This window comes from Celeribacter sp. PS-C1, from assembly GCF_019429625.1.
Lineage (GTDB): Bacteria > Pseudomonadota > Alphaproteobacteria > Rhodobacterales > Rhodobacteraceae > Celeribacter.
Genome location: NZ_JAHXRW010000011.1, coordinates 55,255 through 111,092, shown reverse-complemented (window position 1 = coordinate 111,092; position 55,838 = coordinate 55,255). Strand labels below are relative to the sequence as shown.

Here is a 55,838-nt window from a genome sequence, read left to right as displayed (position 1 = left end):
CTAATGGTGACGGGAATGATCCACGACCAAACTTCCCGCATTCGTTCTTTCAAGATTGCGGCGGAGGTCATGCGGGGGCTTTGAGTGGCCTCTGAAAGTGGCCCACCAAGATTGATGCAAGGGCTGAGCCTACATGCCGCGACGTGTGAGCTCTTGTTCAATCTGCGAGAGGATGGGGCTGTAAAGCTCAGGATCTTTTTTCCATCGGATCTTGTGAACCGGTGCGGCGGCTAAAAGCTCTTCTGCGACTGCGCTGTCCAATTGTCCTCTGTGCTTCTCCACGGATTGCCGCAATTTCAAGGCATCCACCGCAGGCACCTCGGGGACCCGCGCCCAGGCCGCAGCCAAGTCAGGCCGTGTTTTGACGAGCCAGTCGAAATGGTAATGCATGATGAAATAGGGGTAGTATTTCGTCCTCTTGGCGATCTCGGGGCTGGCAAAGGATGCCGGATCGCGCCGGATGCGTCGACGGTTCTTGATGCGGACCCAATAGGGCGCCTCTCGTGCTACGGTGCGACGCGTTTTGAAGTAGTTCACGTAGGCGTCGCGCCAAGCAGTCATCAACGGGTGACCCGCCTCGGAGGCCAGAAACCAGTTCGACAGAATCCGGTCCTCGCCGGGGTTGCGAAAGGCAAAAAAGGCCTCTTGGTCGAGCATTTGCGGCAACCAATCTGATAAGGGGCGCGCCGGGATGAGCGACACGTCGCGCCAGACGCCGCCCCGATCAGCTAAAAGAACCGCACGCACGATGTTCGCCCGGACCTGCATCGTGAGCGGACTCGGGTCTATGCCCTCGGCAAAAAGCAGCTCGTCGGCCTCTTCGCCTCCGATCACATGCGCCACTTTATCGGGATTGAGCCGACACCAGATGCAGTGAATGCGCTTCACGAAGTCGGGGGCGTTCTCAAACCCTTGGTACCACATGGAATACACGGTCATAGCGCGCTCGCTTTCAATTTCTCATGTTGAACCAAGGGATGCAGGCGCTGTTCCAGATCCTGATAGATGCGGTACAGGTCATATTCGTCGGTAAGCCGCGCCGCGAGGATGTCACGGCCTTCGGGGCTCAGCACCGTGCGGAAGTTTGCGGAGGAATGGCTTCGCGCTTTGGTCACCTGTCGAAAGGCAGGCAGGCGAAAGGCCCGCGAGACCTCGTCGAGATGTGCCGAAAGGTTCGATGTGTTCAGACACATGATGACCCGGGAAGAGGCGGTCGCGAGCCGATCGGCGCTGCCGAAATAATGCGCGTAGCCGCGGTAGAAATGGCGCACGGTTTTGAGGGCGCGTTCTGCTTCTTCTGCGCGGTCTGGATCGTGCCCGTCAAAAGCCCTGGCAAACTCATCGAAGGTCTTGAAGGTAGAAAAACACCGCGTCTCCGCCTCGCGCCACGGGATGTAACGCGTCGGCTGGCTGCAATTGCGACGACTGTCGAAAGCGGAATGCAAACGCGCCACCGGATCGCGAAACACAAATCCAAACCGGGTCTCCGGCCCGAACTGCGCATCGATTTCGTCCAGCGTGTAATCATGGCCCAGACGTCTGATCCTCAGTTTGCGCAGCACAGGGTTTTGCGTTCGGATCATGTCATTGAGCCACGTCCCCCCGGTCTTGGGAATATGCAGCAAAAGGGGGCGTCGGGCGAGAGGCGAGAACAGGGTCATGTCGAGGCGCTTTGCTTTTTAGACTGTCTTGGCAGAGAGGGTCGGGGGGGCATATCCGTGCTGGCTTTGTGCCTCCAACCAGTGCCGTCGGCGGCGGGACATCGGGTCCAATCCAAACGACAAGCGCGACTCCAGTCGCGCCGAATTGGCCCAGCCGGAGTTCAGCAATTTGCGCGCCAATGTGCGATAGGCCGCCGGGTCGATGTGGATCAATTGTCGCAGGTCGAACGGGGTTTGTATCTCTTCTGAGCGTTTCTCAAGGCGACTATAGTCAAGCCCCGGAACCTCAAACGACAGGTGATCGCGCAGCCACGTCAGCGCCGCGCCATCATAGTCGATCTTTTGCGCAATCTCGTCGTGCAGCCGAATTTTCGTCGTGTTTGTCTCTGCCTCAAGACGCGTCAAGGCAGCACCAAGTCGACGGCTATCTGAGGTGAAGCGGTCCTCTCGCTCGCGCAAGAAAGCAAATCGGTAGCTTTGCATCAGGGCGATGGCTTCCGCGCTGAGGCTGCGATTGACCTGAGGTTTGTCGGCCCGATCTTGAGCGAGGTCTTCGCGAAAGAGAACATCCCGGAAAAAGTCCTGAACAGTGTCGTCACCTTGTGGCCAGACCTCTGGATACAGGCGCAGGTTCAGGGAGGATTTTCCGAACACTTTGAGATAGGGGCTAAAAATCTGTTCACATGGCGGGGGTAAGATCTTTGGAGGTGTGAACGATGCCTTGAGCGTTTGTTGCAGCCATGAGGCGTAAAAAGCGGAGGGTTGGCGCAGGTAGGCGACAAAAGAGAAAGACCGAATGCCGGCGTCCGTGAGTTCGTGTTTGAGCTTCGATAGGCCATGTTCCGGTATCGGCATGAAGAATTCCTCCGAGGACAGCAAAAGCGTGTCTCCCGAGGATTTCGACGCAATCGCGCGCAGTGTTTCCAGCGCTTGTCTTTTGCGTGCTTTGCGCTGATCTGCGGTGCCTGCGAAACGGACAATGCGCGGCAAGTCCTGCTCAGGCATCAAGCCGGACAGCAAGATGGAATGGGGCGGGATATGAGTTTTCGGACGCGGATAAATAATGCCGCTTTTGGAAAGCTCTGGTGCAATATCCGCCAGATGATTTTGCAAAGAGGTCGTTCCGGTCTTATGGCTTCCTATATGGAAAAGAAGCTTCATGACGATCTGCTGCCTATACCGTATTTACCAATGCTGTCGCGGTCAGGCATATCGACTGAACCACAGGTTCCTTGAGTGCGGGGACTATAAGGGATTAAAGATCGCTTGAAAGCTAAATTCTGCGGTGCCGAAGATAGAAAACAGGACGCCAGACGTGAAAACTGAGATCATTATCGCCACATACAACAAGCCAAACTATCTTCGGCTTTGTCTTCAGACCTGTTTGGCGCAAACACAGCTGCCGACGAGCATTTGTCTCGCCGATGATGGGTCCGGGCCGGAAACCGCAGCCCTCATCGCGGAGTTTCAGAAAACCTCCGGCGATGTTCAGATCCGGCATTCGTGGCATGAAGACGACGGGTTTCGCAAATGCGCGGCGCTCAACAAGGCCGTGCGTGAGAGCGAGGCAGATTACCTTATCTTCATCGACGACGACTGTTTATTGCATCCCACCTTCGTGGCCAGGCATCTCGCCCTCGCCAATCCGAAGCGGTTCCTGACAGGAAGCCTTATTCGCCTGTCGCCTGAGTTGACGACGGAGATTCTAGAGGCCGGGGCGGTGACCTGGTCTGACACTGGTCGGCTTGAGGGCTGGCAGCCGTCGAAGGCATCTGACCTTGCCAAAGCCACCCCTTACGGCCCGTTGATCAACCGGGTCAGAGAGGTGCTTTCGCCCGTCAGTCGGAACTGGCAGGGCGCCTGTGCTTCGACCCATCGCGACAATATTCTTGCCGTGAACGGCTTTGATGAAACGATGACCTATGGCGGTCTGGACAAGGAGTTCGGTGCCCGCCTGATCAATTCAGGTGTGAATGGGCGCCATATCCGATATTCCGCTCCGGTCTATCATCTCGACCATTCGCGTTCCTATGAAAGTGCTGAAATGCGCCGGTCGAACCGAGAGAAAATCGAGAAGAGCCGCAAGCTCAAGCTGACGTGGACCGAGCACGGCATCCAAAACGCATGATCTCCTGGGTGGGTCGCGTGCGTGTTCGACCCGAGGCCGTCGTTCCATCGCGCAATGCGGAAATCTTGTTGCATCTTGGTGCAAAAGGAATTTCACTCGCCGCATGAGTGAAATCGAAAAGCCATCCTTTTTGGGCGCGGTGCGCGAAAGCCTGTCGCGCATGCCGCCGACCGAGCGCCGCCTCGCGGAGTTTCTCCTGAATTTTCCCGGGGAACTTGCGAGCTATAATGCCTCCGAGTTGGCAAAGCTGGCGAATGTGTCGAACGCCACGGTGTCCCGTTTCGTTCAAAGGCTTGGCTACGCGAGCTATGAAGATGCCCGGCGCCACGTGCGGACCGAGCAGAACACAGGGGCCGCGATCTACCTCTCCGGCACGAAAGAGGATGCGGCCTCCGATCTCATCGACCTGCATTTTGCGCAAGGCGCGCGCAATCTCACGGATACGGGCAAGTCCATGTCCATCACGGAGATTGACGAAATCGCGGACGCCATCCTGTCGGCGCGCCGGGTTGCGCTCTTTGGGTTTCGGACCAGTCAGGCCTTCGCCAGCTATCTGCACTGGCAAATGTTACAGGTCGTCGACAGCAGCCGTTTGCTGCCACAGCCGGGCCAAACGCTGGGCGAGGAGATCGCGAGTTTCACCGAAGAGGACTGCGTTCTGTTTTTCGCACTGCCCCGACGCATTCGCGACAATGACCTGATCCTTGAACACATCCGCAAGTCGGGCGCGAAGCTGCTTTATATCACTGACGACAAAATGCCGCCGAACTCCGGGGTCACATGGCACCTGCGCTGTCGGACTGGCGCGCCGGGTCAGTTGTTCAATCATGTGAGCGTCATTGGGCTCTGCCATCTCTTGGCGACCCGTGTGATCGAACGTGCAGGGACACCGGCCCGCAAGCGTCTGTCCTACATCGAAGCCCTCCACGATTCGCTCAACGAGCTTTAAAGCGCCCATCCTCTAAGCGTTTCGCCCAAATTCCATGCGCGAAAAGGGGCTTTTCCTGCTGCGCTGGTATGAAAATATATTTTCAGAAACTTTTCGAAAGAAAATTGTTGACCGAAATTTTTCAGAAAATACGTTGATGAAAAGTTTCAACCAGATCGAACTCGCACCCCGAACATGAGGAAGACCATGAAAACTCCGATCCCCCGCGCGTCAGGACCTCTGCCTTCTCTGAAATCCATGCTGCGCCTCTCTCTGGCGGCGGCCGCACTTTCCATCGGGCTGTCCGGCGCCTCGCTGGCCGAAGGCTCGCTACGCATCGCGATGACCTCCTCCGATGTACCGCTTCCGAACGGCCAAACGGATCAAGGCGCCGAGGGCATGCGCTTCATGGGCTACCAAGTGTTTGAAGCGCTCGTCGCCTACGATCTGTCGTCGGCGGACAAGCCGGTCACACTGATCCCCGGCCTTGCGTCCGAGTGGTCGGTCGACCCCGAAGACCAGACCAAATGGACCTTCAAACTCCGCGAGGGGGTGACCTTCCATGATGGCTCCGCTTTCGATGCCAATGCGGTTGTCTGGAACTTCGACAAAATTCTGAACCCCGATGCGGCGCAATATGATGAAAAGCAATCGGCGCAGGGCAGGGGGCGTATCCCGACCGTGGCGAGCTACCGTGCAGTCGACGACATGACCGTCGAGATCACCACCAGCGCTCCAGACGCGCTGATCCCCTATCAGATTGCCTGGATCGTGATGTCCTCTCCTGCCGCCTACGAGGCCGCTGGGAACTGGGATGCCTTCCTGCAATCGCCCTCCGGCACCGGTCCCTTCACTGTGTCCGAATATGTGCCACGTGAACGCGCCGTGCTCGTGCCGTTTGACGGCTACTGGAATGAAGATCGCAAATCCGATCTCGACGAAGTGGTCCTCATGCCCGTGCCTGATCCTTCCGCCCGCGTCGCTGCGCTCCGCTCCGGTCAGGTCGACTGGATTGAAGCCCCGCCGCCGGATGCGCTCGACAGCCTCAAGGCCGCTGGCTTCACCATTTCCTCGAACGTCTACCCGCATGTCTGGCCGTGGCACTTCTCTATGCTCGACGGCTCGCCTTGGACGGATGAACGCATTCGTAAGGCCGCCAACCTCGCCATCGACCGCGAAGGCATGAAGGTGCTTTTGGGTGGCATGATGGTGCCCGCCAAAGGCATGGTGCCGGAAACCAGCGACTGGTTCGGCAATCCTGAGTTCGAGGTCACATACGACCCCGAGGCCGCCATCGCCCTGATGCAAGAGGCGGGCTACGGTCCCGACAACCGGCTCAAGGTCAAGGCGATCATCTCCCCCGCCGGCTCCGGTCAGATGCAGCCGATGCTGATGAACGAGCTGATCCAGCAGAACCTCGCTGCCATCGGCATCGACGTGGAGTTTGATGTGCGCGACTGGAACGCGCTTCTCGCGAACTGGCGGGCGGGCGCGAAAGACGCTTCCACCGACGGTGCGCAGTCCACCAACAGCTCGTATTTCAGCCAGGACCCCTTCACTTCGCTGATGCGGCACATCGACAGCCGTCTCGTCGCGCCGAAAGGCACGAACTGGGGCTACTACAGCAACCCCGAAGCCGATGCGCTGATCGACCAGATCCGCACCACCTTCGACACGGCGGAGCAGCTGAAGGCCATTCAGGCGCTGCATGAGCTTTATGTGAACGACGCGCTGTTCCTGTTCGTCGCCCATGACGTCGCGCCGCGCGCCATGGCCCCCGAGGTCCAAGGTTTCGTTCAGGCCCAAAACTGGTTCCAAGACCTCACCCCTGTGACCATCGAAGAGTAACGCGAACGCCCCGGAGGGCTGCCCATGTTGGGATACATCCTGAAACGACTGCTCTATGCCGTGCCTGTCACGTTGGCGGTCAGCATCATCTGTTTCTCTCTGGTTCAGCTTGCTCCGGGGGATCCGCTCACGGTCGTGCTCCCGGCCGACGCCTCGCAAGAGATCGTCGATCAGACCCGGGCGCGCTACGGCCTCGATAAGCCTTTGCCAACGCAATACCTTCTGTGGCTTGGAAATGTGCTTCAAGGCGATCTGGGCACCTCGATTGCCTCGGGCCGGTCGGTCGCAAGCGAGATTGGCCATGCCATCGGCTACACCTTGTCGGTCGCGGTTCTGGCCTGTCTTCTTGCGCTGGTGGTCGGTCTCGCGCTTGGGCTTGTGGCGGGCTACGCCATGGGCTCTCCGGTGGACAAACTCGCCTCCGCGACCGCAATCTCCGGCGTTTCCGTGCCGCATTACTGGCTTGGCATCGTCTTGGTGGTGTTCTTCTCCGTCAAACTCGGCTGGTTTCCTGCCATGGGGGCCGGTCGGTCGGGGCAAAGCCTTGGTGACGCCCTGAGTTTCATGATCCTGCCGGTTCTGACCATGGCCGCTATGCCTGCTGGCATCATCACCCGATCTGTGCGGGCACTGGTGGCCGAAAAACTCGGGCAGGAATTCGTCACGGCGCTCCGCGCCAAGGGCATGACCAGCCCGCAAATCTTTGCCCATGTCGTCAAGAACGCCGCCCCTACCGCTTTGGCCGTGATCGGTGTGCAGATGGGCTATCTTATGGCCGGCTCCATTCTGGTCGAAACGGTCTTTGCCTGGCCCGGCACCGGGCTTTTGCTCAACAACGCCATCCTGACGCGGGACATCCCGCTGTTACAGGGCACCATTCTGGTCCTAGCCCTGATTTTCGTGGCGCTCAATCTGATCGTCGACATCCTGCAACCCCTGTTCGATCCGAGGATTCAACGCGCATGACTGTTTCCGAGATCACCCTGCCCACGACCCAGCCAACGCGCTCGCAGGGTTACTGGTCCAACGTCTGGCACAAGCTGCTGCGGGACCGCGTGTCCGTCGCCTGCATGATCGTGCTGGCCCTCATCATCCTTTCGGCGATCTTTGCCCCGCTCCTGACCTCTTACGATCCGGCGGTGGGCAGCGTGGTGCAACGTCTCAAACCGCCTTTCACCGAGGGCTACATCCTCGGCACTGACGAGTTGGGCCGCGATATGTTGACCCGTTTGCTCTATGGCGGGCGCATGTCTCTGATCATGGGCATTCTGCCGGTGCTTCTGGCGCTTGTGATTGGCGGTACGCTTGGCACAGTGGCAGGTTTCGTCGGTGGCTGGACCAACACGATTATCATGCGCGCCACCGATGTGGTCTTTGCCTTTCCCTCGATCCTTCTGGCCGTCGCCATCGCGGGCGCTTTGGGGTCGGGTTTGCTCAATGCGTTGATCGCGCTCACCGTGGTGCTGATCCCGCCGATGGTGCGCGTCACCGAAAGCGCGACGACACAGGTCCGCAGCCTCGATTTCGTCGAAGCGGCCCGCGCCAGCGGGGCAGGCGGGCTGACGATCATCCGGGTGCATATTCTAGGCAACATCCTCGCCCCTGTCGTGGTCTATGCGACAAGCCTCCTGTCGGTCGCAATCATCATGTCGGCGGGCCTGTCGTTCATCGGGCTTGGGGCGAAACCGCCGACGCCCGAATGGGGGCTGATGCTCAACACGCTGCGCTCCGCAATCTACAGCCAGCCTCTGATCGCCGCCCTTCCCGGTGTGTTCATCTTCGCCGTCTCCCTGTCTTTCAACCTGCTCTCGGACGGGCTGCGCTCCGCCATGGATATGTCATGACCGATCAAAGTCTCCCTTCTCACGCGGCCCCCGCGCTCAGTGCCTCGAGCCTGAACAAGACCTTCACCGTGCGTGGAAACGGCCTTGGTAAGCCTGCGCGCCATGTCCATGCCGTCTCGGATTTCAGCTTTGATCTTCCGACAGGCTCCACGCTTGGCATCGTTGGCGAGTCCGGTTGCGGCAAGTCCACCACTGCACGTCTCTTGATGCATTTGGTGGAGCCCGACAGCGGGCAAATCCGCCTCTCCGGCGAGCCGGTTGGCACGGCCAAACGCGATTTGAAACAGTTCCGCCGCAAAGTTCAGATGGTGTTTCAGGACAGTTCCGCCTCGCTCAACCCGCGTCTGACCATCGAACAATCCATCACCTTCGCCCCCATGGTGCATGGGGTCTCCGCCAAAGAGGCGCGCGAGACGGCGTGGCGGCTGCTGGACCGTGTGGGCCTCGATCCCGCGCGCTTTGCCGGGCGCTATCCGCATGAGCTATCCGGCGGTCAACGTCAGCGTGTCAACATCGCCCGCGCGCTTGCTCTCAATCCGAAAGTGGTGATCTTCGACGAGGCCGTCTCCGCCCTCGACAAATCCGTTGAAGCGCAGGTTTTGAATCTTTTGAATGAGCTGAAAGCCGAGTTCGGCTTGAGCTACATCTTCATCAGCCATGACCTCAATGTGGTGCGCTACATCTCTGACCATGTGCTGGTGATGTATCTCGGGCAAGTCGTGGAGCAGGGGCCGGTCGAGCAGATCTATGCCGCGCCTCGTCATCCCTACACCCGTGCGCTTCTGGCCTCGATGCCAAGCGCAGACCCTGATCAGCGGACTATGGCTGCGCCGATCTCTGGCGATCCGCCCAGCCCGATTGATTTGCCGCCCGGCTGCCGGTTCGCGCCGCGCTGCGCCTTCGCAGAGGGCATTTGCAACACCATGCCATATGAGTTGCGCCACGGCGATGCGCGCGTGCGCTGTCACATCTCCGATCCGCAATCCGGACATTCCAAGGCGGAGGCCGCGCAATGAATACGCCTCTTTTGTCTGTCAAAGACCTAACCGTTCAGTTCCGCACCGCCAAAGGCCCGATCACCGCCGTCGATGGCATCGACTTGACGCTTGAACGCGGTGAAGTGCTTGGCATCATCGGTGAAAGCGGCAGTGGCAAAAGCGTCACCATGCGTGCGCTTCTGCGCATTTTACCGGAGGCCAAGACGACGATCTCCGGCAATCTGTTGCTCGACGGCAAAGATGCTCTGAGCCTCAAGGGGCGAGACCTCGCATCTTATCGCGGCGGCGATGTCTCTATGGTGTTCCAAGAACCCGCCACCGCGCTCGATCCGGTCTACACCATCGGCACTCAGATTGCAGAAACCGTTCGGCGCCACCGCAAGGTGAGCCGTAAAGACGCCCAGGCGCGGGCGCTCGAAATGCTCGAGCTCGTGCGCATCCCCTCGCCGGCTTCGCGCCTGGGCAACTACCCACATGAAATGTCTGGCGGCATGCGGCAACGCGCGATGATTGCGCTGGCACTGGCCGCTGGTCCGAAACTCCTGCTCGCCGATGAACCGACGACCGCACTGGATGCCACCGTGCAGATTCAGGTGATCCTCCTGCTCAGAGAACTGCAAAAAGAGATGGGCATGGCGACGATCTTTGTCACGCATGATGTGGGTGTCGCTGCTGAGATCTCCGACCGGATTGCGGTGATGTATGCCGGTCGGATCGTGGAAACCGGCACCGCAGCCGATGTTCTTAAAAACCCGAAACATCCCTACACGCAGGGGCTTTTGTCCTCGACCGTTCAAGGCGCCAAACCCGGCGCCCCGATCAAGGCCATTCCCGGTATGCCGCCCGATCTGGCGCAGATGCCGCCGGGCTGTGCCTTCGCTCCGCGCTGTCCGCTGGCCACCTCGACCTGTCAGGCGGCGGTCCCGGACTTGCGGACACAAGGCGCCGCGCGCCGCGTCGCCTGCGTCAAAGTGGAGGAAATTGCATGACCCGCCCCCCGTATCGCATTGCTTTGCTGAACCCGAACACCAACACCGCGACCACCGCACTGATGACCGGCATCGCACAGGCGCTTTGCCCGCCGAATGTTGAGGTGCAGGGCCACACCATGATGCTTGGCCCGAGCATCATCACCAACGAAGAGGCGCTTGAGGCGGCGGCGAAACAGGTGGTGACCGTGGGCATCGGACTCGCCTCCGCCGGGGTCGATGCGCTGATCGTGTCGGCCTTTGGCGACCCCGGACTTTTGGAGCTGCGTGACCGTGTCGACATCCCTGTTGCCGGTATCGCCGAAGCGGGCATGGCGGAAGCCGCCAAAGAGGGACGGAGATTTTCAATCATCACCACGACCCCGGACCTTGAGGCCTCCATTCTCGAAAAAGTCGCGCTCTACGGCCATCAGGACCAACTTGCCTCTTTGCGAATTTCCGAGGGCGACGCCTTCGCCGTCATGGCCGACGAAGCCCGCATGAAGGACGCACTCATCGCCATCGCGCGGCAGTGCCAAACGGATGGGGCCGAGGCCCTGTTGCTGGGCGGCGGTCCCTTGGCCCGCGCCGCCACAGCTGTCGCGGACGCGATCCCCTTGCCGATCATCGAGCCGGTCTCTGCCGGCCTGCGTCACGCCCTGAACGCTCTGGGCCTGTCGCCTTCATCACCTGAAAGACGATCCTCCATGTCGCTTTCTTAACCTTTCCGACCCCAACCAAAGAGTAAAATGATGTTCACATCCTTCCACCGCATTTCTGCGGCCTCCCTTCTGCTGCTTGCAACGGCGCTTCCGTCGCAGGCGGAAACCCTGCGCTGGCTGACCCAGACCCAGTCGCACAACGCCCAATATCCGGTCGAAATGGCCGCGATTGAGGCCATTGGCGACAGCGGCGTGACCGTTGAGCGCAATGAATTTCAGGTGCTCGGCCTGAACCTTGCGGACTCGCTGCGTCTCGTTGGGTCCGGCGCGTTTCAGCTTGGCACCACGCAAGTTGGCTCCGCCGCCAAAGACGATCCCTTCCTCGAGGGCATCGACCTCATCGGCGTGTCCACCGACATGGGCGAATTGAAAGAGGCTGTGGATGCCTATCGCGAGGCGTTCAACGCGCGTCTGGGTGAGAAATTCGGCGTCAAAGCTGTGGCGATCTGGCCCTTCGGCCCGCAGGTGTTCCTCTGCAATCAACCGGTCGAGAGCCTCGACGACCTTCAGGGGCTGAAAGTGCGGTCCTTCACCGCCTCCATGTCGACGCTCCTCGAAGATCTCGGCGCAACGCCCGTGACATTGAGCTTCCCCGAAGTCTATCCGGCGCTTCAGCGTGGAGTCGCTTCCTGTGGTGTGACCTCGCCGACCTCGTCCAACACCGGCAAATGGCCGGAAGTGACCTCGCATCTCTACCCGCTTTCCGTGTCGGGATCGGTTCAGGCGCATCTCGTGAACCTCGACTGGCTGAACGCTCTTCCCGAGGAACAGAAAGCTACCTTTGAGGCCAGCATGGCTGAGATGGAAGCTGGTTTCTGGTCGCTGGCCGTCGAGACCAACGGAGTGGCGCAAAGCTGTTCCACGGGTGGAGATTGCCCCGACGATGGGCTTTACACCTCTTACGACATGACGCTGGTGCCGGTGAGCGACACCGATAAAGCGACCGTCGCCGAGATCGCCGCCACGAAAATCCTGCCGGAATGGGCGGCGCGTTGTGAAGCGGGCTATCCGGGCTGTACCGAGATCTGGAACGACACGGTCGGCAAGGCACGGGGGCTCGTGATCGAATGAGCCAGTTGCCAGTAGAGACACCGTATGTGTTGAAAGGTATCGAGACCCTGTCTCGTTTGTTTGCCCTCGCGGCCGGAGCATCGGTGGCTCTGCTGGCAGTTCTCATCTGCCTCGACATCGGGGCGCGCAGCCTGTTCAACGTTTCGTTGCAGGGCACAGATGAGTTGGGCGGCTATGTCCTGGCTTTCGCAGGCTCCTGCGGGTTGGCCTATACGCTCTTGCACAAGGGCCATCCGCGCATCGACATCGCTCTGAGCCGTTTGCCCCGCGTGGCGCAAAACCCGGCCCATGTGCTTGCGCAGGGCACTTTGGCGGCGATGGCGATTTTCATGACTTTTCACGCCGTGAGTGAATTGGCGCAGACCATCCGATTTGGCGCCGTGACGAACACGCCGCTGCAAACACCGCTCTGGGTGCCGCAAGGGCTTTGGGCGCTGGGCTGTGGCGTCTTTGCCCTCACCACGATCACCACCACGCTGCACGCGATCTGGCTCATGGTTCGCGCACCTGAGAATGTAGCTCTCTTTTACGGACCGATGACGGTCTCGGAAGAGGTCGAAGAGTTTCTGGAAACACCTCACGGGGAGACACGCACATGATCGGTATTGAAGGCGCCGTTATCGGCTTTGGCCTTTTGCTCATACTTTTGCTGATCGGCCTGCATATCGCCGTCGCCTTGTTCAGCGTCGCCGTCTTGGGCGCTTGGGTGTTCTTCGGAGATGCCATGTTCCGCCCTTTCGGCACGATGATGTGGGGCACGCTCAACAACTTTCTTTTGGTGGCGATCCCGCTCTTTGTCTTCATGGGGGAGGTGCTTGTCCGGGGCGGCGTGACCGAGCGCATGTATCGGGCCTTGTCGGATTGGCTGCGCCCGCTGCCGGGGGGGCTTCTTCACACCAATATCATCGCCTCTACGGTGTTTGCCGCGATCTCCGGTTCGTCTGTCGCAACAGCCGCCACCATCGGCACGGTCGCCTTCCCGACCTTTCGCCAACAAAACTATTCCGAACGCTGGGTGGCCGGCACCGTGGCCTCCGGTGCCACTTTGGGCATCCTGATCCCGCCTTCGATCAACCTCATTATCTATGGCGCGATCACCAACACCTCAATCGGTGCCTTGTTCATGGCGGGCATCGTGCCGGGCCTCATATTGGCGGCTCTGTTCATGGGGGTTATCGCGGTCTGGAGCACGCTTGATCCGCGCATCGCGGGGCCGCGTGGCAAGTTGGCCCCTTGGCCGGAACGCCGCAAACGTCTGACCGACCTTCTTCCGCCCCTGATCATCTTTATCGTCGTGATGGGCTCGATCTATGGCGGATGGGCCACTCCGACCGAAGCGGCGGGCGTCGGCGTCGTCATCGCAATGGCCCTTGTTGCGGGCTATCGTCGGCTGAACTGGGGCATGCTGAAAGAGGCGATGCTGTCGACCGTGACGACCACCGCGATGACGCTATTGATCCTCGTTGCGGCCTTCTACATGAACTTCATCCTCGGCGTCTTGGGGGTGCCCCGCGCCGTCTCGGAGTTCGTCGCCGCGCTGGATGTGCAGCCGCTGGTCATGCTTTTGATCCTCGTCTGCCTTTACCTGATCTTGGGCTGTTTCCTTGATGCGCTTGCCATGATGATCGCGACCATTCCGATTGTCTGGCCGATCATGGATCAACTTGGCTATTCGCCTGTCTGGTTCGGTATTTTCCTCGTCATGATGTGCGAACTAGCTCTGATCACGCCACCTGTCGGGATGAACCTCTATATCGTGCAAAGCGTCCGCGGACGCGGTCACGTCGGAACGGTGATTGCGGGCGTGCTGCCCTTTCTCATGTGTATCCTCGCCTTGGTCGCGCTGTTGGGTATTTTTCCGGGGCTCATCCTAAGCTGAGGAGAAATGCTGAGGGGAAGAGTAGCCGGTATCATGTGAGTGGCGGCCCCGGGGGAAACCCTGGGGCCGTTTTCTTTCTGCTGTGTCGGCGGTCCTTCGTTAAAAGCTTCTCGCATCAAGATTTGAATTTTATTTTTTTTAGAGTGTTGCTGGTGTCGTACCGTCTGGCGCTTTTGCGTCAGAAGGTTGCACTGCCGCCTGCGGGGGAACCTGTGCTGCTGGAGGACATCTGGCAGACCAGCACATGGGCGCGTGAGACCTACTTCCTTCCGAGGCGCGGCGTCGCGACCGGGGCGTGGCCGTCGAGGTCGCCCATTTGGCCAAGATCGGCCTCACACCACCAAGACAGGAAGCCGTGCGAGGCTTGTGACCTTGTGGCTGACGGAGCCCAGCATATAGCCCTCCGTCGCCCCCAGCCCGCGCGAGCCGATGGCGATCAGATCGCAGTCTTTTTCTCTGGCAAAGGCCACAATGGTGCGCGCCGAGGGGCCGCCTTTGATAAAGGCCTGCACCTTTTCGACGCCTAGTTCCTTGGCACGGGTCTTGGCATATTCACCAACCTCGCGCGCCGCCGCTTTCATCGCGTCATCGAGGTTGCCGGGGTCTTCGCCACTGCCGCGAACCATTGAAAGCGAGGCCTCTAGGATCGAATGATGACGATAGACCGTCACCACCATCAGTTCCGCTCCGGCCAGTTTGCATAGCTCACATGCTTTCTCCATGGCGCCATCCGCGCCTTTCGACCCATCGTGCGCCAAAAGGATTTTCTTGAACATGGCGAGCCTCCTCTACTTGCCAAATGCGATGTCGCGCAAAAAGAGCGCAATCTGCGGGAAAAAGATCAGCAGGACAGACACGCTGAGCAGCATCACGATGAAGGGCGGGGTACCTTTGACCACTTCGGCGTAAGGACGTTTGAACACGGCAATCGCCGTGAAGATGTCACAGCCGAAGGGCGGCGTGGCGCTGCCGATGGCGACCTGAAGCGTGATGATCGTGCCGACAAGCACCGGATCAAGGCCCACGGATTGCACCACAGGGGCAAAGATCGGCACGAAGATCAGGATCACCACGATCGGGTCCACGAACATGCAGCCGACGAAAAAGGCGATCGAGATAGTAAACAAGACACCATATTGTCCCATCTCGTTGATGCCGATGCTGCCGAGAACCTGCTGCGGGATTTGTGCAAAGCTGATGACATAGGAAAAGGCAGCCCCCGCGCCGACGAGGATAAAGACCACAGCCGTGATCAGCCCCGTGGATTTGGCGGTGGCATAAAGCTGTTTGACCGTCATCTCGCGAAACACGCCCATTTCGAGCAAAAGAGCATAGAGCACACAGGCGGCGGCGGCCTCCGTCGGTGAAAAGACCCCGCCATAGATGCCGCCCACGATGATCACAGGAAAACCCAAGGGCCAGAGCGCGCGCCGCATCGCACGGCCCCGCGCGCGCCAGCTGGCCTTGGGTTCCGTGGGCACGTTGTTTCGCACGGCGTAGACGTAGGAGTAGATCGAGAACAACAAGAGGATCAAAAGCCCCGGCCCGATGCCCGCGATGAACAGTTCCGAGATGGATGTGCCGGAGACCACACCATAGATGATCATGCCGATGGAGGGTGGGATCAGAAAGGCGATGTCCGAAGAATTCACGATCAGGGCGAGGACGAAATTGTCCTTATAGCCTGCCTTGAGCATCCGGGGCCGCAAAGGTCCGCCAACGGCCACCACTGTCGCCTGCGTCGAGCCGGACACGGCCCCGAAAAGCGTACATGCGGTTGCGGTGGTGACGGCAAGCCCGCCTTTGAGGTGGCCGACAAAGGTCATCACCAGATCGATCAGACGATTGGCGGATTGGCCGCGCGTCATGATGTCAGCGGCAAAGATGAACATCGGCACGGCGATCAGACTGGCCGGTTGGATGCCGCCGAGAATCTGCTGAACCATCGTGTCCAGTTGGCCAAAGCCCTGAAACAGCGTGACGAAGCCGATGAGCGAGCCCGCAATGAGCGGGATCATCATTGGAAAGCCCAGAAGGAGAAGCACGATCATCGTGCCGAAGATTGCCAAAGCCATGGTCTTACACCTCCTCTGCCGTGTCGTCGGAATAGCCTTCCATCGTGCTGGTGGAGAGCCAGATGTCTTTATGGATGATGTTCTTGATCGCGGTCAGCGCGTATTGCAGACCCGTGAGGAAAAAGCCCAAAGGCGCCCAGACGATGATCCACCAGACGGGAATTTGCAGCGCTGGCAAAAGCCGCCCGCGCGAGGCCTGCGCCAGAACGTAGTCGACCGAATACCACGCCAGCATGAACATCGCCGCCGCCGTCACCACGGCGATGATAATCATCAGAAGTTTGCGCAGGGGCGGTTTCAACGCGTCGAAAAACGCCGACATGCGGATGTGGCGGCCGTGGCGCGCGGCGTAGGAAATTCCCGCGAAGGTGATCAACACGATCAGTGCGCGATTGACCTCTTCTGAGAAAAACAGGCTCTGCCCAAAGATGAACCGCCCCACGACATTCGCCATGGTATTGAGCGCCATCAAAAGCACGCCCACCGCCAAAAGCACCGCTTCGATGCGGGCGATGGCGACGTCGATCACGCCAAGCGGCCCGGGCAGGCCGGACACATAGTTGGAATCGTCAATATCGTCGTCCACGGCAGAGGTCTGAAGCTCCGCCAACAGGTCCGGGTCGACCTTTTGATCTTTCTCTGGGTCAGGCATGGTGAGCAGGTTCCTGCATGCTGTAAATGGATAATGGCAAAGAAGGAGCCGAGCCGCTTCGTGACGGCCCGGCCTATGCTCTAGGGAGCGATGGCGCGCCGCAGCGGCGCGCCAAAATCGGTATTATTCGACAGCGGCCAGATCGGCCTTGAGCTGTTCAAGGATCGCGCCGGCCTGATCGCCGCCGATCTCAAGGAACTCTTGTTCGACGGAGTCGGCGGTCGCCATGAAGGGCGCGCGCTCTTCCTCGCTTAGAGTCGTGATCGTCATGTCGGGCTTGGCCTCCATGATCTTCTCAAGGGACGCTTCGGTCAGGCCGTCCTGATAGTCGATGATGTAGTCAAAAGCCGCGTCGATCGCGTTGTTCACCAAGGTTTTGTCCTCGTCCGACAGACCGTCGAAGAAGTCCTTGTTGGCCATCACGGCGGTGGTGAAGTTGTTGTGGCCCGCCCGCGTGATGTGGTCGGTCACCTCATACATTTTGGTCGACTCGATGAAGAAGGCCGGGTTTTCCTGACCCTGAATGATGCCGGTCTGAAGCGCACCGTAGACCTCGCCCCAAGGCAGCGGCGTCGGCGTCGCGCCAAAGGCCTTGTAGCTCTCGACCAAAAGCGGGTTGGTCATCACGCGGAATTTGACCTCGTCGAGATCTTCCGGCCCGGAGACCGCCTCGGTCGTCGTCATCATGACCTCGCCCTCGGGGAACATGGTCAAAAGTTCGAGGCCCTGTTCGGCATAGAGCGGGGGGAACATCTCGTTGATCGCCTTTGACTCTTTGAAGAAGGTCGCGAGCGTCGCGGTGTCTTGCGGCAACAGGTAGGGCACGAAGAAGACCTGCGCTTCCGGGATCAGAGCGCCGGTGAAGCCCGGCGACTGGTCGACGAATTGCAGGATTCCGGATTGTGTTTGCTCCATGATGCTGTCGGATTCACCCAGCGTGCCGAAGGGGAAAAGCTGGATCTCGTGGTCGGAGTTGGCCTCGATCTCTTCCTTGAATTTCTGGGCAAACTTACCCTGCACCTCGTCCATCGCCTCTTCGAAGGCATAGCGCCATGTGTCAGCCATGGCGCTGCCGCTCGCCATCATCATGACGAGGGCGCTGGTGGTGAGAAGTTTTTGATATGACATATAAAATATATCCCCATTTTAACTATCCCGACGCAGGCGCATCGCCCGGGTCAGGGTTTGGTTTCATGCCGATCAGGTCTGCAAAGGCTGCAGACACGGCTTGCCCAAAACCTTTCGGGAGGGGTTTTCCATGTCAATGTTTATATTGAACCATGACAATTTGTGCGGGGCCAGAAGGCCGCGAACGGAGGTGGGAGATCAAAACTCCGGCACAACTTCTGCGAGTGCTCGCAGCGCGCGCTCCAAATCGCGGCGGCTTCCGGCGCCGAGGCTGACCCGGACAGCGGGGCTTTGATCCGACACGGCAAAGCCTGACCCGGCCGCGACGGCGACATCTTGTTCCAAGGCGCGGGCCATAAAACTGTCTTCGTCCATGTCGGGCGGCAGGCTGAGCCAGCGATGCAGAGTGTGAAGACCGCCCTGACATCGGGGCCCCAGAATGGATTGCGCCAGGCGGTTGCGCGCCGCCAATTCGACACGGTGGTCGGCCAAAATCTTGTCGGCTTTTCCGTTGTCGATCCAGTCCCGCGCGATCTCCGCAATCAACGGCGTGGCCATCCAAGAAATTGACAGATGCCGGTTGGTGGCATGTTCGAACAACCCCTCCGGCATGACCAGAAACCCAAGCCTGAGGCCGGGCGCGAGACATTTGGTCAGCCCCGTAAAGTAGAACGCCTGACGCGGCGCAAAACTTGCGACCGGCGGCGGGCGGCGGGCGGGCAGGGGACCCAGAGGGTCGCTTTCCAACAGGATCAGCCCGGCCTCCAATGCTGCCTCGGCCAAGGCCTCGCGCCGTTCTTTGTCCATGATCTGCGGATTGGGTGCGGCGCCTGAGGGCATGAGGAACACCGCTTTCATCTGCCCCGCTGAGGTCTCTGCCGCATCTTTCAATGCTTCGGGGATCATCCCGCGCGCGTCGCATTCGATGCCTTGCACTTGCAAGTTCAGATGTCGCGCCGCCTGAATGAGCGTGTGCGTGGTCAGGGGCTCGGCCGCGATCATGTCGCCGGCTGTCAGGACAGAGGAGAGAGCGACAAACATCGCGGGCGTGACGCCATTGGTGATCAACACCCGCCGTCCGCCCACCACCAATCCGCAGCGCGCGAGCCAATCGGTGGCGATGTCGAGATAACGCGCCGCCGTCAATTCCGGGCGCAGTTCATGGAGGGCGCTGTGATCCGCATGATCGGCGAGCCGGTGTAAACTTTCGATCCACGCCTGTTTCGCGCGCGGCAAGGCGACCGGCGTCAACAGCGAAAGATCATGGCGCGGCAGTCGGGCCATGCCGCTGTGCCACGGTGTCTCTAAGGTTTCGGGCGGCAGGCTGTTGACGAATGTCCCGCGTCCAACCTCGCCCGCCACCAGATCGGCACGGATCAGTTCTTCATAGGCGCGGCTGACGGTTTGGACAGAAACATCGAGATCCCAGGCCAGTTTCCGGTGCGTGGGCAGGCGGTCGCCCGCGCGCAAACTTCCCGCACTGATCGCGGCGGCAATCGCCTGCGCGAGGCTGCGATATGCGGGGCGGGAAATGTCATCGGGGGTAAGGGGCCAGTGCGACATGGGCGCTACCGTTGCTCAGGTCCAAAGGATTGTCCAGATCGGCGATTGTCCCGACCGGCCCGTGTCACCCCTGCATCCGTGCGAAACTGAGCGAGATATGCCCGCGCCGCAAATGTCCCACCGCATCGAGATCGCCCAGCTTGAGCGCGTCGAGAATGTCCTGCACCTCGCGGGCGTAAATTTCGATCTCCTGCATCAGATCGATCTGTGAGGCCGTCACCTGTTGCAGCCAAATGCGCGTGGTGCGGAAATAGAGCCGCTCGGACATGGTGCGCAGCGGCACATTGGCGGTCAGCTCCAGAAGTGTCAGAAACATATCCCGGTCGAGCTTTGAAAACGCCTTGGCCGAAGGGGTGGATTTGAGCGCCAAGGCGCGCGTCAAAATGGCGTCGATCCGAGCGATGAAGTCCGGCGTTGGAGGCACAGTGTCGAGCGAGGTTTGTAGCAACACCAACTCCTTGCGCAGACGGTAAACCTGCGCCAGCTCCGCCATGTCCACGTCGGTGACCATGGTGCCGACGCCGTGGACAGATGTCACGAGACCCTCGTCTTCGAGGCGGGCCAGAACCCGGCGCAGCGGCGTGCGCGACATGCCGAATTCCTCGGCCAACTCTACCTCGGAAAGTTTCATCCCCGGCGGATATTCCAAAAGGCAAATGCGGCTGCGGATCTCGTCATGTATCCGGTCCAGTCGCTGCCGCGCGTTCCGCGGCTCCTCGGAGATTGAGGCCTCGCTTAGCGTCTCACCCACCGTAACTTTCTCCCAATCGCTCCAGCATGGCCAAGGACTGGCTGAGCTGATCCAGCGCGATATATTCGTCCGGCTTATGCGCCTGGTCAATGGAGCCCGGGCCGCAAATCACCGCTTGCATGCCGATCTCCTGAAACAGCCCGGCTTCGGTCCCAAACGGCACCACATCGGCGCTGTTCGCGCCCGTCAGACGAAACACCAGATCGCGGGCGGCGTTCTCGTCCATCGGCATCAATCCGGCCACTTCGCCGATCACCTCGGTCGCGATCTCGGCCTGTGCTGCGACCCGGCGCATTTCGGGCAAAAGCACGTCGCCGACATAGGTCGCAATCTCACCTTTGACAAAGTCCATGTCGCCTTGCACGACGGGCCGCATTTCCCACTCCAGCGTGGCTTTGCCCGCGATGACATTATGCGCATGGCCGCCTTTGAGGCCGCCGATGTTGATCGTCGTGTAGGGCGGATCGAACCGCGATCCCGGCGGGCAGCGGTCGATCAGAGACTGACGCAGCTCCAGCAACCGATTGATATAGCGCGCCGCATATTCCACCGCGTTCACGCCCTTTTCGGGTGCCGAGCCATGACCCTCCGCCCCCGTGAAGGTGACGGTATATTCACAGCAGCCCTTGTGCCCCTCAATCACCCGCATTTCTGTCGGCTCCCCGATCAAGGCCATAGCGGGGCGCAACTCACGTGCGCGCAAAACTTCGACGAGATCGCGTGCACCGAGACAGCCGACCTCCTCGTCATGGGTGAAGGCGAAATGGATCGGGCGCTCTTTTGCTGCCGCTTTGAGATGGTCGAGCGTTGTCAGGCAGGTTGCGATAAAGCCCTTCATGTCGCAGGTGCCGCGCCCGAAAAGCCTGCCGTCCCGCTCCACCATCCGAAACGGATCGCTGGTCCAGGGCTGGTCCTCGACCGGCACCACATCGGTGTGTCCGGACAGGACCAAACCGCCCGCGCGCTCGGGGCCGAGTGTGGCAAAGAGGTTGGCTTTCTGCCCGCTGGCGTCGTGCAAAACCTCGACGCGCGCGCCCACATCATTCAGGCGCTCAGCAATATAGGAGATCGCGGCGAGGTTGCTATCACAGGACACGGTCGGGAAGGCAATCAGATCGCCCAGAATGTCGCGGCACCGCGCAAGGTCGGACATGGTCAGTCCTTCACATAGAGTTTGCGCGGCACGTTGCAGAGCGTCTCCGCCGGACCGTCTTCGCGGATCAGGATGGTCTCTGTGGTCTCCATGCCCCAGCCATCCATCCATAGCCCCGGCATAAAGTGAAACGTCATACCGGGTTCCAAAACGGTCTCGTCAAAGGCGCGCAGGGACACGGTATGCTCGCCCCAATCCGGCGGGTAAGAGAGGCCGACCGCATAGCCGCAACGGTTCGGGCGTTCGATCCCCACCTTGATCAGTTCTGCGTCCAAAGCGCGCGCGATGTCACAGGCGCGATTGCCGGCGCGTGCGACTTCGATCCCGGCGTTGAGCCCCTCGGTCAGGGCCTCGGCAGCGTCGGTCATGAAGCTCGGCGGTTTGCCAAAGAAAATCGTCCGGCACAGCGGCGCGTGGTAGCGGCGATAGCAGCCGGATTGCTCGATGAAGGTTGCCTCGCCCTTTTTCAATGCCTCGCCATTCCACGTCAGATGCGGTGCGGAGGCGTCTTCGCCTGACGGCAAAAGCGGCACGATGGCCGGGTAGTCGCCCCAGCTGTCGTCCTCGCCCTGCACCGAGGTTTTGAACAGCTCGCCCACGAGGTCGTGTTTGCGCATGCCGGGTTCGGCGATCTCCATGGCGCGTTCGATCACGAGTTCGGAAATCCGCGCGGCGCGGCGCATGAAGCCCAGCTCTTCGGAGGATTTGATCAGCCGGTTCCAGTTCACCAAAGATGAGGCGTCGACCATCTCGGCCTCCGGCAACCCTTCCGCCAAGACGGCAAAGGCGCGGGCGGTGAAGTAATAGGTCTCCATCTCGATGCCGATGCGTTTGTCGCCATAGCCCATGATGCGCAGGTGCGAGGCGAGATCTTCCATCGGGTGAATATCCGTCGCCTGAATATAGCGGTCGGCGTAATACAGGATCTTGTCGTCCTGCATCCACACAGTGCGCTTGGCGCCATTGGCGTCCTGCATTCGGCCCCACCAAATCGGGTCGCCGTCCATCGGCAGGATGACGCCCTGATGGACGTAAAACGACCAACCGTCATAGCCCGTAAGCCAGTTCTGGTTCGAAGGATTGGTGACGAACAGGACGTCGATCCCGACCTCTGCCATGGACTCACGGGTCAGGCGGATGCGGCGGTCATATTCGGCTTGAGAGAAAGGGGCGTTCTCGATGGGCATGGTTTTCTCACATCTTGTGCACAACTTGCGCGTCTGCATGTAGGTTTTCCGTGAAATCAGACGATAAGATCAGATTTCGGCGGGTGATTGGCTTGACACTCAGGTGATTCACTTGGTGTTGTATACATCATTGAGGCGACTGCCATCTTTCCGTCAATCAAAATCAATCGGAGCCTGCCGTGAAACCTGTCTGGACCTGCCAGAATGATGCGACTTTGATCAGGCGCATTGCGTGCGTGACGCTCCCATGGTCGTGATGAAAGACATTCTGGCGGCGGCGCGTGCGATCCACGGTGTCGCGGATGCGACGCCGCTTGTGCCATCGTTGGTGCCGTCGACGGTTTTCGGGCGGAACGGCGGAGCGCTCTGGCTCAAACTTGAGACCTGTCAGCCGATGGGGGCCTTCAAACTGCGTGGCGCCCTGAATGCAATATCGCACTTGCCAGAGGGGGTGCCGGGGGTGACTTGTTGTTCCACCGGCAATCACGGCCGCGCCGTGGCTTATGCTGCGGCGGCGCGGGGACTGCGGTCGGTGATCTGTATGTCAGAGCTGGTGCCGAAGGCGAAGGTCGACGGCATCAGGGCGCTGGGCGCGGAGGTGCACATCTACGGGCGCTCACAAGACGACGCCCAGATCGAAGCCGCCCGTCTTTCCGCAGAGGAGGGTTTGATCGATATTTCGCCCTTCGACGACCCGCATGTGATTGCGGGGCAGGGGACCATCGCGCTCGAGATGCTGGCCGCATGTCCGGAATTGGATGCGCTTTTGATCCCGCTCTCCGGTGGTGGTTTGGCTGCCGGCATGGCGGTTGCGGCGCGGGCGCTCTCTCCAGATATGCGCCTGATCGGCGTGTCGATGGACCGCGGTGCTGCGATGGCCGCGTCGATGCGGGCGGGGCGGCCTGTCGAGGTTGAAGAAGTGCCCAGCCTCGCAGACAGTTTGGGTGGCGGGATCGGTCTAGAGAACCGACACTCCTTCCGGCTGTGTCGAGACCTTCTGGATGAGGTGGTTCTGGTCACCGAAACCGAAATCTATGTCGCAATGCAGGCGCTCTATCATGAGGATCGGATGGTCGCCGAAGGCGCCTCTGTCGTCGGTCTCGCGGCCCTCATGGCGGGCAAGGTGACGCCCAGCCCGCAGATGGGCACGGTGCTCACCGGACGCAACGTCGATATGGCGCAATTCACCCAGGTGATCACCGGACAGGGCGTCACCCTCGGAGATCTGACTGTGAAAGGACTTCCCTATGGCTGACATTCGCATCCTGACAGAAAGCGAGTTGCGCGCTGTGGTGAGGCTCGATCTGGAGACCATCGACGTGATTGAGAACGGGTTCCGCGCCTTGGCCGGGGGCGGCGTGGTCATGCCGCCGGTTCTGTCCATGGCGATCGAGGAACATCATGGCGAGGTCGATGTGAAAACCGCCTATGTGCCCGGGGTCGATGGGTTTGCCTTGAAAGTCTCGCCGGGGTTCTTCGATAATCCGAAGCTGGGTTTGCCGTCGCTCAACGGTCTCATGATCCTGCTGTCTGCCCAAACCGGTCTCGTGCAGGCGGTGTTTCTCGACAACGGCTATCTGACCGATCTGCGCACCGCCGCCGCAGGGGCCGTCGCCGCGCGCCATCTTGCGCCAGAGGTCGAAACGGCGGGCGTCATCGGCACCGGCGTGCAGGCGCGGTTGCAGATGGAAGCGGCCCATCTGGTGCGCCCGTTCAAGCGCTGTCTCATCTGGGGGCGAGATCCGGAGAAGGCTGCGATTTGCGCCGCCGATATTGCCGTGGCGACCGGCGCGGAGGTTGAGGTGATGTCGGACATTGCCGCCTTGGTCGGGCAGAGCCAGCTTGTTGTTACGACGACGCCCGCGACGACGCCGCTGATCGCCGCCGACATGCTCCATGACGGGTTGCACATTACTGCAATGGGGTCGGATCAGGCGGGCAAATCCGAGATTGATCCCTATGCGCTCGATGCCGCTTCTCTTTATGTCTGTGACCGGGTGAGCCAATGCGAGGCGCTGGGCGAGTTGCGCGCCGCGCGGGAGATCGGGCTGATGCGGCCAACACCGCCGGAGCTGGGCCAGATCATCACGGGGCAGGCGGCGGGGCGCAGCGACCCGACCCAGATCACGATCTGCGATCTCACCGGAACGGGCGTTCAGGACACAGCCATCGCCAGCCATGTGTTTTCCCGATTGGGGGATGCAGGCACGGTGATTTCAACGTAGCCTGACGCCATGATCAAACTTGACGCCCGCGATTTCGATATTCTGCGTGTTCTTGCGCAGGAAGGCCGGATTTCCAAATCTGCCCTCGCCGACAAGATCGGCCTGTCGCCGACTCCCGCTTGGGAGCGGTTGAAAAAGCTCGAAAAAGCCGGGCTGATTGAGGGCTATCGCGCCGAGATCAACCTGCGCAAACTTGGGCCCTCTGTGACGGTCTTTGTGGCGGCCGAGCTGGCTGACCACACGCAAGCGTCGTTTCAAACCTTCGAGGCCTCTCTTCAGGCGCATGAGGAAATCGTTGCCTGTTGGGCGCTGGGCGGGGGCTTTGATTATTTGTTGCAGATCGTCACGCGCGATGTGGACGCCTATCAGCGGCTGATCGACACGCTGCTCGATGCCCGCATCGGGATCGCGCGGTATTTCACTTATATCGTCACGAAACAGGTCAAAGGCGGCGGTCCGCCCCCGCTTGGGCTGTTCTTTGATACAGACGGCTAACTGAGTGCCAGTCCAAACGGACTGCGAAGTCTCGATCGTCAGGCCGATTTGTAGCTAAGAGGCGTCAATTTGGTCTCTCCTTCTGCCGCGTCCCGTCACATTGGGCGGGAAAGGAGGCCTCATGCGTAGCACAGCCATTTCCGCCCGCGCGGACATCAAAGACAAACGCCTTTTGCGGGGTTTCGCCTATGTGAACGGCAAATGGACCTCGGGGGAAACGGGGGACAGCTTTGCCGTGATCGATCCCGCGACGGGGGCGCGTCTGGGCGATGTTGCGGCGCTGAGCGCCACGCAGGCCAAGGAATGCGTCGATTCCGCTCAGGCAGCATTTTCGGTCTGGGCGATGCTGTTGCCACAGGAGCGCGCCGCCGTGTTACGCCGATGGTATGTGTTGATCATGGAGGCGCGCGAAGATTTGGCGCGGATCATGGTCTATGAACAGGGCAAGCCCCTGTCGGAAGCTCGCGGCGAAATCGATTATGCGGCGGCCTTCGTGGATTTTTACGCCGAAGAGGCCAAGAGACCGAACATCGAAGGCGTTACCTCACATCTTCCCGACGCGGAGATGGAGCTGTGGTATGAGCCGATGGGGGTGGTCGCCTTGGTGACGCCGTGGAATTTTCCCTCCGCCATGTTGACCCGCAAAGCGGCGGCGGCCTTGGCGGCAGGGTGCACGGTCGTGGCGCATCCCTCGCATGAAACGCCCTATTCGGCGCTGGCGCTTGCGGAACTGGCCGAACGCGCGGGCATGCCCGCAGGCGTCTTTAATGTGGTGACGGGCCATGCGCCCACTGTGGTCAAACCCTGGACCGAAGATGCCCGCGTGCGCGCATTGTCATTCACCGGTTCGACCGAAGTGGGGCGGCTGCTCTATCGCCAATCGGCGGACACGGTGAAAAAGCTTGTGCTTGAGCTGGGCGGCCATGCTCCGGTGATCGTCTTCAAGGGCGCCGATCTCGACCGCGCCGTCGAAGAGGTGATCAAGGCTAAATTCGCGACCTCAGGGCAGGATTGCCTCGGCGCCAATCGCATCTATGTCGAGCGTCCCGTTTATGCGGCTTTTTGCGAAAAATTCACCGCCGCGACCAAGGCTCTGACGCTTGGTACCGGTATGGAGGATCCGGACATCGGCCCCCTGATGAACGCCTCCGCCGTGGCCAAACAGAAAGAGCATGTTGAGGATGCCTTGGCCAAGGGTGCTCACCTGGCCTGTGGGGGCGGTGTCTCCGATTTGGGGCCGTTGTTTTTTGAGCCGACCGTGCTCACCGACGTGCCGGATGAGGCGAAGATCATGCATGAGGAAACCTTTGGTCCCGTCGCGCCGATCACGCCCTTCGACAGTGAAGACGAGGTCGTCGCCCGCGCCAATGACAGCGAATACGGCCTCGTGGCCTATGTGCATTCCCAAGATCCGCGCCGCATCTACCGTCTGTCGCGCGCGCTGCAGTATGGCATGGTGGCGGTCAATCGCACCAAGGTTACCGGCGCGCCGATCCCCTTTGGCGGCGTCAAGCAATCGGGTCTTGGCCGCGAAGGCGCGCGGATGGGGATGCAGGAATTCATGGACGTAAAATACGTCTGCCGCGACTGGGCCTAACTTGGGCAGAACGGTCGCGAAACACCAAATTTTTGACGAGAGGACAGCAGCCTATGTTGACGAATGATCAGCTTTCGAAATGGGATCGTGAGAACTTTTTTCATCCCTCCACACATCTGGCGCAGCACGCGCGCGGCGAGACGCCCAGTCGGGTGATCAAGACCGCGCATGGCGTGCATCTCGTGGACCGCGACGGCACCGAATTGCTTGATGCCTTCGCCGGGCTCTATTGTGTCAACGTCGGTTATGGGCGTCAGGAAATTGCCGAGGCCATCGCCGATCAGGCGCGCGAACTTGCCTATTATCACGCCTATGTCGGGCATGGCACAGAGGCCTCGATCACGCTTGCCAAAATGATCTTGGACCGCGCGCCGGATCACATGTCGAAGGTCTATTTCGGCATGTCCGGCTCGGACGCCAATGAGACCAACATAAAGCTGATCTGGTATTACAACAACATCCTCGGGCGGCCCGAGAAAAAGAAAATCATCTCGCGCCATCGCGGCTATCACGGCTCGGGTCTGATGACCGGGTCTTTGACCGGGCTTGAGGCGTTTCAAAAGAAATTCGACCTGCCGCTGGATCGCGTGATCCACACCGAGGCGCCGTATTATTTCCGCCGCGCTGATCTTGAGATGTCGGAAGAGGCTTTCGTCGCCGATTGCGCCGCCAAACTCGAAGCGCTGATCGAGGCGGAGGGCGCGGACACCATTGCGGCCTTCATCGGCGAGCCGGTTCTGGGCACCGGTGGGATCGTGCCGCCACCTGCGGGCTATTGGGAGGCGATTCAGAAGGTCCTGAATAAACACGACATCCTCCTGGTGGCCGATGAGGTCGTCACCGGTTTTGGCCGTCTCGGCACGATGTTCGGTTCCGAGCATTACGGCATGAAACCCGACCTGATCACCATCGCCAAGGGTCTCACCTCCGCCTATGCGCCTCTGTCGGGCTCCATCGTGTCCGACAAGATGTGGAAGGTGTTGGAGCAGGGCACGGATGAGAACGGCCCGATCGGCCACGGCTGGACTTATTCGGCGCATCCGATCGGGGCGGCGGCCGGGGTGGCGAACCTCAAGCTATTGGACGAGCTGGCGCTTATTCAAAACGCGAGCACCGTTGGCAAATACCTCAATGACGCGATGAAGGATGCCTTGGGCGATCATGCGCATGTCGGCGATATTCGCGGCGAGGGCATGCTGTGTGCCGTGGAATTCGTGAAAGACCGCGACAGCCGCACGTTCTTCGATCCGGCGGACAAGATCGGCTATGGCCTTGCAGGTGCATTGCTCTCTGAGGGTGTGATCGGGCGCGCCATGCCGCAGGGCGACATTTTGGGTTTTGCGCCGCCCTTCTGTTTGACAACCGACGAGGCCGACAAGGTCGTCGATGCCACGACCAAAGCGGTGAAAGCCGTTCTTTGCTAAGGCCGATTGGTCAAATCGACGTAGCACGCTTGAGGGGCGCGCGAGGCGGGGGGCCGACTTGCGCGCCCTGACACATCGAAAATCCATCTGCCGCCTTGAGATCGGCACGGCTCGCTTCATATGATGGCTGTCGACGCGAGAAAGCAGGAGGAGATTTCAATGAGTTTGGATTTGTTGATTGGCGGCATGGATGTCCCCGCCGATGCGGGGCGCACCTATGATCGGATTGATCCGGTGACGGGTGACGTGGCGACGAAAGCCGCCGCTGCTTCTGTCGCGGATGCGCTCAAAGCCGTGGCCAGCGCGCAGGCCGCTTTCGCCGAATGGTCTGCGATGGGCCCGGAGGCGCGGCGCAAGGTGCTTGTGGCGGCGGGCGACATCATGGAGGCGCGCGCGGGCGAGTTTGTCGAGGCCATGGTGACCGAGACCGGCGCCACCGAGATTTGGGCTGGATTTAACGTCCATCTCGCCTCCGGCATGCTGCGCGAAGCGGGCGCGATGACGACGCAAGTGGGCGGCGAGGTGATCCCATCGAACAAGCCGGGCAGCCTGGCGCTGGCGGTGGCGAAGCCGCGGGGCGTGTGCCTCGGGATCGCGCCGTGGAACGCACCTGTGATTTTGGGCACGCGGGCGGTGGCGACGGCGTTGGCCTGTGGCAACACCGTTGTGCTGAAATCTTCTGAAATGTGCCCGAAGGTGCATCGTCTGATTGGTGAATGCCTGACCGAGGCGGGGCTTCCCGCAGGCGCGATCAACGTGATTTCCAATGCGCCCGAAGACGCCGCCGAGGTGGTCAAAGCGCTCATCGAGGCGCCCGAGGTGCGCCATGTCAATTTCACCGGTTCAACGGCTGTGGGCAAAATCATCGGCCGTTTGGCGGGCGAGAACCTCAAGCCCGCGCTTTTGGAACTGGGCGGCAAGGCACCTTTCGTGGTGCTCGAAGATGCTGATCTCGACGGTGCTGTGAATGCTGCCATTTTCGGGTCGTTCATGAATCAGGGCCAGATTTGCATGTCCACCGAACGCATCATTGTTGTCGAGGCCGTGGCCGATGCTTTTATCGAAAAACTCGCCGCCAAGGCCGCCGGCCTGCCCTATGGCAACCCGCGCGACAAGGTGGTTCTGGGTTCTCTCGTGACGGAAAAAGCCGCCGAGAAAATGGACGCGTTGATTGCGGATGCGACCGCCAAGGGCGCGAAACTCGTTGCAGGCGGTGCGCGTGAAGGCGCGATTCATTCGGCAACCTTGCTCGATGGCGTGACGCCCGAAATGCGCATCTATGCCGAAGAAAGCTTTGGTCCTGTGAAATCGGTCATTCGCGTGAAAGATGCGGATGAGGCCATCGCGGTGGCGAACGACACGGAATACGGGCTGTCCTCGGCGGTGTTCTCGCAGGACATCACCAAGGCGATGGACGCGGCGAACCGTATTCAAAGCGGGATTTGCCACATCAACGGCCCGACCGTCTCCGACGAGCCGCAAATGCCCTTTGGCGGCGTAAAGGACTCGGGCTTTGGGCGGTTCGGCGGCAAACTCGGCATCAATGAATTCACGGTCACGCGCTGGATTACGATTGAGAACCCGAAACAGCATTACCCGTTCTGAGGTTATGATATTTCGAACACGTAAGACCCGCTTCGGCGGGTCTTTTTTATGTGTGCTGCACTGCGCCACTGGCTGCCCCGGTGCGCGAAATGCTCTTTCGAGGTCTTTGATATAAAATCGTTTAAAACCCAACTTTGAATTAAAAATCGTTTTTATTTGACATGAACGATAAATTTTCGCCATGATCCCCCACAGGGCGCGGCTTCGCCCGAGCAATGATTGAGAGCAAAAATGAGAGACGGGTTCATGACCTCCACACGCGACGCGACGCATTTCATCAATGGGGAATTCACGTCGGGCACCTCGGGAAAGACCTTCGACAATATCTCGCCGGTGACCGGCAAGAGGATCGGCATCGTACCTGAAGGGCGTCAACCCGAGGTGGACGCGGCGGTAGCGGCGGCGCGGGCGGCGCTTCGTGGAGACTGGGGGTATATGCCCTTGGCGGCGCGGGCGGAGATGCTCCATGCCGTGGCCGATGAGATCAACCGCCGGTTCGATGATTTTCTGGAGGCGGAGATTTTGGATACGGGTAAGCCTAAAGGGCTGGCGTCCCATGTCGACATCCCACGGGGCGCGGCGAATTTTAAAATCTTTGCGGATCTTGTGAAAAACGTCCCGACCGAGAGCTTCATGCTCGACACACCTGACGGTTTTGGCGCGGTGAATTATGGCGTGCGTAAACCCAAAGGCGTGATCGCGGTGATTTCGCCCTGGAACCTGCCGCTCTTGCTGATGACGTGGAAGGTCGGCCCGGCGCTCGCCTGCGGTAATACGGTGATCGTGAAACCCTCGGAGGAAACGCCGCTGACCACGACGCTTTTGGGCGAGGTGATGAACACGGTGGGCGTGCCGAAAGGTGTGTTCAACGTGGTGCATGGCTTTGGCCCGGACAGCGCGGGAGCTTATCTCACCGCGCATCCGGATGTCGATGCGATCACTTTTACGGGCGAGACCCGCACCGGCGAGGCGATCATGCAATCCGCCGCCAAGGGGCTGCGTCAGGTGTCGATGGAATGCGGCGGCAAGAACGCCGGGATCGTGTTTGCGGATGCGGATATGGACAAGGCGATCGAGGGCACGCTGCGCTCGGCCTTCTCGAACTGTGGTCAGGTCTGTCTTGGCACCGAACGCGTCTATGTTGAGCGGCCCATCTTTGACGAATTTGTTTCCCGTCTGAAACAAGGCGTCGAGATGATGAAACTCGGTCCCTCTGAGGACCCGGAAACCTCCATGGGGCCGCTGATTTCGCAAGAGCACAGGGACAAGGTGATGTCCTACTACAAACTTGCCGTCGAGGAGGGCGCGACGGTCGTGACCGGCGGCGGTGCACCGGAGATGCCGGACGATCTGAAAGGCGGCGCTTGGGTTCAGCCGACGATCTGGACCGGGCTTGCGGAAGATGCGCGTTGCATCAAGGAAGAGATTTTCGGCCCCGTCTGTCACATCGCGCCGTTTGATAGCGAGGAAGAGGTAATCGAACTGGCCAATGACACGAAATACGGTCTCGCGACCGCGATCTGGACCGAGAACCTCACGAAAGCGCATCGCGTGGCGCGTCAGATCGACGTGGGGCTGGCTTGGGTCAATTCCTGGTTCCTGCGCGATCTGCGCACGGCCTTTGGCGGCGCGAAACAGTCCGGCATCGGGCGCGAGGGCGGGGTGCATGGTCTGGAGTTCTATTCCGAGCTGACCAACGTCTGCGTGAAACTCTGAAGGGCAAGAATCTGAAGGACAGCGAAATGACAAGCGAAGCGAACATTCAAAAGGCCGCCGATCAGCTTTGGCAGGCTTGGGAGAGTGGGACGCCCGGAGATCCGATCCGGGGGCTTCTCGACGCGGGCGATGTGGACGCGGCCTATGCCGTGCAAGAGATCAACACTAAGCGCTGGCTGGGTAGAGAAGAGCGTGTGCTCTCTGGCCGCAAGATTGGGCTGACCTCTGTCGCCGTTCAAAAACAGCTCAGTGTGGATCAGCCGGATTACGGTATGTTGTTTGCCGATATGGAATATATGGACGGCGAGGAAATCCCGATGTCCGCCGTGCATCAGCCCAAAGTCGAGGCCGAGATCGCCTTTGTGGTCTCCGCTCCGCTGAATGGCGCGCATCTGACCATGGTCGATCTGATGGCCTCCATCGGCTACGCGGTGCCTGCGCTCGAAATCGTTGGCTCGCGGGTCAAGGATTGGGACATCCGCATCACTGACACCATTGCCGACAACGCCTCTTCGGGCATTTACGTTTTGGGCCAGACCCCGAAACGCCCCGGCGATTTCGATCCGCGTCTCTGCGGCATGGTGATGACCAAAAACAACGAGCCGGTGTCGGTCGGCGCGGGGGCGGCCTGTATGGGCAGCCCGCTCAACGCGTCGCTGTGGCTGGCGCGGACCATGGCCAAGGCCGGCCGTCCGCTTGGACCGGGCGATGTCATTCTCTCCGGGGCGCTGGGCCCCTTTGTTTCGGCTGAGCCCGGCGACGTGTTCGAAGCTCGGATCAACGGTCTGGGCTCTGTCCGTGCCGCTTTCGCAAAGGAATAAGACTATGGAAAAGATCAAATGTGCCATCATCGGCTCGGGCAACATCGGCACCGATTTGATGATCAAGATCATGCGCAATTCCAAGGTGTTGGACATGGCCGCGATGGTTGGGATCGACCCCGCGTCCGATGGTCTGGCCCGCGCGGCACGTCTCAATGTGGTGACCACGCATGAGGGCATCGAGGGGCTTGTGAAGTTGCCTGAATATAAAGACATCCGCATCGTGTTCGATGCTACGTCTGCGGGGGCGCATCAGCGGCACAATGAGGTGCTGCAAAAAGACGGCAAACAGGTGATCGACCTGACGCCTGCCGCCATCGGGCCGTTTACCATTCCACCGGTCAATCTGGATGCAAACCTCGACCAGATGAACGTCAATATGGTGACCTGTGGCGGTCAGGCGACCATTCCGATGGTCGCAGCGATCAACCGCGTCTCGCCGGTGATCTACGGCGAGATCGTTGCCTCTGTGTCCTCAAAATCCGCCGGGCCGGGGACGCGTGCCAATATCGACGAGTTTACCCAAACCACCGCGCAGGCCATCGAACAAGTTGGTGGTGCGAAACGCGGCAAGGCGATTGTTATTCTGAACCCGGCTGAGCCGCCGGTGATCATGCGCGACACGGTCTATTGTCTCTGCGAAGAGGCCGACCAAGATGCGATCCGCGCCTCTATCCTTGAAATGGTTGAAGAGGTGAAGACCTATGTGCCGGGCTATCGCCTCAAGCAAGAGATCCAGTTCGAACATTTCGGTGACAACAGTCCGCTGACCATCCCGGAAAGCGGCGGGGTGTTTACTGGCCTCAAGGTCTCGGTCTTCTTGGAGGTTGAAGGGGCTGCGCATTACTTGCCGGCCTATGCGGGGAACCTCGACATCATGACCTCGGCGGCGATGAAGACCGCAGAAGCCCTCGTTTACAAACGCAATTGGGTCAAGGAGGCCGCGTGAGATGACCAAGGTTTACATTCAGGACGTGACGCTTCGCGACGGCATGCATGCGATGCGTCACCAGTACGATCTGGGCCATGTGCGCGCGATTGCTGAGGCGCTCGACGAGGCCGGTGTGGATGCCATCGAAGTGACCCATGGCGACGGGGTGGCGGGGTCCACCTTTAACTACGGCTTCGGGCGCCAGACCGATGTGGCGTGGATTTCCGAGGCCGCGAAAGTGGTGAAAAACGCTAAGCTCACCTGTCTCTTGGTGCCGGGCATCGGCACGCTCGATGACCTGAGACAGGCGCATGATGCCGGTGTCGTCTCCGTGCGCGTGGCGACCCATTGCACCGAGGCGGACGTGGCCGCGCAGCATATTGCGGCCGCGAAAGAGATGGGCATGGATGTCTCGGGCTTTCTGATGATGGCCCATATGAACCCGCCCGAAAACCTCGCCGAACAGGCCAAGTTGATGGAAAGCTACGGTGCGGATTGTGTTTATTGCACCGACTCCGGCGGGCGTCTGACGATGAAAGACGTCTCCGCCCGGATGGAGGCTTATAAAGCTGCTTTGAGGCCCGAAACCCAGATCGGCGCGCATATGCATGAGAACCTGTCGCTCTCGGTGGCGAACTCGGTTGTGGCGGTCGAACATGGTGCTTACCGCGTCGATGCCTCGCTTGCCGGTATGGGCGCTGGCGCAGGCAATACACCGATCGAGGCCTTCGCCGCCGTCGCCAATCTCTATGGTTGGGAGCATGGCTGTGACGTGTTCAAATTGCAGGACGCGGCCGAGGACTTGGTGCGCCCGCTACAGGACCGTCCGGTGCGGGTGGACCGCGAGACGCTGACGTTGGGCTATGCTGGGGTTTATTCAAGCTTCCTGCGCCACGCCGAACGCGCCGCCGAGATGTACGGCCTCGACACGCGCGATATTCTCGTGGAACTGGGCAAACGCCATATGGTCGGCGGTCAGGAAGACATGATTGTTGATGTGGCCCTCGACATGGTCAAAACCAAGGAGGCCGCAGCATGAAAAGCCTCGCAGAGCTGGCAGACTACGTGGACGAAGCGGCGCGCACGGCCACAGAAATCCCGCAAATCTCCGACACGCGGGTGTTGAGTGTCGAGGAGGCCTACGCGGTTCAGGCTCTCTCGATGCAGCGCCGCTACGCGCGCGGCGAAAAGCGCATTGGTATCAAAATGGGGCTGACATCGCGGGCCAAGATGATCCAGGTCGGCGTCTCCGACGTCACTTGGGGGCGACTGACCGACGCGATGCGCGAAGAGGAAGGCGGCGTGGTCTCGATGGCGAATTATGTCCACCCGCGCGTCGAGCCGGAGATCGCGTTTTTGATCAAGACACCACTGTCGGGCACTGTCTCCGCGTTGGAGGCCATGTCGGCGGTGGAGGCCGTGGCGCCTGCGCTTGAGATCATCGACAGCCGCTATAAGGCGTTCAAATTCGATGTCGGCGACGTGATTGCGGACAATTCGTCTTCGTCGGGCTTCGTCGTTGGCACTTGGCACAGCCCGGAGACGGACATCTCGAATTTGGGCATGGTGCTGTCGATCAACGGCCGTCCGCAAGAAATCGGGTCAACGGCGGCGATCCTCGGCCATCCGGTGCGCTCGCTTGTGGCGGCGGCGCGGATGGTGGCTTCGGCGGGGGAAGAGTTGAAACCCGGCGACATCGTTCTCGCGGGCGGCGCGACGGCGGCGATCCCGATGGACGTGGGGCAATCTGTGTTGCTTGAGGTCGAAAACCTTGGTCAGATCGGGTTCAATATCGGAGCGTAGTTATGCCATTCATCGAAGTGACATTGGTCGAAGGCCGCACGCCGCAGATGAAAGCCAAGCTGATTGAGAAGGTGACGGAGGCAACCGTCGAGGCCATCGGCGCGCCGATTGAGGCGATCCGGGTCTGTATCCGTGAAGTGCCCAAAGAGAATTGGGGCGTGGCGGGTCAGCAGAAATTCATCAGCCCGGATTGAAAGCGTAAGACTTATACACCCAGACCAGACAGGCCGAAACTTGCAGGTCGAAACGTGTTAGGACGGCAGCGTTTTTCAAAGCGCTGCCGTTTCCGTTTCGGGGCTTACTCGCTCAGATCATGCTGCTGTGTGAGATCCGTGTAGGACTTCTCGATATGTGCCTCGATGGCCGCAACACAGGCCTCGATATCCCCCGCAATCGCGGTGTCGAAAATCGCCTTATGCTCGATCCGAACATCGCGGGGCAGGGAGCGGTCGCCGATCAGGCGGCGGTGGTAGCGATAGGAATGTTGGTGCAGCGTTCGGCGGAACCGTTTCAGCCAGGCGTTGTCGCAATTCTGCACGAGGCAATCGTGAAAATTGGAGTTCCACGTGTCCCAGTCATGGGCGAATTCGGGTTTGCCTTCGCCGATCAACCGCTCTTCGATCCGCGACAGGCGGTGATAGGCGGCGACCAGATCGGCCTCCCAGACGTCGGACCGGTTGCTCAGGGAAATGCGGAGGGCCTGTGCCTCGATCAGTTTGCGGGCATCTGTGATGTCGCGGAAATCTTTGAGCGTCAGAGGGGCGACGCGAAAACCGCGTTGCTGCTCCGAGGTCACCAGCCCGTCGATCAACAGGCGCGAGATCGCCTCGCGCATGGTGGAGGTGGAGACGCCGAATTCCAAACGTAATTTATCGACATGCAATCGCTCGCCTGGCCCCAACGCGCCCGAGATCACCCGCTCGCGGATTTGCTCCTGGACCGTTTCAATGGCGGTTTTCTTGCTGGTGCCTTGGGATTTGTCGCCGGAGGCAAGGGGATGTGGCTCGTTCATATCGCTTTGGCTTTAAGGGATGCGTGTCTTTCTCTAGCAATGGCACCGCGCCGTTCAAATGTCGAGGATTTGCTATCATTGCAGGTTTGTTAAAAATAATCGTTTTTTATTTGACGCAACGATTTTGACCGTTAATCTCTTTTGCAGAGGAGGAGTCGCGGGCGCCGGGGAGGCTGGCACGCGCGGCCGCAAATGGAGGAGAGACATCATGAAATATAAGCTGACCGGCGCGCTTTGCGCCGCGGTTTTGGGTGGCGGCGTCATCGGGGGCGCTCAGGCGGAGGAAAAGGTGGTGGAGATGAGCTTCTCGCACGATCTGCCGACCCAACATCCGCTGCATTCCCAAGGCTTTCAGGTCTGGGCCGACAGCATCCGCGCGGCCTCGAACGGCACACTGGACATCAGCTTTTTCCCCGCCGGTCAGCTCGGCAAGGCCGAGGATGAATATGACATCGCCAAATTCGGCATCGCCGATTTCGTCTGGGCCAATCCGGGGCATACGCCGGGGCGCTTCCCGATCATCGCATTGGGAGAGCTGCCGTTTTTCATCAAATCCGGCCTTGGCGGCACCGAGGCGATGAACGAATGGTATGCGGAGTATATGGATCAGGAGATGGCGGATGTGAAATTCTGTGTCGTGCACCTGCACGATCCGGGCACCTTGCACAGCTCGTCGGAAATCCGCGTTCCTGCAGATATGAAGGGCAAAACCATTCGTCCGGCCAACGGCACCATCGGGCGTCTGATCCAAAGCATGGGCGGGTCCTCCGTTCAGGTTGGCCCCTCCGAGGCGCGCGAAGTGATCGAACGCGGTGCGGCAGACGGCATCACATTCCCGTGGCGCTCGATTTCGATTTTCGGCATGGATGACGTCGTTAAATATCACCCCGACATGCCGCTCTATGTAACCAATTTCATCATCGCGATGAACAAGGACCGCTATGCCTCTCTCTCCGGGAGCCAGCAGGGTGTGATCGACGATCATTGCTCTCCGGAATGGGGCGCAAAGATTGCGTCTGGTTGGGTCGAATTCGACAATGAGGGCAAGCGCCTGTTTCAAGAGAACCCGGAGCACAATGTGCTTGAGTTGACCGATGAGGAGCTGACGCAATGGAAAGATGCGTCGGCCTTCCTGCTCGACGACTGGAAAGCCAATGTCACCGCCAAGGGGCTTGATGCTGAGGCGATCTACAATGCGTTCGTGGAGCGGCTTGAGGCCCATGACGCAAAATTCTGACACCTCCCGTGATGTCTCCTCCGGCGGGGCCTTCGGGCTTCGTCGTTTCACCGCTTGGGTCGAATTTGCGGCCGCTTTTCTCATGGGGCTGGTGACGCTTTTGGCCTTTGGCTCTGCCGTGATGCGCTATGCGTTCTCCGCGCCGATCCCCGACAGCCACGACATCGGACGGCTGGCGCTTGGCGTGGCGATATTCTGGGGCGTGGCGACGGTGAATTACACGGGCACGCATATCTCCGTCGATCTGCTCTATGAGATGTTGGGCAAGACCTGGCGTCGGGTGATGGATTTCATCTCCACCACATTGGTGCTGGTGTCCTTTGCGGTGCTGACCGTGATGATGTCGAAGAATGCGCAGGACGTGTTTGCCACCGGCGAGCATTCCTATGATCTGCGGTTTCAGATTTGGCCGGCCTATTGGCTGATGGTCGTCGGCGCTGGCCTTGCGACGCTCACCACGGCGGTGCGGCTTTGGCTCATTCTCACGGATGACACACCGCATATGCATGAGGACCAGCCGGTCCACATGATCGAAGAATAAACATAAAGAGGCTGCAATGGACCGGGAAACGGTTATGATCGTGGGCTTCGTTGCCCTGTTCCTCATGATGGCCATTCGCGTGCCGATTGCCATCGCGATGAGCCTTGTCGGCATTGGGGGCTTTGCCGCAGTGGTCGGCCCGTCGCAGGCGCTTCGCCTTGTGTCGCTCTCGCCGCTGTCGACGGCGACCACCTATCATCTGGGGATGATCCCCATGTTCATCCTGATGGGGGCTCTCGCGACCCGATCCGGCATGAGCCATGAATTGTTCCGCGCGGCCGGGGCCTGGTTGGGGCATCGGCGCGGCGGGCTTGCGCTCTCGACGATTGCGTCTTGCGCCGGGTTTGCCGCGATTTCCGGCTCCTCCATCGCGACGGCGGCGACGCTGACCAAGGTTGCTTTGCCGGAAATGCGCCGGGCGGGCTATTCCGACACCGTCTCCTCCGGCGTGATCGCCGCGGGCGGCACGGTCGGCATCCTGATCCCGCCCTCCATCGTGCTCGCGGTCTACGGCATCATCACCGAACAGGACATCGGCAAGCTCTTTATCGCCGGTCTCGTGCCGGGGCTTCTGGCGGTCGCGCTCTATATGCTGACGGTGTCGATCATCGCCTATATGCGGCCGGACGACATGCCTGTGGGGCCGCGTCAGGGCTGGGGCGAGCGGTTCAAATCCCTGCGCGATGTCTGGGCCATCGCCTTGTTGTTTCTTCTGGTGGTCGGCGGCATCTACGCCGGTGTCGTGACCCCGACCGAGGCCGCATCGCTGGGCGCTGTGGGGGCTTTGGTGATCGGGGTGGCGCGTCGGCGTTTGTCTTGGGCGGACATCAAATTCTGCCTCGTCGACAGCCTGCGCATCTCGATCTCGATCTTCTTCGTCTTCATCGGCGCGCTGCTGTTTTCCTATTTCCTCGCCATCACCCGCGCACCGCAGCAGGTGGCAGAATATCTCACCGCTCTGCCGATCAGTCCGATGGGCATCATGGTCCTGATCCTGATCCTCTATCTGGTGCTGGGCTGTGTCTTGGACTCGATGGCGATGGTGGTGCTGACTGTGCCGATCCTGTTTCCGGTCGTCACCAGTCTCGGCTTCGATCCGATCTGGTTCGGCGTGATGGTGGTCATGGCGATCGAGTTGGGGCTGATCACACCGCCCATCGGGATGAATGTCTTCGTCATCAATTCGGTCGAACGCAACATCGGGCTGACGACGATTTACAAAGGTCTCTTGCCCTTTATCGCCATCGACGTGGTGCGGATCGCGGTGCTGTTGTTCTTCCCCTCGATCGCGTTGTTCCTGCCAAGCTTGATGTAGGTTGTGCCTTCAGGCGGGCAGGGCGGCGCTCGTCACTTCACTGGCCTGAGGCAAAATCCAAGGCCCGCCACAGGGTGGTGGCGTGTTGGTCCTGAGCGCGCAGCCATAGCAGGCCGAGAGCGCATGATCGGTGAGCACCTCCTGAGGCGTGCCTTCGGCGCGGAGTTTGCCTTCGCTCAAGAGCGTCACCCGATCCGCGAACATCGAGGTCAGGTTCAGGTCATGCATCAAGGCGATCACACCGCCTCCACGCCGGGCGTAGTCGCGGGCGATCTCCATGACGGTGAGCTGGTGCCCGATGTCGAGCGCGGAGACCGGTTCGTCGAGGATCAACCAGCGCTGATGCCCGTCCAACACCGGTTCCCAGATTTGCACCAAGACGCGCGCCAGCTGTGCGCGTTGCCGTTCGCCGCCCGAGAGCTCCTGCACCATCCGGCCTTCGAAACCGTCAAGCCCGACACGGGCAAGGGCCGCATGGGGCAGATGTTCCAAGCCGCTCGCGCGTCCGGTTGATAGCCCGGCGGTCAGGCCGAGACGGACGAGTTCCAGGACGGTAAAGGGAAAGGCGATGTTGCCCGATTGCGGCAGAACCGCCCGGCGCTGGGCGAGATCGAGGGCCGAAAGCTGTGACAAAGATGTGCCGTCGAGGCTGACCTCGCCGGTGAACGCCTGTTCCCCGGTCATGGCGCGCAAAAGCGTGGTTTTGCCGGACCCGTTGGGGCCAACGATGGCGGTCACTTCGCCCGCGCGGGCAGAAAAATCGACCGCATCGAGCACTTTGTGCGCCCCGAAATGCACGCTGATGTCTGAGGCTACAATCATTTCAACTCTCCAAAAGGGCGCGGTTTTTCAAGAGGATCCAAAGGAAGAACGGTCCACCGAGACAGGCGGTGACGATCCCGATGGGCAACTCGGCGGGGGAGACCGCCAGACGGCTGATCATATCGGCGAGCAACAACATGATCGCGCCCAAAAGCGCTGCGTTGGGCAAAAGGTTGCGATGTTCGGGGCCTTGGATCAGCCGCAAAAGATGCGGCACGACGATGCCGATAAAACCGATGCCGCCGGTGATCGCCACCGACGCCCCGACGGAGCCAGCGACCGAGAGGATCGCAATGCGTTTCATCCGCTGCGTGTCGATGCCCATGTGGCTGGCGACCGCTTCGCCCAGAGCCAAAGCGTCCAAAGCGCGGGCCAGAAAGGGTGCTGTGATCAGTGCCAGCGCGATGATCGGCCCTGCGGTCAAAAGTTTCGCCCAAGTGGCCCCTGCCACCGATCCCATGCCCCAGAACGTCAGGTCGCGGAGCTGGTCGTCGGTGGCTTTGTAAACGATGAAGCCGGTGAGCGCACCGGTCAGAGCGCCCAAAGCGATGCCCGCGAGCAACATGGTGGCGACCGAGGTTCGCCCACCGCGCGTGGCGATTTTATAGAGCACCAAAGTGGAGACCCAACCGCCGAAGAACGCCGCAAGGGGAACGAGGTAGGCGCCGACAAGGTTCTGTAGGGCAAAGGGCAACAGCCCGCCCAAAACAATCGCCGCCACCGCGCCAAAGCCTGCGCCGGCCGAGACGCCGACAAGGCCCGGATCGGCCAGAGGGTTACGAAACAGCCCCTGCATTACCGCGCCCGCGACGGCCAGAGCTGCGCCCACCAAAGCGCCGGTCAGGACGCGCGGCATGCGGATGTCCCAGACCACGGTCATGTCGACCAGACGTGCTTCGCCGATACCGAATTTGGCCAAAAGTGCTGCGATCACATCCGTGTCGCCCGACGCGCCCCAGCCCAACCCCATGAGCATGGTGAGCGCCAAAAGCGCGATGAGCCCGAGGCGTACGAGACGCGCTTTGGCACGGCGGTCTCCGGCGAGAGGTTTCATGTTTTGCACAGGGCGGGTCTCGGCGATGGTCATTGGCTCACTCTATAACAGCTGCGGACCAAAGCGCGTCATGCAGCTCTTGGGCAAAGAGCGCCGTGCGGGGGCCAAAGCCCAAAGCGGTGGGGGAGACTTCGACAAAAGCGCCGTTTTGACCGGCGGGCGTGTGGGCCAGAGCGGGCAGGTTGAGAATGTCGGCGCGGTTGCCGTCATGCTCGCTTTCCCCTGTGGGCTCCATCATCAACACCACATCGGGCGCGGTGGCGATTATCGCCTCGTCGCTCATGATTTTATACCCCTGATACTCGGAGGCCATGACGTTCGCGGCACCTGCGAGCGTGATGATGCCATCGGCCCCTGTGCCTGCGCCCGCCACATTCAGCCGCCCGCCTTGGTTGGACAGGATGAAGAGCACGCGGGGCGGGGTGCCTGCGCTCTCGATGGACTGATGCAGGCTGTCGAATTGGGCCTGAACCTCGGCGGCGAAGGTGTTGGAGCGTTCGGGGACGCCCAAGGCCGCGCCCACGGTGTGGATCGCATTGATCACGGCGCTTTCGGAAAACCCGTCTTTGATGTCGACCATCGGAATGGCGGCTTTGCGCAACTGATCGAGCACCTCGGGCGGCCCGGCGGTGTCGCGCGTGACGATCAGGTCGGGGCCAACGGAGAGCACGCCCTCCGCCGACAATTGCCGCATGTAGCCGACGTCGAGCAGATCGTTGACCTCTTCGGGGTAGAGCGAGGTGGTGTCGCGGGCGACAATGCGCGCGCCTTGGCCCAACGCGTAGATGATTTCGGTCACCGGCCCGCCGATGGAGACGATGGATGTGGCCTCCGGGTAGCTTTCAGCCGAAACAGATTCAGCCTGAGCCGAGAGGGGAAGGAGAAGGGCAGCGCTCAGCAGAAGATGTTTCATTCACGCCCCCGGCAGATCGGCGAGGATCTGATGCCATTGCGCGAGATCGTCATTATCGCTGTCACGCTGGCCAAAGCATTGGAAGATCAGCCCACCCTCGGCGTCAAAGGCCTCAAGCGAAATCGCAGGCCCGCGTTTGGTCGGTTTCTCGACCGCATAAACCTCGGCCAGATGATCGCCGCGCAGGTGCAGGTTGAAGCGTGGGTCGAGCACATTGAGCCACGGTCCCATCGGCTTGACGTTATCGAGCGTGCCCCAGTGAATTTGAATGTTGCCGCGATTGCCGACGAAGAGGATCACCTTTTGACGCGCCTCGGAGGTGGCATTCAGGAAGGTCTCGACAGAGGAGGGCGCGACCTTGCGCACGAAAGGTTCCCCCGCGAGGCGATAGGCGCCGAGGCGGTTCATGCCGAGTTTCGCCGCCAGCCGGTTGAACTGATGCGTGTCGGTCATGCGCGCCCATTCTTCCATCAGGATGTCGCGCTTGTCTGCGTTGATCTTGGCGCCTTCGGTGGGCCGGCGCGGTTCGACCTCGATCTCGGGGCTTTGATCCTCAAGGCGCAGCACGTCGATCAGAGGCTGCCAAGCGTCATGGTTGGAGCTATCGTGCAGAAAGATTTTCTGAAGCGCATCGCCCGCGTGATCGAAGAACTGCAAGGTGCGGCGCAGGCCCTTTTCGGTCTCATTCTCGATGGCAAAGCCGAACGCCCAATGTTTCGGGAAAATCCGCGTGTCGATTTCCTTGCCCAGAACCATCGAGGCATGTGGACCGGATTTATACTCTTCAAAGGTGCCGACGCGCTCATGGACGCAAGAGACATTGCGGGTCAGAGACATCACCTCGCCCAAGCCGGTCAGCTGCGGCATCACATCGTCGGGGGTGGCCGAGATGCGGGTGACGCTGATGTCATCGGATGTACCAACGTGGGCGGCGACCAGTTCCGCCTCGGAGATGCCGAGGCTGTCGGCCAGATCGCGGTCGCGCTTTTGGGTGTTTTCGGATTTTGCGGCGCGGATGTCGTCCGCAGTGAGGGGCTTGTTCATGGTGTAGGCCTCATGAAAAGAGATGAAAAAGGCGCGCGGGACACGAAGGAAAACCCCGCGCGCGGGCTTGGGTCAGAGGACCTTGGCAATCGAAAGAAAGAGGGTGCTGCTTATAGGGGGTGCGACCAGAGCGGTCGGTGAAAGCGTGCGGATGTAGGTGGGGTGTCGTGGCAAGGCCGGGCTCCCAAAGTCAGATATGCGGACGATGAGCTGGCGTGGCGCTTGCGGTTTTTTGTGTTGGGTATAATTGTTGAGTTATTTTGTCAAGATTAAGTCTGCAATCCTGTCCAGACACTTGTGAGAGCCACAGCCTTCCTCAGACCGGAAACGGCTCTATAAGAGAAGGCGTCATAAATGCGCCAAGAGGTCGATCATGAGCACAGCCACCCCCGCGACACGATTTCTGGATCGACAGGGCTTGAGCTATGAGGTTTTGGAATATGATTACGGTGGCGGGGACGGGCCGATTGGCCTGCAGGCGGCGGAGGCCATCGGCTGGGCGCCGGAGCGGGTGTTCAAGACTTTGATGGTCGAACTGGATGGCAAGCCCGCCTGTGCGGTGATCCCCGCGGATCGGTCCTTGTCGATGAAGAAATTCGCGAAGGCCATCAAGGGAAAATCTGCAGAGATGATGGCGCCGGTGAAGGCCGAGCGCCTGACTGGGTTTCACACCGGCGGCATCAGTCCTTTTGGTCAGAAAAAAGCGGTGCCGACGGTGTTCGACGACACAATTCTGGCGGTGGAGGCTCCGGTGGTGATCAATGGTGGCAAGCGGGGCTTGATGGTCTGTCTCGATCCAGGCCCGGCCATCGCGGTGCTCCGTGCGAGCGTGGCGTCGATTTCGGTCGAGTAGCACACCTAAGGCCCGTGGGTATGAGGATGCGGCACACTGTCGCTTCGCATTTTGCAAAGATGCGGCAAGAAAAATATTAACACTGCGAATCGCCTGTGTTAACGTGCCCGCAATAAAAAAAGAGAACTATGGCAGGCATACAGGCAATGAGAACGGGCTTTTCCGGCACGTTTGTCATCGCGTGGACGCAGGGGGAGCTCGACGGGCTTCGTTCTGCACCGCTTACGGCATTGACGGTTGGTGCATCATGGCGCTGGACCGGAGAGGCCGTTTGCGTCGATGGAGCACGCGATGTCTACGTCTTAGAGAACGCAATTGGGCAAGCTGAGTTGCATCAGCGGGCAGCGCTATCCGTGCGCCGATTGGTCGGCGAAGCTCTCGGGAATACCTCCGCCTATCACGACGGTGAGACCCGTGCGCGCCTGTTTGACGGCGGGTTTGATGTGACCGATGGCCTTAAGCGCTATGAAATCACGCTGATCGACATGCCGGAACTGGGCACGCCTTTGCTGATGTTTCTGGGCGAAATTCCCCCCGCTGACACGGATCTTTGGGTGGTCTCCGCCCATGTCGCCGTGGCGCATGAGGCAAAAGAGGCCAGTCCCGGTGGCGTGATCTGCTTCACGCCTGGCACGAAAATCCTGACGCCCGATGGCGCCCGGCCCGTTGAAGACCTCAGCGAAGGCGACGCGATCCAGACCAAAGACAACGGTGTGCAAAAACTGCGCTGGATCGGGCGACGTCACATCACCGGCGCGCGGCTCTACGCCATGCCGGAATTGCGCCCGGTGCGGTTCAGGGCCGATGCGCTTGGCATGGGCGAGCCGGACGAGGACCTGATTGTCTCGCCGCAACACCGGATGGTGATCCGAGGCCAAGCGGCGCGCGATCTTTATAATGCCGACGAAGTTCTGGTCTGTGCCAAGGATCTGGTCAACGATCAGTCCATCGTGCTGGAGCATCATCTCAAGGCACTGGACTACATCCACCTCTTGTTCGATACCCATCAGGTGATCTTTGCCAACGGGTTGGAGACGGAGAGCTTTCATCCAGGATTTGCCGATCTGAGCGATGTTGCCTTCGAACAGCGCGCCAGGCTTTTGGAGCGGTTCCCGTATCTTCTGGATCAGACGGAAGGCTACGGTCCGGCGGCGCGGCGCACGTTGTCTGCGGCGGAAACGGCGATCATTTTGCATAAGGTGGCGTAAGGCGCCGAAGCACGCTTGACTCCGGCTGTCGCGGCTGTATAAGCCCGCCATCCGGTGTGCAGCGATGTGCGCCGGGTTATTCATTGGTGTTGGTGGCCCTCGCAAGAGGAACCCTGTCAACCCGGGGTGCGGCTTGGACCGTCCGGGGAGAGGACAACGCCCTTCGAAACTTTTAGAAGGAGATCAGCCGTGACCAAACGCACGTCTGCCAAGTACAAAATCGACCGCCGCATGGGCGAAAACATCTGGGGCCGTCCGAAGTCCCCGGTCAACCGTCGTGAATATGGCCCGGGCCAGCACGGTCAGCGCCGCAAGGGCAAGCTGTCCGACTTCGGTCTGCAGCTCCGCGCCAAGCAGAAGCTGAAAGGCTACTACGGCGACCTGACCGAGAAACAATTCCGTCGCATCTTTGCTGACGCTGAGCGTCAAAAAGGCGACACCGGTGAAAACCTCATCGGTCTGCTGGAATCCCGTCTCGACGCCGTCGTCTACCGCGCGAAATTCGTGCCGACCGTCTTCGCCGCCCGTCAGTTCGTGAACCACGGCCACGTGCTCGTGAACGGCAAGCGCGTGAACATCCCCTCCTACCGTGTGAAAGAGGGTGACGTGGTTGAAGTTCGTGACAAATCCAAACAGCTCGCCGTTGTGCTCGAAGCTGTGGGTCTCGCTGAGCGTGACGTTCCGGATTACATCGACGCCGATCACTCCAAAATGACCGCGACCTACGTGCGCAAGCCGGGCCTCTCCGATGTGCCCTACGCTGTGCAGATGGAACCGAATCTCGTCATCGAATTCTACGCTCAGAACTAATCTGAGCCGATCTTCGAAAATTTACGAAAGGCCGTCCCTTTGGGGCGGCCTTTTGGTTTTGCACAGATGGGGTCTCAGAACAGCGACAGCGACTCGACATAGCGCTCAAATGACGTGCCGGTCACCTCAGGCACGGAACGTGACAGCCGTGACAGGCGGTCGTCAAATTCCCGCATCCCGTCACGCAGGGCGACCATTTCGTCATTGAGTGTCCTGTCGTCATGAATGCGGCCTGCATCGTAGGCGGAGTGCGCCACATCGGAGGCCACTGTCCCGAAATCTAGATTGGAACTGGCTTCGGCTGCTGCGATCCGCAAGAACAGGTCATCGCCACGCTCCGCAAGGTCTTGATTGAATGCCACGAGATGGGTGTCCAGGGATGCGCCGCCGCTGATTGGCCAGCCAAAGCTGCTGCGTGTGGCCTCTTCCTGCGCGAGAGGGTGTGTCCCGCTGGCCAGCGCGACCTCGGCGAAATCGTTGGGTGGCATGTCGAGCGTGTCCATGATGTCGCTCTGCGCCTGTTTGGCGGAGACAAAGTCATTGAGTGCCATCATCGCGTGGTCAAGTGCGTGGCCGTTCATCTCGACCGGCCCTGTGCGCCCGTCCGTCAGCATGCTCTGCGCCCCGGCGAGTGCCGGCGCGAGCGCAAGAGCTGTGGTGATGCTGAGCGTGGCGAGGCGGTGTTGAAGTGCGTGGGATAGGATGCGTTTCATCTGGTGCCCTCCTTACTCTCAGATGTGCGTCTAAGACCAAAGTATAACATTGCGTCCGGACCGGACCTAATTTTTGGGGTCGTAGATTGGAGGATATGCCCGCTGAAAACGCCGATCCGGCAGGTTCGCTTGCTGATTTGTCAAAGTGTCGCAAGACGTTGTCGGATGTGCTGAAATACTAAGCAGGCTTGGCTTTGCTCAGGGTTGAACCGGTTGGGACTGCAGTCCCCGAGGCGTTTAGGGCGACGGATTGCGGTGTGTTTTCCAAGAAAGCCGGGCTGATCCGAATCCCGTTTCGCGCTATGCTGATCGAGTTGGTTATCAGTATCAGGGAGGCCGCGATGGCCGCGCGTGACATTTCTTTTGCGTCTTTCAATCTCTACAATCTGCAATCCCCCGGCGCCGCGATGTATTCCGGCTCTACGTGGTCGGAGGAGGAATATGCAGCCAAGATTTTCTACACCGGTGCGGTTTTGAAACGCCTATCTGCGGATGTCGTGGGCTTTCAGGAACTTTGGGCCGAGGAGGCCCTGCAAGAGGCGATGCAGATGGCCGGGCTTGATGCGACGCATCAGGCGCTTGTCCCGCCCGGTCATCCCGGAACGCGCATTGTTTGTGCCGGGCTGGTGCGCAAAGACATTCTTGTCGACGATCCCGAATGGATCACCGAGTTTCCCGATGAGATGGTGCTGGCCTCGGGCGGTGATGATCCGCAACAGGATCGCATCGCTGTGGCGCTTACCAGCTTCTCACGACCGGTCCTGCATCTCACCGTCCAGCCGCACCCTGATACGCCGGTCATTCATGTCTTTGTTTGCCATTTCAAATCCCGCCGCCCGACCGAGCTTTGGCGCGAGGAGTGGTATGAGCGCGACACACACAAAGATCACCTGACGGCTCTGGGTTATGCCGTCTCGACCATCCGCCGCACGGCGGAGGCGACGGCTTTGCGGATGATCATCACCAATCTGACCAAGGGCACGAACACGCCTGTGGTGGTGATCGGCGATATGAACGACAGCAAATTGTCCAACACGCTCAATATCTTGACCGAACAGCCGCAATATCTGACGGGGCTTTCCGAGGGCGGCGGAGACAACGCGCTCTACACGGCGCAGACGCTTCAGGAATATCGCTCGACCCGCGACGTCTATTACACGCATGTCTACAAGAAAGAGCGCGAGAGCCTCGATCACATCCTGTTTTCGCAGGAGTTCTACGATCATTCCAAACGCCGTCTGTGGGCCTTTGACGAGATGACAGTCGATAATGATCACCTCAATCTCGATGACCACAAGGCGACAGGCACGAACGATCACGGCATCATCCGCGCCGGGTTCAAATGGAAACCTGCGACGGGGGCTGTTGTCTGAGGCACCGCATGGTCCCGACCAATGCGTGTCGATGGGGGCACACACCGACGCCACAACGCAACATCTGCACAGAGGTTGCTCATCTGTCTGGCAATGTCGAACGCGCAGCGCTAAGAGAGGCGGACAATTCTAAGCGAGTGGACACATGACCCGTTTGATCGAACCGCAACCCGGCATTCTTGACATCGCTCTCTATCAGGGCGGCGCCAGCCATGTGCAAGGCGTGGACAATGTGATCAAGCTGTCGTCGAACGAGAACCCGTTCGGCGCGCCCGAAGGCGCCAAGGCAGCTTTTGCCAAGGCGGTTCATACCCTCCACCGCTACCCGAATACCGATCACACCAGCCTGCGCAAAGCCATTGCAGATGTGCACGGTCTCGATGCCGCGCGGATCATCTGTGGCGTTGGTTCGGATGAGATCATCACCTTCCTCTGTCAGGCCTATGCCGGCGTGGGCGATGAGGTGATCTACACCGAGCACGGCTTTTCCATGTATAAAATCTCCGCCCGTGCCGCAGGCGCCGAGCCCGTCTGTGTGCCGGAACGCGAGCGCGTGGTGGATGTGGATGCCATCCTCGCCGCCTGTAACGAGAAGACCAAGCTGATCTTCATCGCCAATCCGGCGAACCCGACCGGGACAATGATCGGTCAACGCGACATCGCGCGTCTGGCCTCGGAGATTCCGTCACAGGCGATCCTTGTTCTTGATGGCGCCTATGCCGAATTCGTCGAAGGTTTCGATGGCGGCGCGGCTTTGGTCGAGGCGCGGGACAACGTGGTGATGACACGGACATTCTCGAAGATCTACGGTCTGGGCGGCGTGCGCGTCGGCTGGGGCTATGGTCCGCAGGAAATCATCGACGTGCTGAACCGCGTGCGCGGTCCGTTCAACCTGTCGGAAGCGCAAATGGCCGCCGCCGAAGCCGCAGTCAAAGACCGCGATTGGGTGGAGAAATGCCGTGAGGACAACACCCGTCTGCGCGCATGGCTGGCCGAAGCGCTGATGGAGCTGGGCGTGCCGTCTGACACTTCCTGCGCCAACTTTATCCTCGCCCGGTTCCAAGATCAGGGGGAGGCAGAGGCCTGTGACGAGTTCCTCAAGCAAAACGGCATCATCGTGCGCCGTGTGGCGGGCTATGGTCTGCCGAATTGCCTGCGGATCACTGTGGGCGACGAGGCCTCCTGCCGTCGTGTTGCCCATGTGATCGGCCAATTCCGCGGGGAACAGGCCGGTGTCTGAGACGGGATCAAAGGTAATCTATAATCGCGTCGCGTTGATCGGGCTTGGTCTGATCGCGGGCTCGATGTCGTTGGCCATGCGCCGCGCGGGCGTTGCAGGCGAGATCACGGGCTTTGCCCGCTCTCAGGCGACGCGCGAGACCGCGCGTGAAATCGACCTCGTGGATCGGGTCTGCGACACGGCCGCCGAGGCCGTGTCGGATGCCGATCTCATCGTTCTGGCCGTGCCCGTCGGCGCGATGGGCCCAGTGATGGAAGAGATCCAGAGCGCGCTGAAACCCGGCGCGGTGGTCACCGATGTGGGCTCGGTCAAGAAATCCGTGCTCGACGCCGTGATGCCGCATATCCCAGAGGGCGTGCAGTTCATCGGCACTCACCCTATGGCGGGCACTGAGCATTCTGGGCCGCGCTCTGGTTTTGCCGAGCTGTTCGACAACCGTTGGTGCCTGATCGTGCCGCCCGAGGGCGCGGACGAGGGTGAAGTCAAAAAGCTCGAAGATTTCTGGGCTGCTTTGGGTGCCGATACCGAGCGGATGGACCCGGAGCATCATGATACAGTCTGTGCCGTGGTCTCCCACGTGCCGCACCTGATCGCCTACACGATGGTGGGGGTTGCCGACGATCTGCGCCGGGTGACCGATCAAGAGGTGATCAAATTCTCTGCCGCGGGTTTTCGCGATTTTACCCGGATCGCGGCGTCTGACCCGACCATGTGGCGTGATGTGTTCCTGACCAACAAGGATGCCGCTCTGGAAATCCTTGGCCGCTTCACCGAAGAGCTTTTCGCCCTGCAACGCGCGATCCGCACCGGCGATGGTGACACGCTGCATGATTATTTCACCCGCACCCGCGCCATTCGTCGCGGAATCATCGAGGCGGGTCAGGACACGGATGCGCCGGATTTCGGCCGTGTGAAGAAGGGCGGATGAGGCGGCGGGCCGTCATATGTGCCCTTGTTCTCAGTGCTCTTAATCTGTCCGTAGCGCCCACTTTTGCACTCGACAGCTCTCCGATGCCGTTGCCTCGTCCTGGCTCGGTTGCTCCCTCGACTATGGAGATATCGGACACCTCGACGGTCGCGACGGCTTTCGCTTCTCCTGTCCCGAAACCGCGCCCCAAGGTGCCTGCCGTGCTCGAAGTGCGTTATGGTCAAAACGGTTCGGTGTGTGGCGTCAATGCGATCCGGGGGCAAAATCTAAAAGCCGTTCCGGGGCGCGTTTCCGGCTGTGGCATTCAGAAACCTGTCCAGATCACCGAGATTTCTGGCGTGAAACTTTCGACGCCGGCGATGGTGGATTGCGGGACGGCCAAAGCATTGCACTCTTGGATCGAAAAAGGCGCCAAGCCGAGCGTTGGCAGATTGGGCGGTGGGCTGGCGCAACTGGAAGTGGCGGCAAGCTATGTCTGCCGTCCGCGCAACAATCAGGCCGGTGCGAAGATCTCCGAACATGGTCGAGGACGCGCCATTGATATTTCGGCTGTCCTTTTGGAGAACGGAACGCGCATCACTGTTCTGGAGGGCTGGAATGACCCGGTGCGTGGACCGCTCATGCGCAAATTGCATCGCGCGGGCTGTGGGCCATTTGGTACGGTTTTGGGGCCGGAAAGCGATGTCTATCACCGCGATCATTTCCACTTCGACACGGCGCGCTATCGCTCTGGAAGCTATTGCCGCTGAGATGTGCGAGCACGTTTGCCCAAGGCAGGCGTGGTAAACACCTATCTCTCTCAGGCGTTAAGGTTATCCAGTTTAGGGGTAACGCGGGGAGGGAGAATGCGATTGAGGATAAGGGTCAGGTAAACAAGGTTTTAAAGCTGACGAAAGTCAGAGACCTGTCGCCCCGCCACAGTCCTCAGCGAATGACGATCCGCGGTGCAGGCCCCAAGGGGATGAAACCAAGCGAAATCATCCCATCTTTGAGCGTCAGTTCCGCATCAATTGTATCCTTGCGCCCCGACAAGCCCGCCAACATTTCACCCGCGCGCAGAGACAGCTTGCTCATATTCTCCGGGATCGCACCCACGGAAATCGCAAGCTCGATCATCTCGCGCCAGTTCTCTGCCTTGACCGCAAGTTTGCCCTGCGGATAACCGCGGCTGTCGATGTCGAAACTGCCCGCGAGTTTCAGGTCCAGCTCCCCCCAATGCGCGTCCAGCGTGGTCAATTCGATCTTCGTCGGCTGTGGACGCGGCCCTTCGAGCGCGTGGATGTTCCATGGCCCATCAAAAGTTGCGCGCATGTCGAGATCCAGCGTCTCGAATTCATCGGATAAAAGGCCTTTGGGATCAATCTCTTCGATCAATCCACCGGTCGGGGCAAACCCCGCGACATGCATTTTGATGTCATGGGTGAGCGGGTCGTCGTTCTGACGCTGTGTGGTGATCTCGCCCGTGTCCAGCGACAGCCCCCAAGTGGCGGTCGAGACTACGCGAAAATCTTTGAGTGTCAAAGCTGCATGATCCAGCGTCAGATTCGGTCCGGCATCGACGAAAAGCTGGGCTTCGGCCAGCTCCTGTGTGATGTCGAGACGCTGATAGGGCGAGGCGAGTGTGACCTCAGGCGCCATGCGCAAGGTGAACCGCGTTGGGCGATGGCTCTGGCTCAGAATCTCGATCTTGGGCGTGGAAAGCGCCACTCCGGTGCGCGGGTCGGCCAGATGCGGGTCACGGATTTCCGTGTCGAAACGGGTCGGGAAGCCGCGGGTCTTGATGTCGGAGACCTCGGCTTGCCACCCTTCGGCGCTCCGAGCGTTTACCCATGCGGCGATGGCGCCTTCCGTGCCTTTCGCACCGATCATCCAATAGCCGGTGTAGATCAGGGCGGCGGCCAGAACGAGCCAGAACAGTTTGCGCATCATCACCTCTTGTGAAAAGGATCGGGTCAGTCCGACCCCGTGTTTAACTGCGGGGCTGGCGGGTGAAAAGACAGCAATGAGGAAAAGACGATGACGGGCGATCACGCGTTGGTGCGAGATGGGTTTTGGGTCTTTGGCTATGGCTCTTTGATGTGGAATCCGGGGTTTGCCTTTGTCGAGAGGCACCCTGCGACACTGTCGGGCTATGCGCGCTCGTTTTGCATGTGGTCGATCCACCATCGCGGCACGCCGGAGGCGCCGGGTCTGGTTCTGGCGCTGGATGAGGATGAGAGCGCGCACTGTCGCGGTCTGGCGTTGCGGGTGGCCCCCGAGGCGGCGGAGCATACTCTTGCCTATCTGCGCGAGCGTGAATTGGTGTCCTCCGCCTATCTCGAACGCGAGGTTACATTGCGGCTGGAGGACGGGCGCGCAGAACCGGCTCTGGCCTATGTCGTTGATCCTGATCACGAACAATACACCGGCGCTTTGAGCCTCGAGCGGCAGGCCGATGTCATCGCGGCGGCGGTCGGGGGACGCGGGCCCAACAGTGACTATCTGTTCTCCACCGCCTTGCATCTCGCGGAGCTTGGCATGGAAGATATGGAGCTGACTGAGCTGTCAGAAATGGTCCGTCATCGCCTAAATCCGTAGCCACACGAAATCGCGTGTTGGCAGACGGGGGCACTTACCCCTATCGTGGCGACAACAGGACAAAAAGGTCAGGGTCTATGAACCAACCCGCGTATAAAACCGAGCGCGAGGCCGAGCTTAAATTCTTTTCCCAACCCGTGCGTCAGATCACCTTGATGATCATCGTTCTGGGCTTGGTCGTGGCCGGTTTGGTCATGGCCCTGCCGCGTGTGGGGCCGGTGTTTTTGGCCAACCCCTATCTCAACGGGTTTATCGCCGTCGTCTTCATTATCGGCATTCTCGCCTGTTTCTTGCAGGTGGTCCAACTCGTCGCCTCCGTCAACTGGATCGAGCGCTTCACTGGCCAGCGCCCAAAGGTTCCCGGCAAAACCGCACCGCGTCTTTTGGCGCCCTTGGCCGCGCTTCTGCGGGATCGCAATTCGCGGACGCAGATTTCCTCGACCTCGGCGCGCTCGATTTTGGACTCGGTGGCCACGCGGATCGATGAAGCCCGCGACATCACGCGATACATTTCCAACCTGTTGATTTTCCTTGGCCTTCTGGGGACCTTCTACGGTCTTGCCACCACGGTCCCTGCGCTCGTCGAGACCATTCGCTCGCTTTCACCTTCTGAGGGCGAAGGTGCGGGGGATGTCTTGACCCAGCTCATGAGTGGGCTCGAAAGCCAGTTGGGCGGCATGGGCACGGCCTTTGCCTCGTCACTTTTAGGGCTTGCGGGCTCTTTGGTCGTCGGCATGCTCGAACTCTTTGCCTCGCACGGTCAAAACCGGTTTTTCCGCGAGCTTGAGGAATGGCTCTCCACCATCACGCGCCTTGGCGTTGCGGGGGATAGCGACAGCGGGGATGATCTGTCGGGGGCGGTCGCGGTGCTTGATCACATGGGCCGTCAGATGGACGAACTGCAGACCCTCTTTGCCCGCGCTGAAGCCGGGCGGATGGAGACGGACGGGCGGCTCGCGCGGCTCACCGAGACGCTCGAACAGATGAACCTGCGGCAGAGCAAGGAAGAGGATACTGTCAATGTCCTCGCGCGTGTTGCCGATGGGCAGGAGCGCTTGGTGGAGGTCATGGGCACACGGGGCCCGGACCGCGCTCAAGACCACGAGGCGCTCGATGCCGAATCCCGGATGCGGCTGCGCTCCATCGACGTGCAGCTGTTGCGCATTCTTGAGGAGCTCTCTGCCGGGCGCCAAGAAAGCCTGGCTGAGTTGCGCGCAGAGATTGCCGGTCTGACGCGGACCCTGCGCGAGCTGGGCCAAGACGACCGGGGCGTCTGATATGGCCGTTCTGCGCCGCTCCTCTCATCGCATGTCCGGCTCGATCTGGCCGGGGTTCGTCGATGCGATGACGGCGCTTTTGCTGGTTCTGATGTTCGTTCTGACCATCTTCATGGTGGTGCAATCCATGCTGCGCGACCAAATTTCCGGTCAGGAACATGAGCTTGATGCTTTGAGCGCGGAGCTTAACGCGCTGGCCGATGCGCTCGGTATGGAGCAACAGAAAAACCTTGGCCTTGAGACCCAGATTGGCACGTTGAGCGCCACTTTGTCCGACTTGCGTGGTCGGGCGGAGGCACAGGCGGAGACCATCGCGGGGCTTGAGACGGAGAATGCAACACTCTCCGGTCGGATCGCCTCGTTCGAGGCCCAAGTCGCCAGTCTGATCGCGGAACGCGATGCGGCGTTGACCGAAGGCGCGCAGCTGGCCGCGCAGATCGACGATCTGGAGGCCGCGCGGGCGCAGTTGATTACGGAACAAGAGGCGGCACAGCTTGCACTGGCGAAGGCGCGCGATGAGATCGACGCGGCCACGGAGGAGGCTCGACTGGCGGCCGCGCGGCGTGAGGCTCTGGATGCCTTGGTCGCGGATTTGCGTGCGCAGGCTGTGGATCGGGAAGCGGCGTTGGAGGCCGCGCAAATCGAGTTGTCGCAAGCGGAACAGGATCGTTTGGCCGACGCCGCGGCGATGCAGGCGCTCAAAGAGCGGTTTTCGGGCGCCGATGAGGAATTGACGGCGATGAGCCTCGCGCTAGAGGAAGCGCGCAAGGAAGCGGAGGAGACCCTGACACTTTTGGCAGCAAGCCGCACCGCGCGCGACGATATGCAGGCGCAGCTTGATCAGGATATTTCCGAGCGCGAAAAACAGGCCGCGCTTTTGGCAACGGCGCAGGCTGCACTTTCTCAGGAAGAGGCGAAATCGGCCGAAGCCGAGCGCAAGCTGGCGCTGTTGAACGCGCAGGTGGCGCAGATGCGTGAACAATTGGCCGCACTTCAGTCGACCCTCGATGTGCGCACGGCGGCGGATACGGAAAACGAAGTTCAAATCGACAGCCTGACGCAGCGGTTGAATGCGGCTCTGGCACAGGTCGCGGCCGAGGAACGGGCACGCGCGGCCTTGGAAGAGGCGGAGCGCAAGCGCTTGGAAGAAGAGGCCCGGTCGCTGCAGAACTACCGGTCAGAATTCTTTGGCCGTTTGCGCGAAATCTTGGGTGATCGCGAGGGCGTGCGCATCGTGGGCGACCGCTTTGTGTTCTCTTCTGAGGTTCTGTTCGAACCGGCCTCTGCGGAACTCGGGCCTTTGGGTCGGACGCAGATCGCGCGTGTGGCGCGGATCCTGTCAGAGGTGGCGGCGGAGATTCCGCCGGAGATCGATTGGGTCATTCGCGTCGATGGTCACACCGACAAGACCCAGCTGTCCGGAACCGGCGAATACCGTGACAACTGGGAACTGTCCCAAGCGCGGGCGCTCTCCGTTGTGCGCTATATGTCCGCGGAGTTGGGTTTTGATCCCTCGCGTTTGGTGGCGGCGGGGTTTGGTGAATATCAACCGGTGGCCGAGGGCGACAGTCCGGAGGCCTTGGCCCAGAACCGGCGCATCGAATTGAAATTGACAGAAAAATAGAACTTAAGGCGCGATCTGAAACCGTGTTTCGCGCTGGTCGATCACGGTCCCGTCGCGCAGCATTTGCACCGTGGCACTATAGCCGCCGGTTGGCCATGTGCCCGGATTGCGTTTGCCGATGGCG

At 60.3% G+C, this 55,838-nt stretch carries 56 protein-coding genes (2 of these 56 only partly in view); 37 read left to right on the top strand and 19 right to left on the bottom strand.

What is annotated here, in order from left to right:
• Window positions 1-84 carry the 3' end of an LLM class flavin-dependent oxidoreductase gene (locus J5Y17_RS15500; RefSeq protein ID WP_219786295.1) on the top strand. It extends 903 nt beyond the left edge of the window, so 84 of the gene's 987 nt are visible here — the last part of the coding sequence; its start codon lies off the left edge, out of view; the stop codon is at window positions 82-84.
• A 45-nt stretch (window positions 85-129) separates the two neighbouring features.
• Here the strand turns inward: J5Y17_RS15500 and J5Y17_RS15495 are convergent, their stop codons facing one another.
• From J5Y17_RS15495 to J5Y17_RS15485, 3 genes are read right to left on the bottom strand one after another with little or no spacing between them, the layout of a single operon-like run.
• A complete protein-coding gene (locus J5Y17_RS15495) occupies window positions 130-939 on the bottom strand; it encodes a capsular polysaccharide synthesis protein (RefSeq protein ID WP_219786293.1) in 810 nt (269 codons plus the stop codon).
• The gene (locus J5Y17_RS15490) at window positions 936-1,661 is read right to left on the bottom strand and encodes a sulfotransferase family 2 domain-containing protein (protein ID WP_219786291.1); all 726 of its coding nucleotides are present in this window, start codon (window positions 1,659-1,661) and stop codon (window positions 936-938) included. Before J5Y17_RS15490 ends, J5Y17_RS15495 begins: the two co-directional genes overlap by 4 nt.
• 18 nt (window positions 1,662-1,679) lie before the next feature.
• Window positions 1,680-2,822, bottom strand: coding sequence for a hypothetical protein (locus J5Y17_RS15485; RefSeq protein ID WP_219786290.1), 1,143 nt, complete (start codon window positions 2,820-2,822; stop codon window positions 1,680-1,682).
• 154 nt (window positions 2,823-2,976) lie between these two features.
• On the opposite strand from J5Y17_RS15485, the gene J5Y17_RS15480 reads away from it, so the two are divergent.
• The 11 genes from J5Y17_RS15480 to J5Y17_RS15430 all read left to right on the top strand — a co-directional run bounded on the left by J5Y17_RS15480 (window position 2,977) and on the right by J5Y17_RS15430 (window position 14,047).
• Entirely contained in the window at window positions 2,977-3,789 is an 813-nt protein-coding gene (locus J5Y17_RS15480; protein WP_219786288.1) for a glycosyltransferase, read from the top strand.
• A 103-nt stretch (window positions 3,790-3,892) separates the two neighbouring features.
• Window positions 3,893-4,738, top strand: coding sequence for a MurR/RpiR family transcriptional regulator (locus J5Y17_RS15475; RefSeq protein WP_219786286.1), 846 nt, complete (start codon window positions 3,893-3,895; stop codon window positions 4,736-4,738).
• A 186-nt stretch (window positions 4,739-4,924) separates the two neighbouring features.
• Window positions 4,925-6,565 (top strand): ABC transporter substrate-binding protein, encoded by a 1,641-nt coding sequence (locus J5Y17_RS15470; protein ID WP_255572131.1) that lies wholly within the window; start codon window positions 4,925-4,927, stop codon window positions 6,563-6,565.
• 24 nt (window positions 6,566-6,589) lie between these two features.
• Window positions 6,590-7,531, top strand: coding sequence for an ABC transporter permease (locus J5Y17_RS15465; RefSeq protein ID WP_219786285.1), 942 nt, complete (start codon window positions 6,590-6,592; stop codon window positions 7,529-7,531).
• Window positions 7,528-8,409, top strand: coding sequence for an ABC transporter permease (locus tag J5Y17_RS15460; protein ID WP_219786283.1), 882 nt, complete (start codon window positions 7,528-7,530; stop codon window positions 8,407-8,409). Before J5Y17_RS15465 ends, J5Y17_RS15460 begins: the two co-directional genes overlap by 4 nt.
• Entirely contained in the window at window positions 8,406-9,425 is a 1,020-nt protein-coding gene (locus tag J5Y17_RS15455; protein ID WP_219786281.1) for an ABC transporter ATP-binding protein, read from the top strand. The genes J5Y17_RS15460 and J5Y17_RS15455 overlap by 4 nt, the downstream gene beginning before the upstream one ends.
• Window positions 9,422-10,396: an ABC transporter ATP-binding protein gene (locus J5Y17_RS15450; protein ID WP_219786279.1), complete on the top strand. Its 975-nt coding sequence runs from the start codon at window positions 9,422-9,424 to the stop codon at window positions 10,394-10,396. Before J5Y17_RS15455 ends, J5Y17_RS15450 begins: the two co-directional genes overlap by 4 nt.
• On the top strand, window positions 10,393-11,097 hold the full coding sequence (locus J5Y17_RS15445; protein WP_219786278.1) for an aspartate/glutamate racemase family protein: 705 nt from the start codon (window positions 10,393-10,395) through the stop codon (window positions 11,095-11,097). Before J5Y17_RS15450 ends, J5Y17_RS15445 begins: the two co-directional genes overlap by 4 nt.
• 30 nt (window positions 11,098-11,127) lie before the next feature.
• Window positions 11,128-12,168 (top strand): TRAP transporter substrate-binding protein, encoded by a 1,041-nt coding sequence (locus J5Y17_RS15440; protein WP_219786276.1) that lies wholly within the window; start codon window positions 11,128-11,130, stop codon window positions 12,166-12,168.
• Window positions 12,169-12,194: 26 nt separating this feature from the next.
• Window positions 12,195-12,767, top strand: a complete 573-nt coding sequence (locus tag J5Y17_RS15435; protein ID WP_370628977.1) for a TRAP transporter small permease subunit — start codon at window positions 12,195-12,197, stop codon at window positions 12,765-12,767.
• Window positions 12,764-14,047: a TRAP transporter large permease gene (locus tag J5Y17_RS15430; RefSeq protein WP_219786272.1), complete on the top strand. Its 1,284-nt coding sequence runs from the start codon at window positions 12,764-12,766 to the stop codon at window positions 14,045-14,047. Before J5Y17_RS15435 ends, J5Y17_RS15430 begins: the two co-directional genes overlap by 4 nt.
• Window positions 14,048-14,379: 332 nt before the next feature.
• Here the strand turns inward: J5Y17_RS15430 and J5Y17_RS15425 are convergent, their stop codons facing one another.
• The 8 genes from J5Y17_RS15425 to J5Y17_RS15390 all read right to left on the bottom strand — a co-directional run bounded on the left by J5Y17_RS15425 (window position 14,380) and on the right by J5Y17_RS15390 (window position 22,556).
• Entirely contained in the window at window positions 14,380-14,823 is a 444-nt protein-coding gene (locus J5Y17_RS15425) for a universal stress protein (RefSeq protein WP_219786270.1), read from the bottom strand.
• 12 nt (window positions 14,824-14,835) lie between these two features.
• On the bottom strand, window positions 14,836-16,122 hold the full coding sequence (locus tag J5Y17_RS15420) for a TRAP transporter large permease (RefSeq protein WP_219786268.1): 1,287 nt from the start codon (window positions 16,120-16,122) through the stop codon (window positions 14,836-14,838).
• A 4-nt stretch (window positions 16,123-16,126) separates the two neighbouring features.
• A complete protein-coding gene (locus tag J5Y17_RS15415; protein ID WP_219786266.1) occupies window positions 16,127-16,774 on the bottom strand; it encodes a TRAP transporter small permease in 648 nt (215 codons plus the stop codon).
• A 123-nt stretch (window positions 16,775-16,897) separates the two neighbouring features.
• Entirely contained in the window at window positions 16,898-17,902 is a 1,005-nt protein-coding gene (gene dctP / locus J5Y17_RS15410) for a TRAP transporter substrate-binding protein DctP (RefSeq protein WP_219786264.1), read from the bottom strand.
• Between the two features lie 198 nt (window positions 17,903-18,100).
• Window positions 18,101-19,465, bottom strand: a complete 1,365-nt coding sequence (locus J5Y17_RS15405) for a PLP-dependent aminotransferase family protein (protein WP_219786262.1) — start codon at window positions 19,463-19,465, stop codon at window positions 18,101-18,103.
• A 64-nt stretch (window positions 19,466-19,529) separates the two neighbouring features.
• A complete protein-coding gene (locus J5Y17_RS15400) occupies window positions 19,530-20,216 on the bottom strand; it encodes a GntR family transcriptional regulator (protein ID WP_370628976.1) in 687 nt (228 codons plus the stop codon).
• On the bottom strand, window positions 20,209-21,369 hold the full coding sequence (argE, locus tag J5Y17_RS15395; protein ID WP_219786260.1) for an acetylornithine deacetylase: 1,161 nt from the start codon (window positions 21,367-21,369) through the stop codon (window positions 20,209-20,211). The genes J5Y17_RS15400 and argE overlap by 8 nt, the downstream gene beginning before the upstream one ends.
• A 2-nt stretch (window positions 21,370-21,371) precedes the next feature.
• Window positions 21,372-22,556, bottom strand: a complete 1,185-nt coding sequence (locus tag J5Y17_RS15390; RefSeq protein ID WP_219786258.1) for a M24 family metallopeptidase — start codon at window positions 22,554-22,556, stop codon at window positions 21,372-21,374.
• A 247-nt stretch (window positions 22,557-22,803) separates the two neighbouring features.
• Here J5Y17_RS15390 and eutB point away from each other — a divergent pair, with 247 nt between their 5' ends.
• The 12 genes from eutB to J5Y17_RS15330 all read left to right on the top strand — a co-directional run bounded on the left by eutB (window position 22,804) and on the right by J5Y17_RS15330 (window position 35,367).
• On the top strand, window positions 22,804-23,811 hold the full coding sequence (gene eutB, locus J5Y17_RS15385) for a hydroxyectoine utilization dehydratase EutB (RefSeq protein ID WP_219786320.1): 1,008 nt from the start codon (window positions 22,804-22,806) through the stop codon (window positions 23,809-23,811).
• The gene (locus J5Y17_RS15380) at window positions 23,804-24,781 is read left to right on the top strand and encodes a cyclodeaminase (RefSeq protein WP_219786256.1); all 978 of its coding nucleotides are present in this window, start codon (window positions 23,804-23,806) and stop codon (window positions 24,779-24,781) included. Before eutB ends, J5Y17_RS15380 begins: the two co-directional genes overlap by 8 nt.
• A gap of 9 nt (window positions 24,782-24,790) precedes the next feature.
• Window positions 24,791-25,276 carry an Lrp/AsnC family transcriptional regulator gene (locus J5Y17_RS15375; RefSeq protein ID WP_255572129.1) on the top strand — a complete coding sequence of 162 codons (486 nt, stop codon included), beginning with the start codon at window positions 24,791-24,793 and terminating at the stop codon, window positions 25,274-25,276.
• A 121-nt stretch (window positions 25,277-25,397) separates the two neighbouring features.
• Window positions 25,398-26,873, top strand: coding sequence for an NAD-dependent succinate-semialdehyde dehydrogenase (locus tag J5Y17_RS15370; RefSeq protein WP_219786254.1), 1,476 nt, complete (start codon window positions 25,398-25,400; stop codon window positions 26,871-26,873).
• A 53-nt stretch (window positions 26,874-26,926) separates the two neighbouring features.
• Window positions 26,927-28,297: an aspartate aminotransferase family protein gene (locus J5Y17_RS15365; protein WP_219786252.1), complete on the top strand. Its 1,371-nt coding sequence runs from the start codon at window positions 26,927-26,929 to the stop codon at window positions 28,295-28,297.
• A 159-nt stretch (window positions 28,298-28,456) separates the two neighbouring features.
• Window positions 28,457-29,902: an aldehyde dehydrogenase gene (locus tag J5Y17_RS15360; RefSeq protein ID WP_219786251.1), complete on the top strand. Its 1,446-nt coding sequence runs from the start codon at window positions 28,457-28,459 to the stop codon at window positions 29,900-29,902.
• A gap of 246 nt (window positions 29,903-30,148) precedes the next feature.
• A complete protein-coding gene (locus tag J5Y17_RS15355; RefSeq protein WP_219786249.1) occupies window positions 30,149-31,618 on the top strand; it encodes a 2-hydroxymuconic semialdehyde dehydrogenase in 1,470 nt (489 codons plus the stop codon).
• Window positions 31,619-31,644: 26 nt separating this feature from the next.
• A complete protein-coding gene (locus J5Y17_RS15350; RefSeq protein ID WP_219786247.1) occupies window positions 31,645-32,439 on the top strand; it encodes a 2-keto-4-pentenoate hydratase in 795 nt (264 codons plus the stop codon).
• Window positions 32,440-32,443: 4 nt separating this feature from the next.
• Window positions 32,444-33,388 (top strand): acetaldehyde dehydrogenase (acetylating), encoded by a 945-nt coding sequence (locus tag J5Y17_RS15345; protein ID WP_219786246.1) that lies wholly within the window; start codon window positions 32,444-32,446, stop codon window positions 33,386-33,388.
• A 1-nt stretch (window position 33,389) separates the two neighbouring features.
• Window positions 33,390-34,409, top strand: a complete 1,020-nt coding sequence (gene dmpG / locus J5Y17_RS15340) for a 4-hydroxy-2-oxovalerate aldolase (RefSeq protein WP_219786244.1) — start codon at window positions 33,390-33,392, stop codon at window positions 34,407-34,409.
• On the top strand, window positions 34,406-35,173 hold the full coding sequence (locus J5Y17_RS15335; RefSeq protein ID WP_219786243.1) for a 2-keto-4-pentenoate hydratase: 768 nt from the start codon (window positions 34,406-34,408) through the stop codon (window positions 35,171-35,173). Before dmpG ends, J5Y17_RS15335 begins: the two co-directional genes overlap by 4 nt.
• A 2-nt stretch (window positions 35,174-35,175) precedes the next feature.
• Window positions 35,176-35,367: a 2-hydroxymuconate tautomerase gene (locus J5Y17_RS15330; RefSeq protein ID WP_219786241.1), complete on the top strand. Its 192-nt coding sequence runs from the start codon at window positions 35,176-35,178 to the stop codon at window positions 35,365-35,367.
• Between the two features lie 104 nt (window positions 35,368-35,471).
• Here the strand turns inward: J5Y17_RS15330 and J5Y17_RS15325 are convergent, their stop codons facing one another.
• Window positions 35,472-36,185 carry a GntR family transcriptional regulator gene (locus tag J5Y17_RS15325; RefSeq protein ID WP_219786240.1) on the bottom strand — a complete coding sequence of 238 codons (714 nt, stop codon included), beginning with the start codon at window positions 36,183-36,185 and terminating at the stop codon, window positions 35,472-35,474.
• A gap of 208 nt (window positions 36,186-36,393) precedes the next feature.
• Here J5Y17_RS15325 and J5Y17_RS15320 point away from each other — a divergent pair, with 208 nt between their 5' ends.
• The 3 genes from J5Y17_RS15320 to J5Y17_RS15310 are packed head-to-tail and all read left to right on the top strand — an operon-like array spanning window position 36,394 to window position 39,278.
• Window positions 36,394-37,422, top strand: coding sequence for a TRAP transporter substrate-binding protein (locus J5Y17_RS15320; RefSeq protein WP_219786238.1), 1,029 nt, complete (start codon window positions 36,394-36,396; stop codon window positions 37,420-37,422).
• Complete coding sequence (locus tag J5Y17_RS15315) at window positions 37,406-37,963, top strand: TRAP transporter small permease (RefSeq protein WP_219786236.1); 558 nt, start codon at window positions 37,406-37,408, stop codon at window positions 37,961-37,963. Before J5Y17_RS15320 ends, J5Y17_RS15315 begins: the two co-directional genes overlap by 17 nt.
• 16 nt (window positions 37,964-37,979) lie before the next feature.
• A complete protein-coding gene (locus tag J5Y17_RS15310) occupies window positions 37,980-39,278 on the top strand; it encodes a TRAP transporter large permease (protein ID WP_219786234.1) in 1,299 nt (432 codons plus the stop codon).
• Between the two features lie 9 nt (window positions 39,279-39,287).
• Here J5Y17_RS15310 and J5Y17_RS15305 read toward each other — a convergent pair whose 3' ends face one another.
• From J5Y17_RS15305 to J5Y17_RS15290, 4 genes are read right to left on the bottom strand one after another with little or no spacing between them, the layout of a single operon-like run.
• Window positions 39,288-40,100, bottom strand: a complete 813-nt coding sequence (locus tag J5Y17_RS15305) for a heme ABC transporter ATP-binding protein (RefSeq protein ID WP_219786232.1) — start codon at window positions 40,098-40,100, stop codon at window positions 39,288-39,290.
• Between the two features lies 1 nt (window position 40,101).
• Window positions 40,102-41,187: an iron ABC transporter permease gene (locus tag J5Y17_RS15300; RefSeq protein ID WP_219786231.1), complete on the bottom strand. Its 1,086-nt coding sequence runs from the start codon at window positions 41,185-41,187 to the stop codon at window positions 40,102-40,104.
• Window positions 41,188-41,191: 4 nt separating this feature from the next.
• The gene (locus J5Y17_RS15295; RefSeq protein ID WP_219786229.1) at window positions 41,192-42,067 is read right to left on the bottom strand and encodes a hemin ABC transporter substrate-binding protein; all 876 of its coding nucleotides are present in this window, start codon (window positions 42,065-42,067) and stop codon (window positions 41,192-41,194) included.
• Entirely contained in the window at window positions 42,068-43,111 is a 1,044-nt protein-coding gene (locus tag J5Y17_RS15290) for a hemin-degrading factor (protein WP_219786227.1), read from the bottom strand.
• A gap of 373 nt (window positions 43,112-43,484) precedes the next feature.
• On the opposite strand from J5Y17_RS15290, the gene ybaK reads away from it, so the two are divergent.
• The 3 genes from ybaK to rpsD all read left to right on the top strand — a co-directional run bounded on the left by ybaK (window position 43,485) and on the right by rpsD (window position 45,982).
• Entirely contained in the window at window positions 43,485-43,964 is a 480-nt protein-coding gene (gene ybaK, locus J5Y17_RS15285) for a Cys-tRNA(Pro) deacylase (protein WP_219786225.1), read from the top strand.
• Between the two features lie 128 nt (window positions 43,965-44,092).
• A complete protein-coding gene (locus J5Y17_RS15280) occupies window positions 44,093-45,172 on the top strand; it encodes a Hint domain-containing protein (protein WP_255572128.1) in 1,080 nt (359 codons plus the stop codon).
• Window positions 45,173-45,361: 189 nt separating this feature from the next.
• Complete coding sequence (rpsD, locus tag J5Y17_RS15275) at window positions 45,362-45,982, top strand: 30S ribosomal protein S4 (RefSeq protein WP_219786223.1); 621 nt, start codon at window positions 45,362-45,364, stop codon at window positions 45,980-45,982.
• A gap of 74 nt (window positions 45,983-46,056) precedes the next feature.
• On the opposite strand, the gene J5Y17_RS15270 is transcribed toward rpsD, so the two are convergent.
• Window positions 46,057-46,695, bottom strand: a complete 639-nt coding sequence (locus J5Y17_RS15270) for a hypothetical protein (protein WP_219786222.1) — start codon at window positions 46,693-46,695, stop codon at window positions 46,057-46,059.
• Window positions 46,696-46,952: 257 nt separating this feature from the next.
• Between J5Y17_RS15270 and J5Y17_RS15265 the strand changes: the two genes are divergently transcribed.
• The 4 genes from J5Y17_RS15265 (at window position 46,953) to J5Y17_RS15250 (ending at window position 50,985) form a co-directional block, all read left to right on the top strand.
• Window positions 46,953-48,068, top strand: coding sequence for an endonuclease/exonuclease/phosphatase family protein (locus J5Y17_RS15265; protein ID WP_219786220.1), 1,116 nt, complete (start codon window positions 46,953-46,955; stop codon window positions 48,066-48,068).
• 145 nt (window positions 48,069-48,213) lie between these two features.
• Window positions 48,214-49,308 (top strand): histidinol-phosphate transaminase, encoded by a 1,095-nt coding sequence (gene hisC / locus J5Y17_RS15260; protein WP_219786218.1) that lies wholly within the window; start codon window positions 48,214-48,216, stop codon window positions 49,306-49,308.
• Window positions 49,301-50,236 carry a prephenate/arogenate dehydrogenase family protein gene (locus J5Y17_RS15255; protein ID WP_370628974.1) on the top strand — a complete coding sequence of 312 codons (936 nt, stop codon included), beginning with the start codon at window positions 49,301-49,303 and terminating at the stop codon, window positions 50,234-50,236. Before hisC ends, J5Y17_RS15255 begins: the two co-directional genes overlap by 8 nt.
• Window positions 50,237-50,436: 200 nt before the next feature.
• Window positions 50,437-50,985 carry an extensin family protein gene (locus J5Y17_RS15250; protein ID WP_370628973.1) on the top strand — a complete coding sequence of 183 codons (549 nt, stop codon included), beginning with the start codon at window positions 50,437-50,439 and terminating at the stop codon, window positions 50,983-50,985.
• Between the two features lie 175 nt (window positions 50,986-51,160).
• Here the strand turns inward: J5Y17_RS15250 and J5Y17_RS15245 are convergent, their stop codons facing one another.
• The gene (locus tag J5Y17_RS15245; RefSeq protein ID WP_219786215.1) at window positions 51,161-52,162 is read right to left on the bottom strand and encodes a DUF2125 domain-containing protein; all 1,002 of its coding nucleotides are present in this window, start codon (window positions 52,160-52,162) and stop codon (window positions 51,161-51,163) included.
• A 90-nt stretch (window positions 52,163-52,252) separates the two neighbouring features.
• Here J5Y17_RS15245 and J5Y17_RS15240 point away from each other — a divergent pair, with 90 nt between their 5' ends.
• The 3 genes from J5Y17_RS15240 (at window position 52,253) to J5Y17_RS15230 (ending at window position 55,714) form a co-directional block, all read left to right on the top strand.
• A complete protein-coding gene (locus tag J5Y17_RS15240; RefSeq protein ID WP_219786213.1) occupies window positions 52,253-52,813 on the top strand; it encodes a gamma-glutamylcyclotransferase in 561 nt (186 codons plus the stop codon).
• A gap of 77 nt (window positions 52,814-52,890) precedes the next feature.
• Complete coding sequence (locus J5Y17_RS15235; RefSeq protein WP_219786212.1) at window positions 52,891-54,090, top strand: biopolymer transporter ExbB; 1,200 nt, start codon at window positions 52,891-52,893, stop codon at window positions 54,088-54,090.
• Between the two features lies 1 nt (window position 54,091).
• Window positions 54,092-55,714, top strand: coding sequence for a peptidoglycan -binding protein (locus J5Y17_RS15230; protein ID WP_219786210.1), 1,623 nt, complete (start codon window positions 54,092-54,094; stop codon window positions 55,712-55,714).
• A 3-nt stretch (window positions 55,715-55,717) separates the two neighbouring features.
• Here J5Y17_RS15230 and J5Y17_RS15225 read toward each other — a convergent pair whose 3' ends face one another.
• A protein-coding gene (locus J5Y17_RS15225) for a M23 family metallopeptidase (RefSeq protein ID WP_219786208.1) crosses the window boundary here: on the bottom strand, window positions 55,718-55,838 show its final stretch. Its footprint extends 854 nt past the window's final position; only the last 121 of its 975 coding nucleotides appear in the window; its start codon lies beyond the right edge, outside the window; the stop codon is at window positions 55,718-55,720.

Excerpts from the sequence above, each read along its gene's own strand:
- J5Y17_RS15445 (WP_219786278.1), top strand. The coding sequence starts at position 10,393 with ATGACCCGCCCCCCGTATCGCATTGCTTTGCTGAACCCGAACACCAAC.
- J5Y17_RS15240 (WP_219786213.1), top strand. The coding sequence starts at position 52,253 with ATGACGGGCGATCACGCGTTGGTGCGAGATGGGTTTTGGGTCTTTGGC.
- J5Y17_RS15405 (WP_219786262.1), bottom strand. The coding sequence starts at position 19,465 with ATGTCGCACTGGCCCCTTACCCCCGATGACATTTCCCGCCCCGCATAT.
- J5Y17_RS15345 (WP_219786246.1), top strand. The coding sequence starts at position 32,444 with ATGGAAAAGATCAAATGTGCCATCATCGGCTCGGGCAACATCGGCACC.
- J5Y17_RS15230 (WP_219786210.1), top strand. The coding sequence starts at position 54,092 with ATGGCCGTTCTGCGCCGCTCCTCTCATCGCATGTCCGGCTCGATCTGG.
- J5Y17_RS15455 (WP_219786281.1), top strand. The coding sequence starts at position 8,406 with ATGACCGATCAAAGTCTCCCTTCTCACGCGGCCCCCGCGCTCAGTGCC.
- J5Y17_RS15465 (WP_219786285.1), top strand. The coding sequence starts at position 6,590 with ATGTTGGGATACATCCTGAAACGACTGCTCTATGCCGTGCCTGTCACG.
- J5Y17_RS15360 (WP_219786251.1), top strand. The coding sequence starts at position 28,457 with ATGAGTTTGGATTTGTTGATTGGCGGCATGGATGTCCCCGCCGATGCG.
- J5Y17_RS15350 (WP_219786247.1), top strand. The coding sequence starts at position 31,645 with ATGACAAGCGAAGCGAACATTCAAAAGGCCGCCGATCAGCTTTGGCAG.
- J5Y17_RS15470 (WP_255572131.1), top strand. The coding sequence starts at position 4,925 with ATGAAAACTCCGATCCCCCGCGCGTCAGGACCTCTGCCTTCTCTGAAA.
- J5Y17_RS15335 (WP_219786243.1), top strand. The coding sequence starts at position 34,406 with ATGAAAAGCCTCGCAGAGCTGGCAGACTACGTGGACGAAGCGGCGCGC.
- J5Y17_RS15380 (WP_219786256.1), top strand. The coding sequence starts at position 23,804 with ATGGCTGACATTCGCATCCTGACAGAAAGCGAGTTGCGCGCTGTGGTG.
- J5Y17_RS15425 (WP_219786270.1), bottom strand. The coding sequence starts at position 14,823 with ATGTTCAAGAAAATCCTTTTGGCGCACGATGGGTCGAAAGGCGCGGAT.
- eutB (WP_219786320.1), top strand. The coding sequence starts at position 22,804 with ATGGTCGTGATGAAAGACATTCTGGCGGCGGCGCGTGCGATCCACGGT.
- J5Y17_RS15420 (WP_219786268.1), bottom strand. The coding sequence starts at position 16,122 with ATGGCTTTGGCAATCTTCGGCACGATGATCGTGCTTCTCCTTCTGGGC.
- J5Y17_RS15290 (WP_219786227.1), bottom strand. The coding sequence starts at position 43,111 with ATGAACAAGCCCCTCACTGCGGACGACATCCGCGCCGCAAAATCCGAA.
- argE (WP_219786260.1), bottom strand. The coding sequence starts at position 21,369 with ATGTCCGACCTTGCGCGGTGCCGCGACATTCTGGGCGATCTGATTGCC.
- J5Y17_RS15270 (WP_219786222.1), bottom strand. The coding sequence starts at position 46,695 with ATGAAACGCATCCTATCCCACGCACTTCAACACCGCCTCGCCACGCTC.
- J5Y17_RS15490 (WP_219786291.1), bottom strand. The coding sequence starts at position 1,661 with ATGACCCTGTTCTCGCCTCTCGCCCGACGCCCCCTTTTGCTGCATATT.
- J5Y17_RS15450 (WP_219786279.1), top strand. The coding sequence starts at position 9,422 with ATGAATACGCCTCTTTTGTCTGTCAAAGACCTAACCGTTCAGTTCCGC.
- J5Y17_RS15415 (WP_219786266.1), bottom strand. The coding sequence starts at position 16,774 with ATGCCTGACCCAGAGAAAGATCAAAAGGTCGACCCGGACCTGTTGGCG.
- J5Y17_RS15300 (WP_219786231.1), bottom strand. The coding sequence starts at position 41,187 with ATGACCATCGCCGAGACCCGCCCTGTGCAAAACATGAAACCTCTCGCC.
- J5Y17_RS15355 (WP_219786249.1), top strand. The coding sequence starts at position 30,149 with ATGACCTCCACACGCGACGCGACGCATTTCATCAATGGGGAATTCACG.
- dctP (WP_219786264.1), bottom strand. The coding sequence starts at position 17,902 with ATGTCATATCAAAAACTTCTCACCACCAGCGCCCTCGTCATGATGATG.
- J5Y17_RS15365 (WP_219786252.1), top strand. The coding sequence starts at position 26,927 with ATGTTGACGAATGATCAGCTTTCGAAATGGGATCGTGAGAACTTTTTT.
- J5Y17_RS15330 (WP_219786241.1), top strand. The coding sequence starts at position 35,176 with ATGCCATTCATCGAAGTGACATTGGTCGAAGGCCGCACGCCGCAGATG.
- J5Y17_RS15475 (WP_219786286.1), top strand. The coding sequence starts at position 3,893 with ATGAGTGAAATCGAAAAGCCATCCTTTTTGGGCGCGGTGCGCGAAAGC.
- J5Y17_RS15440 (WP_219786276.1), top strand. The coding sequence starts at position 11,128 with ATGTTCACATCCTTCCACCGCATTTCTGCGGCCTCCCTTCTGCTGCTT.
- J5Y17_RS15325 (WP_219786240.1), bottom strand. The coding sequence starts at position 36,185 with ATGAACGAGCCACATCCCCTTGCCTCCGGCGACAAATCCCAAGGCACC.
- J5Y17_RS15235 (WP_219786212.1), top strand. The coding sequence starts at position 52,891 with ATGAACCAACCCGCGTATAAAACCGAGCGCGAGGCCGAGCTTAAATTC.
- J5Y17_RS15460 (WP_219786283.1), top strand. The coding sequence starts at position 7,528 with ATGACTGTTTCCGAGATCACCCTGCCCACGACCCAGCCAACGCGCTCG.
- J5Y17_RS15310 (WP_219786234.1), top strand. The coding sequence starts at position 37,980 with ATGGACCGGGAAACGGTTATGATCGTGGGCTTCGTTGCCCTGTTCCTC.
- J5Y17_RS15495 (WP_219786293.1), bottom strand. The coding sequence starts at position 939 with ATGACCGTGTATTCCATGTGGTACCAAGGGTTTGAGAACGCCCCCGAC.
- J5Y17_RS15375 (WP_255572129.1), top strand. The coding sequence starts at position 24,791 with ATGATCAAACTTGACGCCCGCGATTTCGATATTCTGCGTGTTCTTGCG.
- dmpG (WP_219786244.1), top strand. The coding sequence starts at position 33,390 with ATGACCAAGGTTTACATTCAGGACGTGACGCTTCGCGACGGCATGCAT.
- J5Y17_RS15315 (WP_219786236.1), top strand. The coding sequence starts at position 37,406 with ATGACGCAAAATTCTGACACCTCCCGTGATGTCTCCTCCGGCGGGGCC.
- J5Y17_RS15280 (WP_255572128.1), top strand. The coding sequence starts at position 44,093 with ATGGCAGGCATACAGGCAATGAGAACGGGCTTTTCCGGCACGTTTGTC.
- hisC (WP_219786218.1), top strand. The coding sequence starts at position 48,214 with ATGACCCGTTTGATCGAACCGCAACCCGGCATTCTTGACATCGCTCTC.
- J5Y17_RS15390 (WP_219786258.1), bottom strand. The coding sequence starts at position 22,556 with ATGCCCATCGAGAACGCCCCTTTCTCTCAAGCCGAATATGACCGCCGC.
- J5Y17_RS15305 (WP_219786232.1), bottom strand. The coding sequence starts at position 40,100 with ATGATTGTAGCCTCAGACATCAGCGTGCATTTCGGGGCGCACAAAGTG.
- ybaK (WP_219786225.1), top strand. The coding sequence starts at position 43,485 with ATGAGCACAGCCACCCCCGCGACACGATTTCTGGATCGACAGGGCTTG.
- J5Y17_RS15245 (WP_219786215.1), bottom strand. The coding sequence starts at position 52,162 with ATGCGCAAACTGTTCTGGCTCGTTCTGGCCGCCGCCCTGATCTACACC.
- J5Y17_RS15320 (WP_219786238.1), top strand. The coding sequence starts at position 36,394 with ATGAAATATAAGCTGACCGGCGCGCTTTGCGCCGCGGTTTTGGGTGGC.
- J5Y17_RS15485 (WP_219786290.1), bottom strand. The coding sequence starts at position 2,822 with ATGAAGCTTCTTTTCCATATAGGAAGCCATAAGACCGGAACGACCTCT.
- J5Y17_RS15295 (WP_219786229.1), bottom strand. The coding sequence starts at position 42,067 with ATGAAACATCTTCTGCTGAGCGCTGCCCTTCTCCTTCCCCTCTCGGCT.
- J5Y17_RS15370 (WP_219786254.1), top strand. The coding sequence starts at position 25,398 with ATGCGTAGCACAGCCATTTCCGCCCGCGCGGACATCAAAGACAAACGC.
- J5Y17_RS15430 (WP_219786272.1), top strand. The coding sequence starts at position 12,764 with ATGATCGGTATTGAAGGCGCCGTTATCGGCTTTGGCCTTTTGCTCATA.